Below are 52,576 nucleotides of genomic sequence, written 5' to 3' on the forward strand. Positions count from 1 at the left end.
CCCAGGCCGTCATCCTGTCCGGCTCGCCTCACTCGACGCATTGGGAGAACTCCCCACGCGCCGACACCGTGGTGTTCGAGCTCGGCGTTCCCGTCCTCGGCATCTGTTATGGCGAGCAGACGATGTGCGCCCAGCTCGGCGGCAGGGTCGAGGCCAGCGACGAGCGCGAATTCGGCCGCGCCGACATCACCTTCGTGGCGGACAGCCCGCTGTTCGAGGGCCTCGGCACGATCGGTCACGAGGAACGCGTCTGGATGAGCCATGGCGACCGGGTCACGGCGCTGCCCGAGGGCTTCCACGTCATCGCGAAGACCAACAGCGCGCCCTTCGCCGCCATCGCGAACGAGGAGAAGCGCTTCTACGCCGTGCAATTCCACCCGGAAGTGACCAACACGCCGCGCGGGTCGGAAATCCTGAAGAACTTCACCCACCGCATTGCGGGCCTGAAGGGCGACTGGACGATGGCCGCCTTCAAGGACGAGGCGATTTCCAAGATCCGCGAGCAGGTCGGCAAGGGCAAGGTGATCTGCGGCCTGTCCGGCGGGGTGGATTCGGCCGTCGCTGCCGTCCTTATCCACGAGGCGATCGGCGACCAGCTGACCTGCGTCTTCGTCGACACCGGACTGATGCGCATGAACGAGGCGCATGAGGTTGTCACCCTATTCAGGGACAGCTTCAACATTCCGCTGGTACATGCTGACGAAGGTGAGCTTTTCATGGGCGCGCTCGACGGCATCGACGACCCGGAAACCAAGCGCAAGACGATTGGCAAGCTGTTCATCGACGTGTTCGAAAAACACGCGAAGGAGGCCGGCGGCGCCGATTTCCTGGCCCAGGGCACGCTCTATCCCGACGTGATCGAGAGCGTCAGCTTCGATGGCGGCCCCTCGGTGACGATCAAGAGCCACCACAATGTCGGCGGCCTGCCCGCGCGGATGAACATGAAGCTCGTCGAACCGCTGCGCGAACTCTTCAAGGACGAAGTGCGCGCGCTCGGGCGAGAACTCGGCCTGCCCGACGCCTTCGTCGGCCGCCACCCCTTCCCGGGGCCGGGCCTCGCCATCCGGATTCCGGGCGCCGTGTCGAAGGAAAAGGCCGATATCCTGCGGAAGGCCGACGCCATCTATATCGAGGAAATCCGCAAGGCCGGGCTCTACGACCAGATCTGGCAGGCCTTTGCCGTGCTGCTGCCGGTGCGCACCGTCGGCGTGATGGGCGATGAACGCACCTATGACGCCGTCCTCGGCCTCAGGGCTGTGACCTCGGTCGATGGCATGACGGCGGACTATTTCCCCTTCGACCATGACTTCCTGGGGCGCACCGCCACGCGCATCATCAACGAGGTTCGCGGCGTCAACCGCGTCGTCTATGACGTGACCTCGAAACCGCCCGGGACGATCGAGTGGGAGTAGGGCAGGCAGGCAAAGTATTTCCCCTTGTTTCTGACACAATCAGGGTGCATACACTGCCTCACGATCTTGTTTGCCGAATACACTCGGCGCGCGGTTACGCGCCCCTGACTGAATTCCTTCCAAAATCGTTTCTCCAGGACCCACCGGCGCACGGCCGGCCCGGGCCTGTAATTTCGTGATCGATTGAAAGGAAAATCGTCATGGCCAAAGGTACCGTTAAATTCTTCAATTCCACCAAGGGCTTCGGCTTCATCCAGCCGGAAGATGGCTCGACCGACGTTTTCGTGCATGCCACCGCGCTTGAGCGCGCCGGCATCCATTCCCTGACCGAAGGTGACAAGGTCAGCTTCGACGTCGTCGCCGACCGCAAGTCGGGCAAGAACGCCGCCGACAACCTGCAGAAGCTCTAGTCTTCCGCAATCTGGCGCGCGCGGATGTCCGCCGCGCCGGCCGAGACCAGGAAGGGCCGGACGCATGTCCGGCCCTTCTTGTTTCTGAACACAGGGAGATCGAGACATGACGAAACGCAGCACTGCCGGCCTGTTCAAGGCCCCGCGGCTCACCGCGCACTCACGCGCCCAGGCGACCGATATCGCGGTGAAGACCATCCTCGAGGAAGAATCCGCCAAGCGTCAGTCGTTGATGCGCCAGCAGCGCGAAGCACGGCTGGAGCGCGAGGCGCAGACGGTGCTCGTCACCGACGCGCCGAAGGCGAAGCGCAAGCGCGCGCCCGCCAAGAAGGCCGTGTCTTCGCGCGCTTGACCGTTACGCCCGCGCAGGGCATGGCGCGGGTCCTGTCCCTGCGATGACCGGTTCGGACCACACCATGTCGGATACCACGTCCCGCCTCGATGCGCTTGAAAGCCATGTCGCCGAACAGCAGCGCGCGATCGACGACCTCAGTGATGTGGTCGCGCGCCAGCAGCGCGAGATCGACCGCCTGACCCGAGCCCTGGAACAGTCCCACGCCCGGCTCGGCGCGCTCGAAGACAACATGCCGGCCCCGCCGGCGAGCGAGAAACCGCCGCACTGGTAGGAAACTCCCGTCATTCCGGCGTAAGCCGGAATCGAGAACGGCTTTCAATCTGGACCCCGGCTTCCGCCGGGGTGACGGATTGTGGCTTGTAGCATACGCTACAATTGACTAGCGTCGCCTGTAGCAACTGCTACAGGAGTCTGTCCCATGTCCACCGCCTTGCGCCGGGGTCCCGGCCTGTCCCTCGGCCAATACGTGATCGCCATCGCCATGGGCATTGCCCTGTGGTTCCTCGGCGCGCTGATCATCGGCTGGATCGCCCCGCTCGGGGCATTCGACGGCTGGGGGAGGGCGCTGACCTATGCGCTGCTGATCCCCGGCACCTTGCCCTTCGTCCTTCTGATCAAGCGGCTGGCCCGGCTCGGGGACGAACAGGTGTTCGCCGGCGCAACCGTGGCAACCGGCGCGGCGATCGCGCTCGACGGCCTGGCGATCCCCTATCTCCCGGGCGTCTATGGCGGCGCGCCGCTGGCCGATGCCGGGGCGGTGATCCTGTGGGGCGGAGCGGCGGCGATCGCGCTCGGCGCGATGCTCAACCGGCCGCGGTCCGGCTGACGTCCTCGAGACCCAGCGCCTTCAGCAACACCAGGCCTTCAAGCATCGCGAACAGGCGTGCTGCTTCGCGCTCGCGACGGTCGGTCGAGCTGTCGAGATGCGCCGCGCCCCAGGTGTGGAAGCCGCGCCCGATCGCTTCGCCGGCTGCGCGGCAGGCCTTGTCGCCGCTCGCCGACCGGCTCGCGATCTCGAGCCAGACCCGCATATAGGGCCAGCCCGCCTCGTCGAGCAGGACGGGCGCGAGATGTTTCAGCATCGCGTCGAAGGGCAGGGGCTGTGCCGGCGCAAAGGCGTCGAGCGCGCCGGAAAACCGCGCCGCGATCCGCTCCAGCGTCGCGGCGACCAATTCGTCCTTGTCGCGGAAATAGTAGAGCAGCATGCGATCGCTGGTCCCGGCCGCCTTGGCCAGCGCGCGCAGGCTCGACGCGCCGATCCCGAAGGCCAGCATGTGGTCGGCAAGGCGGTCGAGCAGGGCATCGCGGCGGTCTTCGGCAGTCATGTCCGATGGCGTGCCACGATTGGCGGCGCGGGGGAAGGCCGGGCGCGTGTGTTCAATGCGGGTCGCCCCGCACCTACGGCGCGCCTGCGACAACGCCGAGGGCCTGCCGCACGGCCGGCAGAATGCGGCGGCTGACCGGAATGACCGTGCCGGTCGACAGGGTCAGAAGACCGGTGCCGCTCGCTTCGCGTTCCAGTGCCGTCACGAACAGCGTGTTGACGATATGGCTGCGATGGACGCGCAGGAAGGTCGCGGGCAACGTCTCCTCAAGCGCGCTGAGGCTGCCGCCGTGCAGAAGCGTCCGGCCATCATCGGTGTGGATCTCGACATAATCCCCCGCCCCGGACAGATGGCTGATCCGTGCCGTGGAGACCTTTTCCATACGGCCCGGTGCGGCGATGGCGAGATCGCTGGGCCGGGCGCGCTCCCGTGCGAGGTCGAGCGCGGTTTCCAGCTTGCGCGCCCGCGCTTCTTCGGCGCGGCGCTGACGGCGTTCCCGGACCAGGCTGATCGCGTGCAGGAAGAACAGGGCGAGCAGGAGGCCGGCGACGACGAAGTAGAAGTGCCGATCGAGGAAGAGCCCGTCAGGCAGCAGGTAAGCGAAGACAAAGGTCGACAGCGCGGCGGCCCAGATCCACGCCGACCGTCGGCCGCTGAGCGCGTTCCACGCCGAGAGGGTGATTCCGGCAAAGGCGGGGATCACGAGCGCCAGCGCCGTCTTCGTATCGAAGGCACCGGCAAGGCCGACGGCCAGCAGAGTGACCACCAGTGTTCCGCCTGTGACGAGCGCGCGGCGGATCGGCGACATCCGCGTCGTGCGCAGGCTGACGAGCGCGATGAGCGCTCCGCCGAACACCACGGCAAATCCGGTGATCGCGATCAGGCGAAAATCCTGCACCGGATAGGGATAGCTCCAGAATCCGCGCAGGGTTTCGGCGACGAGTTGCCCCGCGGCGGCGAGCGGCAGCAGCGCCATCAGGGCCGAGCCTTCCCGGTCATCGCCGCGAATGGCCAGCACGCCGAACACCACGAAGCCCGCGCCGAAAAGGCCGAGCGTGACCAGGGCCGGCCAGTAGGCCGCGAGGATGAAACTCGTCGGGTCCTGGTAGGCGTAGACGCCGATATGCTGCAGCGGGTAATTCAGCCGCACCAAGCCGTGCTGGGCCGACAAGCTGAGGACGATCTCGTTCTCACCAGCGCTCAGCGTTCCGGGCGGGAGGAAGATCACGGCATCGATCCGGCCCGGCACTTCCGCCTCCGGCGTTGCGGCCGGAACACCGTTGGCGCCAATGCGCCGTCCGCCGATCCAGATCTCGGACGATGCCTTGCCTGAAATGAACAGGCCGAGCGGCCCGCCGGTCTCGATCAGTTCCGGAGCGACCGTGACGGAAAGCCGGACCCAAAGCGCGCGGCCCTGTGGATCGACAGCCTGAAGCGGCACCGAGCGGCACCCGGCCCGGCCGAAATCCGGCGGGACCGTATCACCGGCTTCGGCGGGACAGACCATGACCGGCTGGTCATGGTTGACGCCCTGCGCGTCCGCGTCCGCGGCAATCAACCAGAAAAGGACCAGGACCAGAAACCGCATGGCGGATTTGTAGCGCCGCCCGGCCGCTCTGTCCCGCCGTTCGCCGGTCGGATCGCGCCGTTCGCCGAATACCGGTCGAGGCCGGGCGCGAAAGGGGCGAGTCAAGGGACCGCAGAGGAGACTCCGGACATGACACGACTGCTGATCGCCCTGCTGACGCTGCTGCTTTCGCCCGCGGCGGCACTGGCACAGGAAACTGAAATCACTTTCACCGCCGACAGCGGCGAGACCGTCACTGCCTATGAAGGCCGGTTCGAGGTTCCCGAAAACCGCGCCGACCCGAACAGCCGTACGCTCTCGCTGGCCTATGTCCGTTTTCCCGCGACCGGCGACGATCCCGGTGTGCCAATCGTCTATCTCTCGGGCGGGCCGGGCGGTTCGGGGATCGCGACCGCGCGCGGCCGCCGCTTCCCGCTCTTCATGGCGATGCGAGAATTCGGCGACGTGATCGCGCTGGATCAGCGCGGGACCGGCGCTTCGAACGACATCGAGCGCTGCGTGTCCTCGCAAACCGTGCCCGATGCTGCGGCGATCAGCGACACCGAATATGCCGAACTCTACCGCGCCGCGGCGGAGGAATGCCGTACCATCTGGGAGGGGCAGGGCGTCGATCTGCGGGGGTACACGACGGTGGAAAGCGCCCGTGACCTGTCCGATCTGCGCCGCCATCTCGGCGCCGACCGGGTCACGCTCTGGGGCATTTCATACGGTACGCACCTCGCGCTGGCGGCAATCCGCGAGCTGCCCGGTGAAATCGACCGGGCCATCCTCGCCAGCGTCGAGGGCCTCGACCAGACGGTCAAACTTCCCGCCCGGACCGATGCCTATTTCGCGCGCCTTCAGGAGGCCGTGAACACGCAGCCGGCGGCAGCGGCGGCCTATCCCGACATTGCGGGTCTCATGCGCCGGGTTCATCAGAGACTTGAGGCAGAGCCGGTTCTTCTCGACATTCCGCAAGGCGACGGCAGCGCCGTGCCGGTTCTTCTCCAGCGCGCGAGCATGCAGCAGGCCGGTTCGATGCTGATCGCCGACCCGGGAAATGCCGCCATCCTCCTGGCCCTCTATGCGACCGTCGATGCCGGCGACCACAGTCTGGCGACCGCGCTATTCCAGCGCTTTCTCGAATCGGGCGAGCCGATCACGCTGTCGGCAATGCCGATCGCGATGGACCTCGCCTCGGGGATTTCCGATGAGCGCCTCGCTCTCTTCGAGGCGCAGGCCGAGGACGGCCTTATCGGGCGCTATCTCAACGCACCGATGCCACAGATCCGCGGCGCCTGGGACGGGTTCGACCTGGGTGAGGATTTCCGCCAGCCGCCCGTATCCGACGTCCCGGTGCTGGTCCTGACGGGCACGCTTGATGGCCGGACCTATCCGGACAGCCAGCGCGAGGCGGTCGCCGGCCTGACGCATGTCACGCACATCACCGTTGTGAATGCCGGACACAACCTGTTCATGACCACACCGGAAGTGGGGGAGGCGATGGCGCGCTTCATGCGGGGCGAACCGGCCAGCAGCGTGAGCATCACGGTCGACCTGCCGGACTTCACCGCCTTGCCGTTCTGAACTTCCAACCGGCCTTCCTTGACAAATATACCAACCGGTCGGTATGTTGCTGTTCAAGGGAGGCCATCTTGGCTCATTCGCAATCCGTCATCCGGAAGCCATCCGCCCGCGACAAGCTGCTCGACGCGGCGATCGCGCTGATCCGCCAGAACGGCTTTGCGGCGACAAGCGTCGACGATCTGTGCAGGGCGGCGGGCGTCACCAAGGGCGCCTTCTTCCACCATTTCGAGAGCAAGGATGCGCTGGGCGCGGCGGCGGCGCGTCACTGGGGCGAGACCACGTCCGGTCTGTTTGCTTCCGCGCCCTATCACGACCCGGCAGACCCGCTCGACCGGGTGCTGGCCTATATCGACTTCCGCCGCGACCTGATCGCCGGCGAGATCCCCGAATACACCTGCTATGCTGGCACACTCGTGCAGGAGGCCTATGGCGCGTCGGTCGACATCCGCGATGCCTGTGCCTCGGCCATCTTCGAACACGCGAAGACGCTGGAAGCCGACATTGCCGAGGCCGCGGAGCGCTACGGCGTCGAGGTCGATGCGCCCAGCCTAGCCCGCCACACCCAGGCCGTTCTGCAGGGCGGCTTCATCCTGTCCAAGGCCGCCGGCAATGACGGCCCTGTCCGGGAAAGCATTGCTCATTTGAAGCGATACGTCGAACTGCTGTTCGGGCGGCAGGCATCGCCCGCACGCAAAGGGAGCGCCGCATGAAACAGATCCGCATCATCGAACATGTCTCACTCGACGGCGTGATCCAGGCGCCTGGCGGCCCGGAAGAGGATACCGGGAACGGGTTCGGACACGGCGGCTGGGCCTTTCCTCATTTCGATCCGGCTGTTGGCGAAGCGATCGACGCCGCGCATGGCGATCGCTTCGACCTTCTGCTCGGGCGGAGAACGTATGACATCTGGGCCGGCTACTGGCCGCACCAGAAGGGTCCGATGGCCGACAGTCTCAGCAAGGCTGTGAAATTCGTGGCGACGCATCGCCCCGAGAGTCTTGCCTGGGGCCCGGTTGAATCGCTAGGCGTTGATATCGTTGACGGGATACGCCAGGTAAAATCCGGCGAGGGGCCGGACCTCGTCTTGTGGGGCAGTTCCACCCTGACGCCCTTGCTGATCGCCGAAGGGCTGGCCGACGAAGTCGTCCTGCTCGTCTTCCCGGTGATGATCGGTCGTGGGAAGCGTATCTATTCCGACCTTGCGGCGCCGAGTGAGCTTGCCCTCATTGATGTGAAAGCCACGGACTCGGGCGTCACGATCCACCGCTACAGACCTGCCGGTGCGTTGCGCACTGGAAGTTTTGCCGACACGGCGGACTGACCCCGCCCGAATTCCTGACCGCAAAGGACGACCGGACATGACCGAAGTGATCAATTGTCTGTGGTTCGACCACGGCGAGGCCCTCAAGGCCGCCGAATTCTACGCGAAGACATTCCCCGATAGCCATGTCGACCGGGTGAACACGTCTCCGGCGGACTTCCCCGGCGGCGAAGCGGGCGCGGAACTGACGGTCGAGTTCACCGTGCTCGGCCGCAAATTCGTCGGCCTCAATGGCGGTCCGGTGTTCACGCCGAACGAGGCGGTCAGCTTCATGGTCGTCACCGAAGACCAGGCAGAAACCGACCGCTATTGGGACGCCATCGTTTCGAACGGCGGCGCGGAAAGTGCCTGCGGCTGGTGCAAGGATCGCTGGGGTCACTCCTGGCAGATCACGCCGCGCCAGCTGCTCGACCTGACGACCCATAGCGACAAGACCAAGGCCAGGCGCGCCTTCGAGGCGATGATGACGATGCGCAAGATCGACATCGCGACCGTGCTCGCCGCGGCCGGCGAATAATCACAACACTCCGGAAGGAAACAGCATGACGTATTTCGACGGCTTTGTAATCGCGGTGCCGACCGCCAAACAGGACGAATTCCTCCGCCATGCGGCGGCGATCGACCCGATTTTCATCGAACTCGGCGCGTTGCGCGTCCACGAATGCTGGGGTGATGACGTGCCCGACGGCAAGGTGACCGATTTCCGCCGCGCCGTGCAGGCGAAGGAAGACGAGAGCGTCGTCTTCGCCTTCGTCGAATGGCCCGACAAGGCCACGCGCGATGCCGGCTTCAAGAAGATGGAGGCGATGATGCAGACCGACGACCGTTTCAATCCCGAAAACAACCCGGTGCCGTTCGATGGCAAGCGGATGATCTTCGGCGGCTTCCAGTCCGTCTACCAGGTCGCGAAATAGGAGCGCAGCTATGAACCAGGCCCACAGCAAAGCCGCGGAAATGGGCGTCAGCACGCTCTCGCCGCATCTCGTCTGCGCCGGCGCATCCGAGGCGATGGACTTTTACGCCAAGGCCTTCGGGGCGAAGGAACTGGCACGCATGAAAGGCCCGAATGGCCGGATCATGCACGGTTGCATGCAGATCAATGGCGGCACGATCATGCTGGTCGATGCCAATCCCGACTGGGGCATGCATGGCCCGGACGGTCTCGGCGGAACGCCGGTCACGCTTCACCTCGTCGTCGACGATGCCGACGCCTGGCAGAAGCGGGCGATCGAGGCGGGCGCAACCGAAACCATGCCGGTGGCGGACATGTTCTGGGGCGACCGCTACGGCGAGGTGAGGGACCCGTGGGGTCATGCATGGGCCTTCGCGACGCCTCAGCGCAGTCTCTCCGAAGCCGAGATACTGGAAGCGATGAAGCAGTCCATGGACGAGGACTGTCAGTCCTGATCGGGCGCCGTCCATGCCGGTCCGATCAGTTCGGTCTCGATCGTGATGTGGACGGTGTCGCTCACCCCCGGCATGGCTTCGGATGGCGTGCCGAAGCCCATGCCGAACGCTGTGCGGCTGATCTCGGCCGTGACGGAGAAGCCGATCCGCGCGTTGGGATCGTAGATGTGTCCGGCCCAGCCGCCATTGTAGTGCGCAGCCAGCATTACGGGCTGCGTCACACCATGAAGCGTCAGCTCCCCATGAATATCCGCCGTGGTTTCGCCGGTCATCTCGATCGCCGTCGAGACAAAGCGGATGGAGGGGTATTCGCCTTCGTCGAACCACTCCGGTCCCAGTAGCGTGTCTCGAAAGCCTTCAGGAGGCTGGGGAAGCTGGAGCGCCCCAACCGGGATCACGGCTTCGACGCGGGAGTCCACGGGGTTGGCGGGATCGAGATCGGCCGTGATCTCGAAGGCGCTGAACGCCGCGCGATAGATCGAAAAGCCGAGATGATCGACGCTGAACTGGATCGTGGTGTGCGAGGGGTCGGCGCTGTAGCGCCCGGCCGGCAATTCGTTTGCCGTGCCGGCAACGCGGATGTCCTGCGCTCCGACGCCTGCCGGGAAGAGCAGGCAGACGGCAAGGACCATAGCCGGACGCATGACGCACTCCTCATGAAACCTCAGGGTGCGAGCGTCTCACCCCTCCACGCCCGGGTAAACCGCGAATTTCGGCAGGGCCTGTTCAGCGCTCTCTCGGCTGATAGTCTGCGCTCGACAAACGGGAGTCTCGACATGCGCATCCTGTCCGCCGCTGTTCTTGTTGCCCTGGCCGCCTGTTCCGCGCCGGAAACGTCAGACGCCCAGACGGGCAGCGGCAGCGATGCGCGCGCGCCGATCAATGCACCGGCCTGGATCCGGGTCGTGGGCGTGGCCGAAGGCGATACGCTCAACATCCGGACCGGGCCTGATGCCTCGTCGGACATCGTCGGCACTTTCTTGCCGAACCAGGGTCGGATCGAAGTGGTCGAGACCCGCTCGATTGACGGTCAGACCTGGGGCCTGGTTTCGACCGGCGAGCAGGGCGGCTGGATCAATCTCGCCTATACCGAAGCGATCGACATGGTCATGATCGCGGATAGCCCTGTCCCGCTCGGAACCTTTTGCGCGGGCACCGAACCCTTCTGGAATCTGGCGTTCAGCCCGACCGAGGCGACCTGGTCGAGCTTCGAGACCGAGGGCGAGACCTACGAGATCACCGAATCCGAATCGGCCGCCAGCCGGCCTTACCCGTGGATGTTCGCCATGCGCGGCTTCGGCCTCGCGCTTGTGACTCCGGAGCAGTGCTCGGACGGCATGAGCGACATTCCCTACGCCTGGTCGGTCCTCATCGTCGGGCACGATGAAAGCGGCCACGTCCTCTATGAGGGGTGCTGCCGTCTCGAAACGCTCGAAGAACCGAACGAATAAAATTCACCGGCGCTGCATCCGTTCGGCGCCTTTGCGGCGACTAAGGGGCGAATGACGCGAGCGGAACGGCCGCCGCGCTGATTGATCGGGGGACCCGACATGGATTTCGCTGACCTGTTCCACTCCTATTGGTGGCTGCTGTTTCCGCTCGCCTTTTTCCTCGCACAGGGCTGGTCCAGCTTCATGCGCTACAAGCGCACCAAGGCGAAGATCGAGCTGTTGAAGTCCTACGCCGCGGCCGGCAAGGAACCGCCCGCCGATCTCGTCGCGAGCATCGACAAGGACACCGAACGCGACGACCGTCACGACTGGACAAGCAATGGCGAGAACGAAGGCAGCGGCGGGGGAAGCGCCTTCCTCGTCTTTCTGTTCGCGGGGCTGGCGGGCGTCTTCGCCTATGCCGGCTGGTCGGGCCTGATCGGGGATGTGCGCGAGGAATTCTACTTCATCGCGATGATCCTCGGCGTGCTCGCCGTCGCCTTTCTGGCCAGTGCCGTCTTCCGCCGCCGGAAGTGACGATGACGTCCGGACGGCCGGACGCAGTGTTGGTGGCGGCCGCCCGTCGCGGTTCCGACGCCGCCTTCACCGCGCTTGTGGTTCGCCATCAGCAGGGGCTGCGCGGGTTTCTGCGCCGCCTCTGCCGCGACCCCGATGTGGCCGACGACCTGGCGCAGGACGCCTTCCTCGCGGCCTGGACGTCACTGGCCAGCCTGAAAGACCCCGCCCGTTTCCGCAGCTGGCTCTACGGTCTGGCCTGGCGGCAGGCGGCGAGCCGGTTCCGGACCGATGACCGGCGACGCGCGCGCGAATGGGCCTACACCGCCGAGACGGCCGATCTGCCAGGCCTTTCACCGGAAGATCGGATCGCTCTCGACCGGGCGATGTCGGATCTGCCCCCGGACCAGCGCGCCGCCATCGCGCTTTGCCTGTCTGGCGGCTTCTCGCATTCTGAAGCCGCAGAGGCGCTCGGCATACCGGTCGGCACGGTAAAGTCGCATGTGACGCGCGGGCGTGCGAAACTGCTTGAAGCCCTTGGAGGTCAGCCATGACGAATGAGGACAAGCTCACCGCATTTCTCGCCGCGGACCTTCCACCGGCAGCCGATCCGGCATTCGTGAGCGGCGTGGCCGAGGCGGTGGCGAAGCGCCGGCTGCGCGTTGCACTTTCACTCGCGGGCGCGCTGGCCATCGCGCTCGGTGCGGTGGCCTGGGCCATCGCGCCGACCATGGACGCGTTCGGCGGCCTGCTGACCACACCCGGACTGCCGGTCGCTGCATTGGTCGTCGCGCTCGGCGCGTTCGGACCGCAACTTGTCCGCGGCATTACGAGGCTCGCGCCGACTCGGTCATAATCGCACCGATACCGGCCTGGAGGGGCCGGGCAGGGGAGGCGCGCATGACATTGTTGATCGTCGGACTGGTATTGTTTCTGGGAATTCACTCGGTCCGGATCATTCCCGGATTGCGGGACGGGATGGTGAAGGGGTTCGGGCCCGGCGGCTACAAGCTGCTCTATTCGCTGCTCTCCATCACAGGCTTCGTCCTGATCGTCTGGGGCAAGATCGAGGCGCACCCCACCGAGATGGTCTGGGATCCGCCGGTCTGGTCGCGAACTGTCGCGCTGATCGCCGTGCCCCTGTCGCTGATCCTGCTGATCTCGACCTATACGCCGGGCCATATCCGCCACACGGTCAGGCACCCGATGATGCTGGCGGTTGCCCTTTGGTCGGGTGCCCACCTGCTCGCCAACGGAGAGTTGGCGTCGGTCATCCTGTTCGGCAGCTTCTTCGTCTGGTCGGTCATGGTGCTGATCCCGGCCTTCATCCGGGGCGGTGCACCCTCGACACCGCCGGGCTGGGGCGGGGACGTGACGGCGGTGGTGATCGGCGGGCTCATCGCCGCCGCGCTGGCCCGCTTCCACCTTTACCTGTTCGGCGTCGCCGTCATCGGCTGAAACCGCTGCATCCGATTTGAGCAGCCGCAGCATCTAGTCTGTGAACGGCACCTTGGGGGTGGCCGGTCGAGACCTGAAAGGAACACATCATGGATGACAACTGGATCCCGATCATTGCCTTGCTGATGCCGGTCTTCATCGTCGGTATCGTCATGTATTTCGGCAGCCGCAATCGTTCGGCTGTCCTCGAAACCGTCCGCGCCGCTGCGCAGTCGGGACAGCAACTGACCCCGGATACCATTCGCGCGCTCGGTCTCCCGCAACGCGCCAGTGGCCGGGACGTGCGCTGGGGCATCGTACTGCTGGCGATCGCCGTCGCCTTCTCTATCCTTGGCTGGACGATCAACATGGCGTCGGATGAGCCGGAAGCCTTCCAGATCATGCTCGGCGTTGCGTCCTTCCCCGGCCTCGTGGGTCTCGCCCTCATTGCGATGGGCGTGTTCATGAAGCCGAAGAACGGCTCTGACGACTAAGCGCATTCACCTTTCAGGAGGGACGGGTGAAAGCTTCGGATGAAGAACTGGTCGCGCTGGTCGTGGCCGCCAGGGACACAGTCGCCTTCGGCGAACTCGTCCGGCGCCACCAGGGCCTTGTCCGATCGCTGCTGGCCCGCATGTGCGGCAACCGGGCGCTCGCCGAAGATCTGGCGCAGGAGGCCTTTATTCGGGCCTTCCGCAAGATCGGAAGCTTCACCGGGGCCGGGAGTTTCAAGGCCTGGCTGTGCCGCATCGCCTACAACGAATTCCTGATGTCGGCGCGCAAGCGCAAGGCGACGGAGAAGGCGATGGACCGGTTCAAGCAGGATGTCGATGATGTCGAGGCGCCGCGTGACATGGGTTCCGTCGTCGATCTCGACCGGGCGCTGGCCACGCTGAAGGAAGACGAACGGGCGGCCGTGGTGTTGTGTTACGCTTCCGGCTTGTCGCATTCGGAAGCAGCGGAAATGTTGAACATGCCGCTGGGTACTGTGAAATCGCATGTGAACCGGGGCCGGGAAAAGCTGAAGGCCTGGTTCGACAAGTCGGAGGCATTGGTATCATGACCATCGAAGATGCATTCGACGCGCGTCTGAAGGCGGCCTTCGCCGACGCGCAGGACGATTACGAGACCGACCGCGAATCCGCCGACGCCTTCGTCAAGCGGGTGCAGAACAGGATCGCCCGGCCCGACCGCCGCCGGATCCTGATCCTTGGTGCCGCCGGTTCGACCGGATCTGCCATCGCGGGCACGCAGCTGGAAACCTTCTTTTCCGGTGTGAACGTTCCGGCGGACGGCGTGATGGCCTCGATCGCGGCCTTTGCTTCGCCGGAAACCATGGCCGCCGGCGTCCTCGCCATCATGATCTCCGGCTTTGCCTTCATCCTGCCCAAGCGGATCTGAGCCCGGAATTCCTCCGCCCCTTTCCGCAGTGCAGCATCTGCCCTAGTGTCCGCCGCTCCGGCTACCAACGGAGCGGCGTTCCCATGTCAGCCCAGAACCGTATCAAGCGCATCGGCGTTCCGGACATTCGCGCCCGCAAGGGTGGCGAACCGCTGGTCTGCCTGACCGCTTACGACTTCCCGATGGCGCGCCTGCTCGATCCGCACTGCGACGTTCTGCTCGTCGGGGATTCGCTGGGCATGGTCGTGCACGGGCTCGACACCACGATCGGCGTCACGCTCGACATGATGATCCTGCACGGCAAGGCGGTGATGCGCGCGGCGAAACAGGCGCTGGTCGTGATCGACCTGCCGTTCGGCACATATGAGGCGTCCCCCGAACAGGCCTTCGCCAGCGCTTCGCGCGCACTCGCCGAGACCGGCGCACAGGCGGTGAAGATCGAGAGCGGTGTCTATGCCGGCGATACGATCCGCTTCCTGACCGAGCGCGGCATTCCGGTGATGGGACATATCGGCCTGAAGCCGCAGGCCGCGCTCAACGAGGGCGGGTTCAAGGCCCGTGGCCGCTCGCAAGCCGAATGGGATCGCGTCATCGCCGAGGCAAAGGCTGCCGACGAGGCGGGCGCCTTCGCCATCGTCATCGAGGGTGTGGACGAGGAACTCGCTCGCGAGATCACGGCGCAAGTCTCTGTTCCGACAATCGGAATTGGCGCCTCGCCAGCCTGCGACGGCCAGATTCTGGTGACACAGGATCTGCTCGGCCTGTTCGACTGGGCCCCGAAATTCGTCAAGCGCTACGCGTCGCTGGGCGAGACGGTTTCCGACGCAGTCGGCCGCTGGGCCGCCGATGTCCGTTCACGGGAGTTCCCTGCGGCTGAACAGACCTATCGCATCAGGCCGAATGACCGCTAACGCCGGTTGCCGCCATTCCCCGCTGCGGCTAGGGTCCGCGCCCATATTTGGAATAGTGTGACGAGGGCCGCGTGGCGGACATTTTCGAACAGGAAGTCGACGAGGAACTGCGCAAGGACCGGTATAACGCCCTCCTGCGCAGATACGGTCCCTGGGTTCTGGGGATCGCCATCGTCATCGTCGTCGTCGTGGGCGGTTGGCAGGCTTGGGAAAGCTGGTCGAAAAGCCAGCGCGATGCCGCTTCGGAGACGTATGTCTCCGCAGCCCGGCTTGTCGAGAACGAGCGTTGGGACGCGGCCGAAGCCGCGCTTGAACAGATCGCCGAGAGCGGTCCCGATGGCTATGCCACGCTGGCGCTCATGCAGCGCGGTGCTGTTGCCCTGGAACAGGGAGATAATGACGCTGCGCGCCGCTATTTCGAACAGGCTGCTGCGCGCTCGCCCGAACCGATTGTGCGCGACCTCGCGACGCTGAAGGCGGCCCTGGCCGGATTCGAATCCTATTCGACCGACGACCTGGCCAATCGCCTCGGGCGGATCGCTTCCGGGGACAACGCGATGCGCCATCTCGCGATCGAGCTGATCGCATCGAAGGCCCTGAGCGAGGGCGACTATGCGCGCGCCCGCCAGGAATACGACAGCATCGTCTTTGCGCTCGATGCGCCGGACGGCGTTCGCGTTCGAGCATCGGCCGCGCTGGCTCTGTTGAACCGGCTGGACCCGCCGGCTGCCGCGGATGACGCGGACGTCGAGGGTGAGATGACGCTCGGCGATGAAAACGATTTCGGAGCGGCCGACGACGCGCTTGAAATCACGCTACCCGAGGCGTCGCTCGGCAATGCCGACGACCTGACACCGGGCAGCGACGACGACACGGCCGGCAGCGGCGAAGACGAGGAATAGGATCCATGATCGCGATGCGTTCGCTTTTCGCTGCCACGGCGGCTGCCATCCTGCTGACGGGCTGTTCGTCTGTATCGAGCTTCAACCCGTTCGGACCGCGTGACGATCGCGATCCCAATGCACCGCCTGAAGAGGACCGGATCTCCATCCTCCAGTTCGAGCAGCAGCTCGAAGTCGCGGACGATGCCTCGCCGGTTGCTCTGCCGACCGCCTATGTGAACACCGTCTGGCCGCAGGCAGACGGCTATCCCACGCACAACCTTCAGCACACCCAGGCCACGGGCAGCCTGTCGGTGCTCTGGCGCCGCAATTTCGGTGAGGGCTCGGCCCGCAGCCGTCGCATCAATGCGCGCCCGGTCGTGGCTGATGGCCGCATCTACGCGGTCGATGCCGGCGGGACGGTCGTAGCAATGGACGCCGAGACCGGTGATGTCGTGTGGCGCCGCGAACTGCGTGCGGAAAGCCGCCGGGACCGCATGTCCTTCGGGGGCGGCCTCAGCTTCGATTCCGGCCGCATCTACGCCCATTCGGGCTTCCGCTTCCTGGTCGCGCTCGATGCCGCGACGGGCAACGAGATCTGGCGCACCGAAGCCGACACGCCTTTCCAGTCCGCTCCGACGATCAATGGCGGCCGCGTCTACGTCACCACGGACGACAACCAGCTCTATGCCTTCGACACCGAAAATGGCGAATACATCTGGGCGCACCAGGGCATCATCGAAACCGCGCGCCTTCTGACCGGCGCCAGCCCGGCCGTGCTGGGTGACGTGGTCGTTGCACCGTACTCGTCGGGTGAAGTCGTCGCGATCCGGGTTCAGAACGGCACGCCGATCTGGTCGGATTCACTGACACGCGCGGGCGGCCTGACCCCGATCTCCGCGATCAATGATGTCGCCGGAAGCCCGGTGATGACCGAGGATCACGTCTACGCACTCAGCCATTCCGGTACGCTGGTCTCGCTCGACATGCGCTCGGGAGAGCGCCAGTGGACGCTGCCGGCCGGTGGCCTCAACGCCCCGTGGATCGCCGGAAATTATCTCTTTCTGGTCACGGTCGAAGGCGAAGTGATCTGCGTCGACCGGATTGCCGGCCGGGTCGAATGGATCACCCGCCTGCGCGTGTTCGAGAACGAGAACCGCCGCCGCAACCGCATCGCCTGGGTCGGCCCGGTCATGGCCGGTGGCCGCCTTTTCCTGACGTCCTCCAACGGCACGTCCGTCATCATCGACGCCACGGATGGATCCATCGTTCGCAGCTTCGATCTGAATGACGACGTTTACGTTGCTCCGATCATCGCGAACGAGACGATCTACATCGTCACCGATGAAGGGCGACTGATCGCCCTCCGCTAGACAGGCAAACGAATATGGCCATCCCGAAGATTGCGGTGATCGGCCGGCCGAATGTCGGCAAGTCGACCCTGTTCAATCGGCTGGCCGGCAAACCGCTGGCCATTGTCGACGACCGTCCCGGCGTCACCCGCGACCGGCGTGAGGCGCGGGGCCGGCTCGGCGATCTCGAAATGCTGCTCGTCGATACCGCGGGCTGGGACACCGAAGCGGTCGGCCAGATGGAAAACGAGATGCGCGATCAGTCGGAGAGCGCGATCCAGCGCGCCGACATCTGCCTTTTCGTGATTGATGCCCGCGAGGGCGTCACCGCGCTCGACCGTGACTTCGCCGATCTGGTGCGGCGGTCGGGCAAGCCGGTCGTGCTGCTGGCCAACAAGGCCGAGGGCAAGGCCGGAGATCTGGGCATCGCCGAGAGCTACGGGCTCGGTCTCGGTGAGCCCATCCCGATTTCCGCCTCGCACGGCGAGGGCATGGCCGATCTTCAGGTCGCGATTATCCAGGGGCTGGGCGACTTCGACTATTCCGACGGCGAAGAAGACGAGAACGCGCCCCTGCGGATCGCCGTCATCGGCCGCCCGAATGCCGGAAAGTCGACCCTGATCAACGCCCTGATCGGAGAGAAGCGCCTGATCACCGGCCCGGAAGCCGGCATCACGCGCGATGCGATCGCGGTCGATTTCCTGTGGGACGGCAAACGTGTCCGCTTCCATGACACGGCGGGTCTGCGCAAGCGCGGCAAGGTCAATGATCGGCTGGAACGCATGAGCGCAGCCGACACGCTCCGCGCAGTGAAATTCGCCGAGGTCGTGCTGCTGGTGATCGATGTCGAGTACCCGCTGGAAAAGCAGGACCTGCACCTCGCCGACATGGTGCTGCGCGAGGGCCGGGCGCTCGCCTTGGTGGTCGCCAAGATGGACAAGGTGATGAATCGCGAGGCGGTCATGCACGAGCTGCAGATCGAGTTCGAACGCCTCCTGCCGCAAGCCAAGGGCGCGCCGTTGATCCCGGTGTCTGCGCTCAAGGGCAAGGGGCTCGACCGGATCATGCCGGCGGTGGCGCGGCTGCATCACGACTGGAACGCCAAGGTCAAGACGCGGGACCTGAATGACTGGCTGCAGGACATGATCGCCCGGCACCCGCCGCCCGCCGTCAATGGCCGCCGGATGAAACCGAAATACATGGCGCAGACCAAGTCTCGCCCGCCGACCTTTGTCTTGATGTGCTCACGCGCCGCGGCGATGCCGGAAGCCTACAAGCGCTATCTGATCGGTGGTCTGCGCGAGGCCTTCGACCTGCCCGGCGTGCCGATCCGCCTGATCGTCAAGGGCGGCAAGAATCCTTACGTGGACAAGGATTGAAGGTGTTTCCCCTCCCCTCAAGGGGGAGGGCGGGATAGGATCGAGCTACGTCTCGTCCGGAAAGCTCACCCATTCGGCATGCCGCTTCGATGACGGCAGGCACAGTGCCGAGATAGCCGGCGCGACCGCCTCCGGCGCGGGCAGGGTCATCGGGTCTTCGCCCGGGAAAGCCTTGGCGCGCATTGCGGTCCGCGTCGGCCCCGGGTTGAACAGGTTGATACGCAGCGCGGAGGACATGTGTTCCTTCGCCCAGCTCTCCACCAGCGCATCGAGCGCCGCCTTCGACGCCGCATAGGGCGCCCAGTAGGGCTTGCGGTTCCTGGCGGCACCCGAGGTCAGGAAGACCGCGCGGCCGGCATCGGACGCCATCAGTAGCGGTTCGAAGGCGCGGATCAGGCGTGCCGGGGCGATCACATTGATCCCGAACACCGAATTCCAGGTCTTGGCGCTGACATGGCTCGCCGGCGTCAGTTCGCCCAGCACGCCGGCATTGGCGACAAGAATGTCGAGCTTCTGCCAGCGCTCCTTCACGATGCCGGCCAGCTTCTCGATGCCGTCGGACTGCATCAGGTCGAGCGGAACCAGCGTCGCCTGGCCGCCGGCGGCGCGGATCGCGTCGTCGAGTTCCTCGAGACCGCCCTGTGTGCGCGCGGTCGCGATCACATGTGCGCCCTTCGCCGCGAGATCCAGCGCCACGGCGCGGCCAATTCCCCGCGAGGCACCGGTCACCAGCGCCACGCGGCCTTCAAGCAATTTGTCTGTCATGCGTCGACCAGGAAGGAGAGCTGGCGGTCCTTGTCGGAGACCGCGCGTTCGTTGTCGATCAGGCGGGTGGGATAATCGCCGGTGAAATAGTGGTCGGCGAGCTGCGGCTGGCGCGCATTGCGCGCTTCGCCGAGGATCGCCTCATACATGCCTTCGACAGACAGGAAGCCGAGGCTGTCGGCCCCGAGCGCCCGGGTCATTTCCCCGGTTTCCATGTGCGCCGCCATCAGCTCGCTGCGCTGCGGCATGTCGATGCCGTAGAAATCCGGATTGATGATCGGCGGACAGGCGGAACGGAAATGCACTTCCCGCGCGCCGGCCTCGCGGACCATCTGCACGATCTTGCGCGATGTGGTCCCGCGCACGATGGAATCGTCGACCAGCAGCACGCGCTTGCCGCGCAGTACCGCGCCATTCGCCGAGTGCTTGCGCCGTACGCCGAGATCGCGCTTGGCCTGCGTCGGCTGGATAAAGGTCCGGCCCGCGAAGTGTCCGCGGATAATGCCCATCTCGAACGGCTTTCGGGCCGCTTCCGCATAGCCGAGCGCCGAGGGCACACCGCTGTCGGGTACCGGCACGACTACGTCGATGTCGGCCGGCGCATCCTGGAACAGGCGGCGGCCCATCGCCTTGCGGGCCTGGTAGACGCTGATTCCGCCGATCACCGAGTCGGGACGGGCGAAATAGATGTATTCGAAGGCGCAGGGGCGGGCGGCGCGGGCCGGAGCGAAACGCCGGGATTCCATGCCGTCCTCGCTGATGATCACGACTTCGCCGGGTTCGATTTCGCGCTCGAACTTCGCGCCGACGATGTCGAGCGCGCAGGTTTCCGAGGCAAGGATATAACCGCCGTCGAGGCGGCCCAGAACCAGCGGTCGGATGCCGTACGGATCGCGCGCGCCGATCACCCGGTTGTTCACCAGGGCGACGAGCGCGAACGCCCCCTCGATCTGTTTCAGCGCGTCGAGGAAGCGGTTGGCCGACTTCGCGCGCGGCGAACGCGCGGCCAGTTGCAGGATGACTTCGGTATCGCTGGTCGACTGGAAGATCGAACCGCCCGCGACCAGTTCCTCGCGCAGCGTGCGGGCGTTCGTCAGATTGCCGTTATGGGCGACCGCGATGCCGCCGCCACGGACATCGGCATAGAGCGGCTGGACATTGCGCAGCACGGTCGCGCCCTGGGTCGAATAGCGTACATGGCCGATTGCGGCATCGCCGGCGAGGCGCTGCGCGGTGTCGGGACCGGCGAAATTCTCGCCGACCAGGCCCAGCTGGCGTTCGGTATAGAAGCGGGCGCCGTCATGGCTGACGATGCCGCAGCTTTCCTGACCGCGATGCTGAAGCGCATGCAGGCCGAGTGCTGCGACGAGCGAGGCCTCTGGCACGCCGGACACGCCGACCACACCGCATTCCTCGCGGAGCTTGTCCTCGGCTTCATCATAGGTGACGGTCGGAAAGCGAGGCGTCATGCGCCATCATCCTCATTCGTCCGCTCACGGATCAGGTCCTCGATCGAGCGCGGCGTTTCGTCGTCTCGGGCTTCGTCTCCGGACGGCGCCTCAATAGCCGGACTTTGCCCGACACGCGAGTCCTCCGGGGCGAGCGCTTGCAGCAGCCGCGCCGATGCGTTCACCAGCGGATATATGCGCGACTCGACCATCCAGCCAGGGGCGGCACTGCCAGGCGTTGCCGAAGCGAAGACGATCAGGATCAGGCCGAGAATCACCAGGCCGCGGATCAGGCCGAAGACAAAGCCGAGTGCGCGGTCGATCGCGCCGACATCCTCGCCTTCCTTGACATTGCGCACGAGCCCGCCGGTCACGAAGCTGACCGCAAGGAAGACCAGAAGGAAGATCACGCCGAGCGTGACGAGATTGGCGATCAGTTCGCTCGGGATGAATTCGCGCGCCAGTCCGATGAAAACCGGCCGGGCCCACAGCGAGGCGAGCGCTGCCGCGACGAAGCCGGTGACCGAAAGGGCTTCGCGCACGAAGCCACGCATCAGGGCCATGAGGCCGGATCCGATGAGAATCGCCAGGGCGATGCCGTCGAACGCGCTGAGCCCTTCCATCGCCTACTCCTTTACACTGAGTGCCTCGATCCGGCGCACCAGATCGATCACGCTCGATACACCGCTCACTGTAACACCGGCGGCCAGATCCGTCGCATTGGAAGGCGCGAGCGCCTTCGAAAACCCGAGCTTCGCGGCCTCCTTCAGGCGCGCCTCGGCGCGCCCGACCGGACGGACATCGCCCGACAGGCTGATTTCGCCGAACACGACGGAATCGGCGGGCAGAGGGGCATCGAGCATCGAGGAGACGAGGGCGGCGGCGACGGCGAGGTCGGCGGCGGGTTCCGCGATCTTCAGTCCGCCTGCCACGTTGAGATAGACATCGCGTCCGCCGAAGGCGAGGCCGCAACGGGCTTCCAGCACCGCCAGCACCATGGCGAGCCGTCCTGAATCCCAGCCCACAACCGTGCGCCGCGGCGTTCCGAGCGACGATTGCGCGACCAGCGCCTGGATTTCCGTCAGTACCGGACGCGTGCCCTCCATGCCGGCGAAGACGGCGGCGCCCGAGGCCGGCTCTCCGCGCCCGTCGAGGAATAGCGCAGAGGGATTGGCGACCTCCCGCAGACCGGCATCGCCCATTTCGAACACGCCGATCTCGTCGGTCGGACCGAAGCGATTCTTCACCGCGCGCAGGATGCGGAACTGGTGACTGCGCTCGCCTTCGAAATAGAGCACCGCATCGACCATGTGTTCGACCACGCGCGGGCCGGCAATCTGTCCGTCCTTGGTGACGTGACCGACTAGAAGGACGCACGCCCCCGTCTTCTTGGCAAAACGGGTCAGTTCCTGCGCGCAGGCCCGCACCTGGGCCACCGTGCCCGGAGCGGCGGCCAGCTGGTCGGTCCACATCGTCTGGATGGAATCGATGATGACGATGTCGGGCTTTTCCGCCTTCAGCCCGTCGAGAATGGCGCTGAGGGCGGTTTCCGCCGCCAGCTGCACGGGCGCGTCCGCGAGCCCCAGCCGCTTGGCGCGGCGGCGCACCTGTCCGGCGGATTCTTCTCCCGACACATAGGCGGTCGTGATCCCTTGCCGCGCGAGCCCGGCGACGGCCTGCAACAGCAGGGTGGACTTGCCGATGCCCGGATCGCCGCCGACGAGCAGAGCCGAGGCGGGTACCAGGCCGCCGCCGCACACCCGGTCGAATTCGGCAATGCCCGACTGAAGGCGTTTCGGGTCGGGACTGTCGCCGCCGAGATCGACGAAATCGATCCGGCCGCGCCGCGTCTTCTTGGGCGCACTGGCCGACGAGCCGAGCGGTGCTGACGCGCCGGACGTCTCTTCCATCAGCGTGTTCCACTCGCCGCAGGAATCGCAGCGGCCGGACCATTTCGGCTGGAAGCCGCCGCAGCTCTGGCAGACGAAGATGGTGTCGGTACGGGCCATGAAATCGAATCGGTCAGCGGCTTTGGCTGGTCAGTTTCGAGATCGCGCGGGGGAAGGGCAAGAACTCGATCTGCCGAGGCTATGTGTAAACCCGTTCAAGACGCGGCCCGAGCCGGGTCAGGACCTCATAGGCCAGTGTTCCGGACGCCGCCGCGAAAGCGTCGAGATCGGGGCCGAGAAAGCGGACGGTCTCGCCAGCTTTGGCGGCATCGCCAGCAGCGGTCACATCGAGCGTGATCAAATCCATCGAAACCCGCCCGGCGATCGGGACCTTCACGTCCCCGATACGGCCATAGCCGCCCTGTTGCGCCGCGCGGAACATGCCGTCGGCATAGCCGAGCGCCACAATGGCCAGCGTGCGGTCGGAGTCTGCACTCCAGGTCGCGCCATAGCCGGCCGTCCCGCCCGATCGGGCCGCGCGGATCTGCAGGATGGGCGTTTCGATCGTCGCGGCGGACTCGAACGGGCTGACTTCGGTGGCGCGGGGTGCCCCGCCATAGAGTGCGATTCCGGGTCGAACGAGATCGCCGTGGGCAGCCCGGTCGAGCAGGCATCCTGCCGAGTTCGCAAGCGACGTCCGCACGCCGGGAAAGGCGTCGCGTACAGCGGAGAAGCGCTCGATCTGCGTTGCGTTGAGGGCGTGGCCCGGCTCGTCGGCACAAGCGAAATGGCTCATGATGAGTTCCGGCGCCCGGCGCGCGGCGATGTCTGCAACGGTCCGAAGCTCGGACATCGGCACGCCGAGCCGGTTCATTCCCGTGTCGAAATGCAGCGCATAGGGACCCGCCGGTCCCGCCAGCCAGTTGCCGAGTTGTTCAGCCGTATTGATGACCGGACTCAGGGATGATCGGGCGATCACCCGGGCATCGGCCGGCCAGTAACCGTGCAGGACGAAAATCTCCGCATCGTTCCCGACGGCGGAACGGACGACCGCGCCCTCATGGGCATTGGCGACGAAGAAATGCCGTGCCCCGGCATGCAGCAGGACCGGCGCGACCGCCGCGGCACCGAGCCCGTAGGCATCGGCCTTCACCACGGCCGCCACTTCAGTCCCGGACGTCATTGTCTGCAGGCGGGCGTAATTCCGCCGGATCGCGCCGAGATCGACGATCAGTTGCGGGTAGGGGACCGCGTCACCGGATGGAGTCGTCATACCGGTCTGTCATGGCGAGGTCGGAGAATTTGGTGCGGGCTGCGTCGAAGGCGAGCTTCACCGTGCCGATCGGACCGTGACGCTGCTTGCCGATGATGACTTCGGCGTGGCGTTCGATCGCGCGGAATTCCTCCTCCCAGGCGAGGTATTCCGGCGTCCCTTCGCGCGGCTTTTCGCGTTCCTTGTAGTAGGCCTCGCGGTAGACGAACATCACGACGTCGGCGTCCTGCTCGATCGAGCCGGATTCGCGCAGATCGGACAATTGCGGTTTCTTGTCTTCGCGCTGCTCGACCTGGCGGGACAGCTGCGACAGCGCAATCACCGGCACCGACAATTCCTTCGCCATCGCCTTGAGAGCCTGCGTGACTTCGGAAACCTCCTGCACGCGGCTGTCCGACTTGCCCGAAGACCCCGTCACCAGCTGGAGGTAGTCGACCACGATCAGATCAAGGCCGTGCAGGCGCTTCAGTCGCCGGGCGCGCGCCGTCAGGGCACCAATCGGCAGACCGCCAGTGTCGTCGATGTAAAGCGGCAGGCCCTGGATCTCGAGCACGCCATCGCGAATTTCTTCGTATTGGGCCGCGTCGATCTCGCCGCGCCGGATCATGAAGCCGGGAATGCCCGTATAGTCGGCGATGAGACGGGTCGCGAGCTGCTCGGCCGACATTTCGAGACTGAAGAAGCCGACCACACCGCCTCTGGTCGTCTTTCGACTGCCGTCGGCGAGTGTTTCGTACTGGTAGCTCTTGGCCACCTCGAACGCGATGTTGGTCGCCAGCGCTGTCTTGCCCATCGACGGACGGCCCGCGAGGATGATCAGGTCGGACGGGTGCAGCCCGCCGAGCTTTTCATCCATCGCCTTCAGGCCGGAGGATATGCCCGACAGACCGCCTTCGCGCTCATAGGCCGCCGCCGCCATCTCGATGGAATCGGCCAGTGCGTCCTTGAACGCCACGAACCCCTTCTGGGCGCCGCCGGTCTCGGCCAGTTCGAACAGCTTCTTTTCCGCCGACTCGATCAACTTGCGGCCGTGCGTGTCGGGCGAGGAATCCGTCGCATCCTTGGCCAGCTCGGCGCTGACCCGGATGAGGGCGCGCCGCAGGGCCAGATCGTAGACGAGCTGGGCGTATTCCACCGCCGCGGCACTGTTCGCCGCGCTCTCGAGCAGAACCGCGAGATAGGCCGAGCCGCCGATTTCCTTCAGCCCGCCATCACGCTCGAAATCGGTCTTCAGCACGACGGCATCGGCCAGTGAGCCGCGCACGATCCGGTCGGCGGCGGCCTGGTAGATCCGGCCGTGCACGGGATCATAGAAATGCGATCCCTTCAGCCAGTCGCCGACCCGGTAATAAAGCTCGTTGTCGAACAGGAGCGCGCCAAGGAAGGCTTGTTCCGCATCGAGATTGTGCGGCGGCGCATCGGCGGTGAGATCGTGCGGTTCGGCGAGAGCGGGCAGTGCGGTCATGGGACGGGTATAACTTGACGCTGCGCTGTCGGTAACCTCGGTCCGCTGTTTGTCCCCGGCCAAATTTCAGCGCTGTGGAAAAGCCGTGAAACACAAGTGAAACGGCAAAGAAAAAGGCGGGCCAGAACGGCCCGCCTTGATCGTATCGGATGACCGGGAAGGACTAGTCCTCCTCGGACTCCTCCGCCTCGGCCGCAATCGCTTCGCGGGTGGCTTCCAGCTCGTCCGGCTCCTGGCCGGCTTCGAACAGTTCGGCCGCCTGCGCATCGGCGATGGCGCGGTCTTCATCGTATTGCGTGGCAATGACGTCTTCGCCCTTGGCCTGGCGAACCGCCTCGTCCTCGCTGCGGGCGACGTTGATGGAAACGGTCACGATCACTTCGGCATGAAGGCGAATGCGCACTTCGTGAACGCCGAGCGTCTTGATCATTTCCTTCAGGTCGACCTGCGAACGCGCCACGGTCAGGTGCTCGGTCGACACCGCGTCGGCGATGTCACGCGAATTGACCGAACCGTAGAGCTGGCCGGTTTCGCCAGCCTGACGGATCAGCACGTAGGAATTGCCGTCGATGTGCTTGGCGTCGTCCGACGCGGCTTCGCGGCGTTCCGCATTGCGCTTTTCGATGATCTCACGCTCGCGCTCGAACCGGGCCTTGTTGGCGTCGGTCGCACGCAGCGCCTTGTCCTGCGGCAGCAGGAAATTGCGGGCAAAGCCCGGCTTTACGGTGACGACGTCACCGATGCCGCCGAGGTTTTCCACGCGCTCGAGAAGAATGACTTGCATCTGATCCTCCCTACTTCACGGCGTAAGGCAGGAGGGCGAGCTGGCGGGCGCGCTTGATGGCGCGGGCCAGTTCACGCTGCTTCTTCGCCGACACGGCCGTGATGCGGGCCGGGACGATCTTGCCGCGCTCGGACATGTAGCGCTGCAGCAGCTTGGGATCCTTGAAATCGATCTTCGGCGCGTTTTCGCCGGAGAACGGGCACACCTTCCGGCGGCGCGTGAACGCGCGGCGGACGGGCAGGTTGGAAATCGCGGTGTCAGCCATGATCTATATCTCCTAGCGGCGATCGTCGCGACGGCGGCGATCGTCCTTCTTGGACAGGATCGCGGACGGCTTTTCGTCCAGCTCGTCGACGCGCAGCGTCATGTGCCGGATGATGTCTTCCGACAGGCGCTGACGGCGGTCCAGCTCGGCGATCACGTCGGCCGGAGCCTCGATGTCGACCAGGCCGTAATGACCCTTGCGGTTCTTTTCGATCCGGTACGCCAGATTGCGCAGACCCCAGTATTCGGTCTTGGCAACCTTGCCGCCCTTTTCCTCGATCATGGTTTTGACATCCTCGACCAGCGTCTCGGCCTGGGCAGGCGAGAGGTCCGGACGAGCGATGAAGACGTGCTCGTAGTAAGCCATTGGGCTCCCTTCCTTATGGACTGCGGCGCGTTGGAACCGAAGGGTCGGGTTCCGCAGCGGTGGCTCCTCACTCGCGCAACGGCACCTCGCCGTTACATGTCGGTGGAATGAGGACCGCAATCGCTCAAGAGGCGCGCGGATAGCCGATTGCGCCGCAAAGGGCAAGGGAGAAGGGCGGTCAGGCGCCCCGGCTTCGCTCATGCCGGAAGGCCATGATTTCCACAACGCCGTCCGGAACGCGGTAGTGAAGGATATGGTGTCCGGACCGGAATCGTCGAACCTGGCCCTCAAATCCGTCGATCAGGACGCCGATCTCTTTGTGTTCGCCGATGCGGTGGCATGCGTCCAGAAGGCTGTCGACAGAGGTCAATGCCTGCGCCTGGCCCCACCTGTCCCTGGTATAGAACGCAATCGCCTCGATGTCGGACGCCGCTTCGCGAGAGAGTCGGAAACCGGTCACCTATTGAGCGAGACGCGCCTTCAGATCGTCGAAGAAGGCCGGCCCGTCGACCGCGCGGCCGGCATCGAGGTCAGCCAGTCCCTTCTCGATCTTGAACCGTTCGATCTCGGCGATCTGGAAGGCCAGGTCGGCATACTCGGCCTCGGAGACCATCACGGCCGTCGCACGCCCATGCTTCTCGATGCGAACGGGTTCGCGCTGAGCGGCATCAAGCAATTCTCCGAACCGGTTCTTGGCGTCGGCGGCGGAAAAGGTGCGCATGAGGGACACTCCGGTATTTTGGCTATTTTAGCCAAATTGGACAAAATAGCCAATCATTCCGCTTCCTCGCAATACCGGCCGGCCAGGACGAAGGTCCCGCCGCGCTCCTCGCACGCCTTGATGGGATCGAACATGATTCCGATCGTCACGATGATCGCGCCCCCGACGAGGAGGACCAGAATCACCGAGAGCAATCGTTTTGCGAGCGGACGTTTCATGTTGTCGACCTTATCATTTGAACGCGCCTTGATGAATTGAACGTGGTTCACTGCCCGTGATGCGTCCATCGCGGCTTGCCAGCGCGCGCATGCCCGGTCTATCGACGATGCAACGAGGAACGAAACACCGGGGGTACAACCCGCCATGACTCTCGCATTCGTGTTTCCCGGTCAGGGAAGCCAGGCTGTCGGCATGGGCAAGGGACTGGCCGAATCCTTTCCCGAGGCGCGTGCCGTGTTCGATGAGATCGACGCCGCGCTTGGACAGAAATTGTCCGCGCTGATGTGGGATGGCCCCGCCGACGAATTGATGCTGACCGAGAATGCCCAGCCGGCGATCATGGCGAGCAGCCTCGCCGTGATGCGCGTCCTGGCCAGCGAGTTCGGCGTGACAGCCGACTCCGCGAAATTCGTCGCGGGTCACTCGCTCGGGGAGTATTCCGCGCTCGCTGCCGCTGGCGCGCTGTCGTTGACGGATGCCGCGAAGCTTCTGAAGCTGCGCGGACAGGCGATGCAGAAAGCCGTGCCGGTCGGTGAAGGCGCGATGGCGGCGCTGATCGGCGCCGATCTGGATCAGGCCGAAAAGGCCGCCGCCGCCGGGTCGGCGCAAGGCGTCTGCCAGGTCGCCAATGACAATGCGCCCGGTCAGGTCGTGATCTCCGGTACGCAGGCCGCCGTCGATGCCGCCATTGCTGCCGCCCAGGAAATGGGCGTGAAGCGCGCCATGCCGCTGCCGGTCTCCGCACCCTTCCATTGCGCGCTGATGCAGCCGGCCGCCGACGCCATGGCCGAAGCCCTGGCCGCAGCCAACATCGCTGCGCCGCGCGTCTCGGTTGTCGTGAATGTTCGCGCCCGCCCGGAAAGCGATCCCGAGGCGATCCGCAAGCTTCTGGTCGAACAGGTTACGGGCCGTGTCCGCTGGCGTGAAAGCGTCGAATGGATGGCGGGCGAGGGCGGCATCGCCACCTTCGCCGAGGCCGGCGGCAAGGTTCTGACCGGCATGCTGAAGCGCATCGCGCCGGAGGCCTCGGGCGTCACGCTGATCGGCGCAGATGACATCGTGAATTTCGCGGCGTCTGTTAAATGAACGATCAACAGAAAGATTACAGCCGTGAGGCTATTCTGGAGCGGATGTCACACGGCCGCCGCTCCCAGGAACGATCGAGACGGCCAATTGCCTTGGTTCTCGATGGGTTGGCGCTTGCTCTCCTGCTGCTGACCGTAATTGGCTTCGTCTTCAGCGATGTTGTCCAGCTTTCAGAGCTGTTCGTTATCGCCCCGATTTTTCTCTTTCTTGCAGGCCGGTTTTTCAATCGGATTCCGACCGTTTTGGGTTGGGTGTGGTTGGCCCTGGCCATGATCGGTGTTGTGATCGCTTTGGCAGCGACTTTTTTCTAAGGGTCTCAAGGGAGACGGGACACGATGTTCTCACTCGAAGGCAAGAACGCGCTCGTTACCGGCGCGACCGGCGGCATCGGCGGCGACATCGCCCGCGCGTTGCACGCCCAGGGCGCGACGGTCGCGCTGTCCGGAACGCGCAAGGAGAAACTCGATGCGCTCGCTGCCGAACTCGGCAGCCGGGTGCACGTCCTGCCGTGCAATTTGTCGGACGGTGAAGCCGTTGATGCGCTGCCGAAACAGGCCGCTGAGGCGATGGGCTCGCTCGACATCCTTGTCGCCAATGCCGGCATCACCAAGGACCAGCTTCTGATGCGCATGAAGGACGAGGACTGGTCCGACGTGCTGAAGGTCAATCTCGAAAGCTATTTCCGCCTGTCGCGAGCGGCCCTGCGCGGCATGATGAAGTCCCGGTGGGGCCGCATCATCGGCATCACGTCCGTGGTCGGCGTCACCGGCAATCCGGGCCAGACAAATTATTCCGCCTCCAAGGCCGGCATGATCGGCTTCTCCAAGTCTCTGGCCCAGGAAGTCGCGTCGCGCGGCGTGACGGTCAATTGCGTCGCGCCCGGATTCATCGCCTCGCCGATGACCGACGCGCTGACCGAAGACCAGAAAGAGGCCATCCTCGACAAGATTCCTTCCGGCGATCTTGGCAGCGGCGCAGATATCGCCGCGGCCGTCGCCTATCTCGCCAGCGACGAGGCGCGATACGTCACCGGTGTGACGTTGCACGTCAACGGCGGAATGGCGATGATCTAGGGAAGAAATTCGGACGTGTCCGGGTCCGCCCGGACCGTCTGGCATTGCGTGGGGCTTCGTGTTACCAGCCCCGCATCATCAGGTTGGAAGCGCGTGTCTTTGGCGCTTCCCGCTCGCATCGGCGCCGCGTAAGGTTTCAGCGGCTAGAACAAAAGGACTGCCCCATGTCTGATGTCTTTGAACGGGTCCAGAAGATCGTTGTCGAGCACCTCGACGTCGAAGAGGACAAGGTCACGGAAAAGGCCAGCTTCATCGATGATCTCGGCGCGGACTCGCTCGACAATGTCGAGCTGGTCATGGCGTTCGAGGAAGAATTCGATATCGAAATCCCGGACGACGCTGCGGAACATATTCAAACCGTCGGCGACGCCGTGAAGTTCATCTCTGAAAAGGTCAACTAAGACCGGGTTTTCGATGCGCCGCGTCGTTGTCACAGGTCTGGGTCTGGTCACACCGCTTGGCTGCGGGGTGGATCTGGTCTGGAAACGGCTTCTCGCGGGTCAGTCGGGCATCCGCCGGATTGAGCATTTCGAGGTCGAGGATCTCGCCTCGAAGATCGCCGGCATCGTCCCCCGTCATGACGGGCGGGGCGGCGGTGGCCCGGACGTGGAGGGGAGTTTCGACCCCGACGCGATCATGAGTCCGCGCGAGCAGCGGCGCATCGACGACTTCATGCTTTACGGGATCGCGGCGGCTGACGCCGCGATCGCCGATTCCGGCTGGAATCCGGAGACCGAGGAAGACCGCGAACGCGCCGGCGTGCTGATCGGCTCGGGAACCGGCGGTCTCGAAACCACCTACAATGCCTCGATCACGCTGAGGGAAGAGGGGCCGCGCCGCCTGTCGCCCTTCGCCATTCCCGGCATGATCATCAACCTGGCCTCCGGCCAGGTCTCGATCCGTCACGGGCTGAAAGGCCCGAACCATTCCGTTGTCACCGCCTGTTCGACCGGCGCGCATGCGATCGGCGACGCCGCACGGCTGATCCAGTATGGCGATGCCGACCTCATGGTCGCGGGCGGTGCCGAAGCCGCCATCTGCCGATTGGGCGTCGGCTGCTTCGTCGCGGCCCGGGCGATGTCGACCGGCTTCAACGACACGCCCGAAAAGGCGTCCCGCCCCTATGACCGGGACCGCGACGGCTTCGTGATGGGCGAGGGCGCCGGCATTCTCGTGCTCGAGGAATATGAACACGCCAAGGCGCGCGGCGCGAAAATCTACGCCGAAGTCTCCGGATATGGCCTGTCGGGTGACGCTTTCCACATCACGGCTCCGGCCGAGGATGGCAATGGCGGCTATCGCTCCATGCGAGCGGCGTTGAAGCGTGCCGGTCTCGAACCGGCGGACATCGATTACGTCAATGCGCACGGCACTTCGACGCCCAAGGGCGACGAGATCGAACTGAGGGCGGTCGAGCGCCTGTTCGGCGATGCGTCGAGCAATCTCGTCATGTCGTCGACCAAGTCGGCGATCGGCCATCTGCTCGGCGCCGCGGGCGCGGTTGAGGCGATCTTCTCCATCCTGGCCATTCGGGATGGCATTTGCCCGCCGACCCTGAACCTCGACAACCCGTCCGTCGAAACACCCATCAATCTCGCACCGAAAGCCGCCGTCGAGCGGCCGGTGCGCGCTGCGCTGTCGAACTCCTTCGGGTTTGGCGGCACCAATGCGTCGGTCGTTTTCACATCCGTCGCGTAAGTTCGAGCGCGGGGGAGGCGCACCCGGGATGAGCGTCCGTCATCCGTCCATGTCCGATCCGCGCAGCGGCCGGGTTCTCGTGGCCCTTCTGGGCTTTCTGCTTGTCCTGATCCTGGCGGCAGCCGGAACGGCCTTCTTCGCGTGGTCCTGGGTCCAGTCGCAATTCGTTGCGCCGGGACCTGCCGTCGAAGTGACCGTGGTTGTCATCCCGCGCGGCGAGGGCCTGATCCAGATCGCCAACCGTTTTGAGCGCGAAGGCGTCGTCTCTGACGCCCGGCTGTTCCGCCTGCTCGTCACGCTCGAGGAAGCGGACCGCGATCTCCGTGCCGGGGAGTATGCCTTCCCGCCGGAAGCCTCGATGCGCGACATCCTCGAACGAGTCCGTGAAGGCGTGGTGGTGCAATACCCGATCACCTTCGCCGAAGGCCTGACCAGCGCGATGATCGTGCGCATTCTCGAGGCCAGTGACGTACTGACCGGAGAGATTTCCGAGACGCCGCCGGAGGGCAGCCTGTTGCCGGAGACGTATCTGGTTCAACGCGGCACGCCGCGCAGCGAGATCATTGCCCGCATGCAGTCCGACCAGGACGCGCTGATCGCGCGGCTGTGGCCGAACCGCGCCGACGATCTGCCCTTCGACACGGTCGAGGAAGCGATCATTCTCGCATCCATCGTCGAGAAGGAGACCGGCATCGCCGAGGAGCGTCCGCGCGTCGCGGCCGTCTTCGTCAATCGCCTGCGCCGTGGCATGAGCCTCGATAGCGACCCGACCATCATCTACGGCATCACCGGCGGCGAGCCGCTTGGCCGCGGCATCCGGCGCTCTGAACTCGACAACACGAACAACCCCTACAACACCTATCATTTCGCCGGACTTCCGCCCGGACCGATCGCCAATCCCGGACCCGATGCGATCGCCGCCGTGCTGAACCCGGCAGACACACGCGACCTCTTCTTCGTGGCGGACGGCACGGGGGGGCATGTCTTCGCCGAGACCTATGCCCAGCATCAGCGTAATGTCGCCAACTGGCGCCGCGTCGAGCGCGAACGGGGAGGGCGCTGATGGCCAGACTGTCGGGAATGACGGGTTTCGCCCGCACCGAAGGCCAGCATGCGGGGTGGAACTGGACCTGGGAAGTCCGTTCGGTGAACGGCAAGGGGCTCGATCTCCGCCTGCGCATGCCGCCCGGCTATGATGCGATTGAAGGCCCCCTGCGTGACATAGCGCGCACGGTCTTCACCCGCGGCTCGATCCAGGCCGGTCTGACCCTTGCGCGCGATGCGACCGCAGGCGCTGCCGTGATCGACGAGGCGCGCCTGGCCGCGCTGATCGAGGCCAGCCGCCCCTGGGTCGAGAGTGGCAAGGTCGCCCCGCCCGCCTTCGATGGACTCCTTCAGGTGAAGGGCGTTCTGAAGGCCGAGGACGAAATCGCCGAAGACGACCGTGAGGCGCTGCATAGCGCGCTACTGACTTCGTTCGAGACGGCTGTGAGGGCGCTGATGGCGGCTCGCGAGGACGAGGGCAGGGCGCTCGCTGCGATCCTCAACGCCCAGGTCGGGGAGATCGAGACATTGGCGGCGAAGGCCGGGCAGACCGCGAGCGCCCGGATCGACACGATCCGGGAGCGCCTGGCCTCACGCATCGCCGACCTTGTCGGCAGTGATTTCCCCGAAGAGCGCCTCGCTCAGGAAGTCGCGGTGCTGGCCTTGAAAGCCGATGTCCGCGAGGAATTGGACCGGCTCGGCGCCCACATCGCGACGGCGCGCGATCTGATCGCGGCCGGATCGCCCGCGGGACGCAAGCTCGACTTCCTGTCACAGGAGTTCAACCGCGAGGCCAACACGCTATGTTCGAAGTCCGGCGATTCGGACCTCACCCGGATCGGCCTCGCCTTGAAGACCGTGATCGATCAGTTCCGGGAGCAGGTCCAGAATGTCGAGTGATCCCTATCATTCCCCGCGCTATCCCGGTGGCCGCCGGGGGATGATGTTTGTCCTGTCGAGCCCGTCCGGGGCCGGCAAGACGACGCTGTCGAAGCGTCTGATGGACAAGAATCCCGACATCCTGATTTCGGTCAGCTGGACGACGCGCGCTCCGCGCCCCGGCGAGGAGAATGGCCGCGACTACCTCTTCGTGAGCCAGGAAGCGTTCGAAAAGAACATCGCGGCCAATGGCTTCTATGAATACGCCAAGGTTTTCGACCACTATTACGGAACGCCGCGCGCGCCCGTCGAGGAAGCGCTGGCCGAGGGGCGTGACGTCATCTTCGACATCGACTGGCAGGGCGCGCGCCTGCTCGCCGAAGCCGCTCCCAATGACGCGGTCCGCGTCTTCATCCTCCCGCCGTCGCTGCGGCTTCTGGAAGACCGGCTGAAAAAGCGCGGTCAGGACCCCGAAGATGTGATCAGCCGCCGCATGGACCGGGCCGAGGCCGAGATCTCGCACTGGAACGAATACGACTACGTCATCGTCAACGAGGATTTTGCCCGCGCGCTCGAGGAGATCGACCTGATCCTCCATGCCGAGCGCCTGCGCCGCACCCGACGCCCCTGGCTCGAGGGCTTCGTCACCGAACTGTTCAGGGAACGGAAGTAACGCCAGTACGTCTTCTCCCTCTCCCCTTGGGGGAGAGGGCTGGGGTGAGGGGTGATCTATAGAAACCCCTCATCCGCCCTTCGGGCACCTTCTCCCCCCAGGGGAGAAGGAAGGTGTGCTACCCCTTCGCCATCCGCCAGGCCTCGGCGAGCCGGAAGAAGCCCTCCGGCGGAATCGTCTCGGCGCGGGCCGTCGGCTCGATCCCGGCCGCTGTCAGCAGATGCTCCGCTGTGGTCCCCGCCTTGGACGCCGCAGCAGAAAGGCTCGACCGCAGCATCTTCCGGCGCTGCCCGAAGGCGGATTCGGTCACGGCTTCGAGTGCGTCGAGATCGTGGAAACGCTTTTCGGCGGGCAGGGGGTGCAGCACCACAACCGCCGATTCCACCTTCGGCGGCGGCGTGAACGCCCGGGCGGGAACCTTGAGGCCGATCCGCGCGCTGGCGATGGCGGCGGTCAGGACCGCCAGCCGGCCATAAGCCTTCGCTCCGGCCTTGGCGACGACCCGGTCGGCAACTTCGCGCTGGAACATCAGCACCGCGGCCGACCACCAGATCGGCGATGCTTTCAGCCATTTGATCAGCAGCGGCGTGCCGACATTGTAGGGCAGGTTCGACGCGATGACGGCCGGTTTGCCGCCGGTCAGCGCGGCCTCGTCCGCTTCGAGCGCATCCGCCTCGATCAGGGTCAGGCGATCACCATAATGCGCACCGGCTTCCTCCAGGGCGGGAAGGAAGCGCCTGTCCTTTTCGATGGCGATGACATGCCGGGCATCGGTCGCCAGAAGCCCCCGTGTCAGCCCGCCCGGCCCCGGTCCGATCTCGACCGCAATCAGACCGTCAAGCGGACCCGCGAGGCGGGCAATCTTGGCGGTCAGGTTGAGATCGAACAGGAAATGCTGACCGAATGACTTCCTCGCATCGAGCCCGTGCGTGGCGATGACTTCGCGCAGCGGCGGCAATTCGCTCATACGCCGCGCCTCCGGCCCATCTCGGCAGCCAGTCTGATCGCGGCGATCAGGCTGTCGGCGCGTGCGACTCCCGTACCGGCGATGTCGAACGCCGTGCCGTGATCGGGTGAGGTGCGCACAATGGGCAGGCCGAGTGTGACATTCACCCCGTTCCAGAAGTCGAGCGCCTTCAGCGGGATAAGCCCCTGATCGTGATAGAGGCAGATCGCGGCGTCATACCCGGCGCGCGCCTCGGCGTGGAACATGGCGTCGGGCGGCAACGGCCCGGCGATGTCGAAACCGTCCGCGCGCAGGGCGTCGGCGGCGGGAGTGATGATTTCGATCTCTTCCCGCCCGATATGGCCGCCTTCGCCAGCGTGCGGGTTGAGCCCGGCGAGCGCCAGACGCGGGGCGTCGATTCCGAAGTCGCGCTTCAAAGCTTCAAACGTAACACGTACGACATGCGCGATCCGGTCCGCGGTCAGGCTGGCGATCGCGTCCCTGAGCGGCTTGTGGATCGAGACCAGCGCCACGCGCAGCGACGGCCCGGCCAGCATCATCACGGGGCCGCGTGCGCTATCGACCGGCAGGTCTGCGGTCAGATCGGCAACGAATTCGGTATGACCGGGGTGTCCGAAACCCGCCTCCCGCAGGACGGATTTCGCGATCGGATTGGTGACGACACCGCAGGCATCGCCCGCAACAGTCAGGCCAACCGCCCGCTCGATGGACGAGATCGTTGACGGCGCATTGCGCGCGTCCGGGCGTCCGGGCACTGCCGGCACGGCAAGGGGCGAGGACAGCACCGGAAGCGCATCAGCGAAGACGCGAGACGCCTCCGCCGCGGCTTTGATCTCGCGCGCCGTGCCGCCATAGAGCGAAGGGTCGCCGATGACGAAGAAGACCGGCCCGCCATCTTTCAGGGCTCGCCAGGCGGCATGCGTGATTTCCGGGCCGATCCCGGCCGGATCACCCTGAGTGACGGCGACGGGCCGTCCCATGGCTAGCGGTATTCGATCGTCGCTTCGCGGCGCAGGTCACGCAGCCAGCGGCGCGACTGGTTGGACAATTGCTGGCCGCGCAGCTGCTCTTCGACATCGTCGCGGGTCGGCATGCCCGGGCCGCCGATCGAGCGTTCGCAAACGAGGAAGGCCTGACGGCCCGCCGCAGTTTCAAGAACCTGCGTGTGGTCGCCGGTATCAAGGCCGTTCAGCGCGTCGCGAATGTTGGGCAGAAGCGAACTGGCCGGGATGGCGCCTAGCGGTGTCGCGAAGGCGCCCGGAATACCGGAGATCGCACCGTCGACCGTCTCGCAACTGGCGCGTTCGAGCGCCTGGCGCAGCTGGGCCGCGGTGTTGTCGGTCACGGCGCTGGTCGGCACGGTCACCTGCGTCAGGTCGTACTGGACGGTGGTCGTGCCTTCGCGCTTCTGGATCATCGCGATGATCATGTAGCCGCCGGGCACGCGGATCGGACGCGACAGCTGTCCCGGCTGCAGTACCTGGGCCACCTGTTCGACTTCCGGGCGCAGCTGGCCGCCAAGCACCCAGCCGACTTCACCGCCATTGGCCGCCGACGGGGCGGCAGAGAATTGTTGCGCGACGACCTGGAAGGGCGCGCCTTCGCGCAGCGCATTGAGCGCGGCGGTGGCTTGCTGTTGCAGACGTTCTTCACCGCCGGCCGACGTCAGCTCGAGAAAGATTTCGGCGATGTAGTATTGCGGCTGCGAGGCGCTGGCGGCGATCCGCTCAAGCGCGGCCTCGATCTGCTGGTTCGACACCCGAATCCGGCTGCCATAACGGCCGCTGACGATGATCTGCCAGGCGATCTCCGCTTCGAGCTGGCGCCGCAGCGTGGAGATGTCGACGCCGGCGGTGGCCAGTTCCTGCTGGATCTGGGCGCGGGTCGTTCCATTGCGCTCGGCAATGTCGTCGATCGCCTGGTCGACTTCTGCGGAATCGACCTCGACTTCGAATTCGGCCGCGGCCTGCAGCTGCAGCGTTTCGTCGATCAGTCCGCGAACGGCCTGTTCCTGGATCCGCTCGATCGCCTCGGGCGAGGGCTGCTGCCCGGACGAAGCGATGATCATCCGCATGCGATTGCGCACGTCGACCGTGGTGATGGGCTGGTCATTGACCAGGGCGACGATGCCCTCGACCTGCTGGGCTGAAACCGCGGGTGCGGCAACCAGCGCCAACGCGGCGGCAAGCGAGGACATGAGTATGCGGGCGCGGTTGTTCATGACATTCCGGTTCTGAGACGCGTTCGAGAAAATACCTATTGGCGGGCGGGAGGCAATCGCCGCGACTGCACCCCGTCTACTCTTCCGATCCGACACTGCCGAGCGTGAACAGCGTCAGGCGGACCTGAATCGATTCCGACGGGCCGAGAATGCCGCGCCTATAGTTGTCGCGCTCGTAAATGATAGCCAGTTCGGTGCAATAGTCGCGATAGGCGATGCCGGCGGTTTGAAGACGCGACACATCGTTTTCTAGGTCACGCGTCATCGTGTACCCGAAGGACCAGTTGTCTGTCACCCGAGTCGCAATATTGATCCGCGCTTCCTCGCGCGGTCCAGACAGGACTTGGCTGTCGTCGAACCGGGTGTAGCCGACACTTGCGGTGATTGGTCCATAGCGACCTGCGGCGCTCAAGTTTACCCGATTTACAGAGCCGTATTCCGGATTGATCCGCGTGTTGGCCGAAACGTTGAACTGCGAGAGATCGACATCAAATGAAGCAAAGACATCCGATTCGTCCGCGCGCAGGCCCGAACCGGCATCGAATACGGGATCGCCGTCGAGACGGTGGCTCTGTCCGACAAAGGCGGAGACCTCGTTTCCGTTGATGAAGGTCGCGCTGAAGCGGCCGCCATAGGTCACCCGCAGCCCTTCTTCCCAGAGATCATAGCCCGGAGAGCGGTTGGCCGCGAAGATGACGGATTCGGTCAGATCGACATTCTGGCTGTCCTCGTTCGGGATCCGGCCGAGATTGTCGTCATCGCTCGCGGCAACCACCTGAATCACCGGTTCGATGGTGGAACCGATCGATTGACCGGGCCGGTAGAGCGGCCACGACAATTCTGCTCCGGCCATGCCGAGGAAGCGACCGAAGGAATCGGAGATCAGCGGGTCGAGCGGCGTCGCGCCCGGAATGTCTTCGAGTGCATAATAGTCCGCACGGGCGAAGGTGAACGGCTCCAGCACGATCCCTTGCGGCGCGATCCAGCGCGCCGACCAGTCCGCCTGCGCGCTGGCCCGGCGGTAGTCGATCCCGGATTCGCGGGTCAGCGAGATCGTGTTCAGACGTGTCCGGAACAATCCGCCATGTTCTCCGAGGCGCGTCGTTGTCCGGTAGTCCGCCATCGGCGCGACAACCGGTAGCGTGTCGTCATTCTCGCCAACACGCAGGCTTTGGAAAGCGGCGCCGGCAATTTCGGCGTAGTAGTTCTGCCCCTGACCCTGCAGGTAGAGCTGGCTGGTCAGGCGGCCGACATTGGTTTCGACCAGACCCGGATAGTCCTGATAGAGTTCATTGATGTCGTACCGGCGCAGATGCAGGTCATCGGACGCAACCTGCACCCCGAAACCCCAATCCCACTGTTCGGAAAGCTCGAATTCGCCACCCCCGAACAGGTGGTAGCGCAGCGCATCCTCGCCGAAGCGGTTGCCGTCGCCGTCGATCTCGCGCTCATAGGTGATCGAGCCTTCGAAGCCGAGACGTCCCGAATAGAAGCGCTTGCGATATTCACCCAGCAATATCGGGCGGACATTGGTCATCACGCGCGGTGCAAAGGTGAAATCCTGATAGGGCGAGATCGCCCAGTAATAGGGCTGCTGGTAGGACAGGCCGAGGCGCGACGACACACCGACCGTCGGGAACAGGAAGCCCGAGCGCCGTTCGGACGACGGATCCGGGTGCGCAAAGGCAGGAGCATAGAAAACCGGAACGCCTAGCGCTTCGAAGCGGACGTTCTCGTAATAGATCATCTGGTCTTCGGTATCCTGCACCACGCGCTGCGCGCGCAGCCGCCAGGTGGGCTCATGGCCCGTCTCCGAACACAGCTGACAGGCCGTGTAATAGGCGTCGCGCAGTTCCAGCGTGCCATTGCCCCTGCGCACGGCATGGGCCGCGGCGGCGCGCCCATTGTTCTCCATCAGGGTGGAGAAGCCGGTCGCGATTCCCGATCCCATCTGGTCGTCGAGTTCGACCTCATCGGCATATTGCGGCGGTGCGTCGGCTGAATAGATGGTGACGTTGCCGCGGGCAATCACACGGCCGGTTTCAGGGCGGTATTCCAACTCGTCGGCGGTCACGGTGCGATCGCCCTGTCGCGCTTCGACATTGCCGCGCGCGATATAGGCCCCGGAATCGCGGTCCTCCGACATCGCATCGGCTTCGATATAGACGGGCTCATTGTCGCCCGTTTCCTGCGCCAGCGCGGAAACACTGGTGACACCCGCAAGAAGCAGTGCGGCGATAGAGGCAAGTCCGGCTCTGACCGCCATGAATTCAGTCCTTCCGTCGGGCACCACAAACCGTGTTGGAATGGTTATCGGAAGCGACCGCGCGCGTCCACGGCGGATGATCATCCGTCTTCGGTCGATGCCAGATATGCGAGGGCGAGTAGCGCGGTGATCGTCGGTGCCGCCCATGCCGCCGTGATCGGAGGCAGCGCGGCCGAACTGCCGAACGAGGCCAGCAATTCCTGGACGAAATAGACAAGAAAGCCGGCAGCCCCTCCGGCCAGGGCAAAACTCGCCGCTCCGCCAAGCCGGTAGAGACGCAGAGTCGCTGCCGCAGCCAGCAACGACACGGCGATCAATGTCAGTGGCAGGGCCAGCAATGTCTGCCAGCGCAGCTCGAAGCGGTGTGTGGTCAGGCCGGCCTCGCGCGCGGCAAGAATGACTCCCGGCAGGTCCCAGAACGCGATCGTGCGCGGTGAGCGGGAACGCTCGAACAGGGCCTGGCGCTCGATCGCCGTGGGCAGGGACAGGGCGTCCATCGCTTCGGCTTCCTGGCCCGGCGTGCTCTCGATCGCGTTCTCGAGGCCCCAGAACCCTCCGCGCAGCACGGCGCGGTCGGCGTCAATGCGGCGATCGAAGACCGGCCGGCCTCCGTCCACCTGCCGGTAGTAAAGGAATCGCGGCCGCGTCACGGAACCGGCGTCGCCGTCGACATCGGCCGCCGCGATGATGACGTATCCGTCCTCGGTGAGTTCGCGAAGCCAGATCGGGTTGCTCTCCACTCGGTTGCTGTTGCCGCTTCGTGTCAGCGCCGCTTCCTGCGCCTCGTAGCGCGCATTGAGGGCCGACCCGATCGGGTTGAGTGCCATCGCGCCAAGCAGTCCGCCGATCAGCGACATCCAGACCGCCGGCGCGACAATGCGCCAGGCCGAATATCCCGACGCCCGCATCACGATCAGCTCGCTGCGGCGATTGAGGCGGAAAAGGGCGGTCAGGATGCCGAACAGGAAGATGAAGGGCAGGGTCTGTTCGATCAGCAGCGGGGCCCGCATCAGCGTCAGCATGAACAGGTCGGTCGCGGGAATATCGACCCGTGTGCCGATGGCGCGCGTCTGCTCCACAAAGTCGACGAGCAGGATGATCGTCACGATGACGCCGAAGGACAGCGCCAGACCGGCCAGCATCTGGATCGCGAGATATCGGCTGAGACGGGAGGAAAACGGAATCATGCGCCGGCCTCCGCCGCAGCCGCTTCCTCGGCGGTCCGGGTCCTTCGGATCCGTGGCATGTAAAGCACGATGATCGCGCCCACCGCTCCCAGGATCGGGACGAGATATTGCAGCACGTTCAGCGCGTCATCGTCGGCCGCCGCCGACTGGACCGCAAAGCCGAGCAACCGGATCGCCAGCGCCGCGGCGACACCGATCTGCACCCGGCGGCCATAGCCCATTCGCGAGTGTTGACCGCCAAGGAAGACCGCGGCCGCGATCAGCATCACGGTGATGTTGTAGAGCGGGGCCGACAATCGGTAGTGCGCCTCCGCATAGAGGCGTTCGGCCCCGTTCGAGCGCGCCACCGAGGCGGCATCCGGGTTGAACAGCTCATAGAGGAATTTGTCACTGTCCTTGAAGAACAGAACCTGCGCCGCATCGACGAATTGCGACAGGTCGAACTCGTAGCGCTCGAAGGTCAGGATCGAGAGCGACCCATCCGGTTCGCGCTGCTGCACATTGCCGTCGAGCAGCACCATGACCGGGCGTTCCTCGCCGCGCACGATCACGCCTTCGCGCGCCGCGTAGGACGGGCTTGATTCCCCATCGCGCGCATCATGGATGAAGACCTCCAGCATGCGGCCGGTCGAGGTGGTTTCCCGCGCATACATCGTTACGCCCGCGCCGAGATCGGAAAACGCCCCGGGGCGGATCAGGCTGGCGGCAACATCGGTACGCAGATCATGGATCGCGCGCCGCATTTCCCGATAGGCCAGCGGCTGGACGAAAAGGTTGACCAGCAGGTTTGCGATCACCGCCAGTACGGCGAGCTTCATCATCGGCGAGATCAGCCGCCAGCGCGTCAGCCCCGACGCGCTCGCCACGGTGATCTCGCTTTCGGTCGTCATCCGGTTGAGACCGGCCAACGCGGCAATGAAAAGGGCAAAGGGCGAGAGCAGGGCGATCAGTTGCGGCAGCGCCAGCAGCGTCACCTTGACGAAGATGAAGGCCGTCTCCCGATAGTTCGAGATCAGATCGATATTCGTCAGCGACTGCGTCAGGATGGCGAGGCCGGCGAAGGCGGCCGCGGCCGTCACGAAGGGCACGAGCAGCTGTCGGAAAATATAGCGCTGTACGAGAATCATTCCGGGGCCGGCTGCCTTGTGCGAACGCGGCCTTCTAACCTACATGCCAATCGGATACCACTGTGCGCTGAACACGGGCGCGCCGCGAATCCGGCGGCAGCGCCACCGCAAAACAGAAAGGCTTAGCGATGAAGATCAAGTTCGCATCGGCGAACCCCTCGACCGGCTCCCTCGCAGTTCCGGTGTTCGAAAAGTCGACGCTGTCCGACGCCGCGAAGGCGGTCGACAAGGCGGCCGGCGGCGCGATCACCCGCGCCATCAAGGCTTCGCGCTTCTCCGGCAAGGCCGGTGAGACGCTGGAAATCTATGCTCCGGCCGGGGTCGACGCGAACCGTATCATCGCGCTCGGTGTCGGGGCCAAGGGCAAGCTTGATGGCAATGGCTTCGAAAAGGCCGGCGCCTCGCTGGTGAAGTCGCTGCTGACCGGCGGTGAAACCGATCTCGCCGTCGTCCTGACGACGGTCGCCGATGCCGAGATGGCCGCGCGCTTCGGTCTCGGCTGCCGTCTGGCCGCCTACCGCTTCGACGCCTACCGCACCAAGCTCGACGATTCGAAGAAGCCGTCGCTGAAGAATGTGACCCTCGTCGTCGACGACGAGAAGGCGGGCAAGGCGGCGTGGAAATCCTGGGGCGCTGTGGCCGATGGTGTCGACCTGGCCCGTGACCTGGTCAACGAGCCGCCCAACGTCCTGACCCCGCCGGCCTATGCCAAGAAGGTCCAGGGCCTCGCCGATCTCGGCCTCGAGATCGAAGTGCTCGGCGAAAAGGAAATGAAGAAGCTGGGCATGAACGCGCTGCTCGGCGTCGGCCAGGGTTCGGTGCTCGAATCCCAGCTTGTCATCATGAAATGGAATGGCGGCAAGAAGGGCGACAAGCCGCTCGCCTTTGTCGGCAAGGGTGTGTGCTTCGACTCCGGCGGCATCTCGCTGAAGCCGGGCCAGGGCATGGACGAGATGAAGGGCGATATGGGCGGGTCCGCCGCCGTTGTCGGCCTGATGCGTGCGCTCGCCGGCCGCAAGGCGAAGGTCAACGCCATCGGCGTGATCGGCCTCGTCGAGAACATGCCCGACGGCAATGCGCAGCGTCCGGGCGACATCGTCACCTCGATGTCGGGCCAGACGATCGAAATCCTCAACACCGACGCCGAAGGCCGCCTCGTGCTGGCCGATGCGCTGTGGCACACGCAGAAGGAATTCGATCCGGAATTCATCATCGACCTGGCCACGCTGACCGGCGCGATCCTGATCGCGCTCGGCCACGAGCATGCCGGCATCTTCTCCAACGACGACAAGATCGCCGACGGCCTGACCAAGGCCGGTCTCGCCTCCGACGAAAAGGTCTGGCGTCTGCCGGTCGGTCCCGAATATGACCGCCAGATCGACAGCCCCGTCGCCGACATGAAGAATATCGGCGAAGGCCGTCTCGCGGGCTCGATCACCGCGGCGCAATTCCTCCAGCGCTATGTGAACGGCAAGCCCTGGTGCCATATCGACATCGCCGGTACCGGCATGTGGGCGGGGTCGAAGGATCCGCGCCTGCCGACCTTCGGCACCGGCTATGGCGTGCGCCTGCTCGACCGTTTCGTGCGGGACAATTACGAGAAGTAATCAGCGATGCCCGGCGAGCTGTGGTTCTATCATCTCGAGCGGACCACGCTCGCCGACGCGCTGCCAGAACTGCTTGAAAAGACGATTCAAAAGGGCTGGCGCGCCCTGGTCCGGGCACCCTCGGAAGACCGGATCGAGCAGATCGACGGCCTGCTTTGGACGGCCCGCGATGACGGCTTCCTGCCGCACGGACGGTGGGACGAGCCGGACCCGGATCGCCAGCCCATCCTGCTCTCCCTGACCGAAGACAATTCAAACAAATCAGATGTCCTGTTCGCCCTCGACGGGGTCGAACCCGAACTGCCGGGCGCGTTCGCCCGGTGCTGCGTCGTGTTCGACGCCGCCGACGAAGGCGCGGTTCAGTCCGCCCGGTCGCTCTGGAAGAAGGCCAAGGCGGAAGGTCACTCGATCGCCTACTGGAAGCAGTCGATCGAAGGCCGGTGGGAGAAGCAGGGATAGCCGTCTGGCGAACGATTTCATTCAGCGTTCAGGCGGATTGGCGGAACATATCTTCATTGCATCGCGTTAATAAATCGAACGCAGATCGCCACAGGGGACATGAAGTGAAGCAGCGCGCCGTCGCCATCGGAATTATCGCAATCGTCGCCGCGTGTTCGAGCGCTCAGGAAACCGGCATGGGCGGACCGGCGCCGGTTCCGTCCGATCCCGGCATGACTGAATGCCCCGCAGCGCAACTGAGCTATCTCGTCGGTCAGCGCATTGGCGAGATCGACACCCAATCCCTGCCGCAACCGCACCGCGTGGTGCCGCACGGCATGGCGGTGACAATGGAATTCCGCGGCGAACGCACCACGATCTGGCTCGACGAACAGGACCGCGTTGAACGGGTTATCTGCGGTTAGACCCCCGCTGCGAAGGCTTCGTCGCGCTTTCTGAATGCGTCGAGTTTTGCCTCGAGACGGTCGATCTGCTTCAATCCCTTGTCGAAACGCTTCACCAGTCCTGACTTGAGGTGCTGGCGAACTTCGTCGGGATCATACCCGCTCGCCCGGACGAACAGCGCCAGCGCGGCTAGCAGCGTGTCTTCCGAAAGATACCCCATCCGGCGCGACGCCCATCCCGTTCCGGTGAAGCTCTGATTTCCTTCGAATTCAAAGGCCGTGTTGGCCAGGAAAACGCCGAAACCCATGTAGACGGCCGTCAGATCGGTCAGCAATTCGTGGTCTTCGTCCTCGAAGCTCTCGGGCAGATACCCCGCCAAGAGATAGTGCGACAATTCGTGTGCGAAGGTCGCGATCAGGTTTTGCGGCTGTTTCACCAGCGCGACGTCATACCGGATCAGAACCGAATTGCCTTCGATCGAGAACGTGCCCGCCACCTGCGCTGTTTGAGGGGTCAGGAAGTGATATTCACTGACCTGCTGCGTGCCGGCGCTTTCGAAACCCTCCAGCTCGACATGCCAGTCTGCCATACCGGCGAACTCGGCCACCGTGCGGAAAATCGATTCCGCCATCTCGCGGTCGGTCTCCCCTTCGACGACAAAACTGCCGAGCCTGGGCAGAACCAGCAGCGTCCGGCAGAGCTGTCTCTGGGGGCCGAGCTTCTCGTGCAACATCTCGAACCGGTCGAGCAGCCAGGCTTCGACATTACGGTCGACAAGACGGCTGGATCCGAACATCGCTAGTCCTCCGCCTCCGCCGTCTCCAGCGCTTCCGCCGCTTCAAGCCAGTTCATTTCCGCCGTCTCGATCAGTTCTTCGGCCCTGGCCCGCTTGATCTGAAGCTCCGTCGCTGTCTTCGGGTCCTTCTGGTAAAGGCCCGGCGCGGCAAGCCCCTTGTCGATCACGGCGAGGATTCCCTTCAGCCGCTCGATTTCCTTTTCCCACTTTGCGGCTTCGGCCTTCAGCGGCTTCAACGCGACGCGCTTGGTCGCGGCATCCCGTCGCTTCTCGGTCTTCACATCGGGAGGGGCCGCCTTGCGTTTTCCGTTCTCGTCCTTGCCCGGCCGGCCGGAAAAGCGCGCGCGATACTCCTCCATGTCGCCGTCATAGGGCTCGACCGTGCCGCCTTCCGACAGCCACAACCGGTCAGCGCAGCTCTCGATCAGATGCCGGTCGTGGCTGATCAGGATCACCGCCCCTGGATAGGCATTGATCGCGTCGATCAGCGCCGCGCGGCTGTCCATGTCGAGGTGGTTGGTCGGCTCGTCCATCAGGATCAGGTGCGGCCCGTCGAAGACGATCAGATTGAAGAGGAGCCGCGCCTTCTCCCCGCCCGACAGCTTCTTCGCCGGGGTTTCCTGCAAATGGATGGGAAGGCCGAAGGTCGCCAGCCGTGCGCGGCGCTGTGCCTCGGTCGCGTCGGGCATGCGTTCGACGACGTGGTCGTAGGCCGAATGGTCCGGCGACAGCGCGTCCATCTGGTGCTGCGCGAAATAGGCGACGAGTGTCTTCTTGTGCTTGCGGAAATACCCGTCGAGCGGCTCCAGCTTGCCCGCCAGCAGCTTGGCCAGTGTCGACTTGCCCGAGCCGTTACGCCCCAGAATGCCGATCCGGTCGTCCGGGTCGATCCGCAGATTGAGGTCCCGCAGGACGACCTTGTCGCCATAGCCGAGCACCGTGCCTTCCAGCCGCATCAGCGGCGGGGCCATGTGGCGCTGCGGCTCCGGGAAGTCGAACGGCGCGACCGGATCGTCGATGATGGTTGCGACGGGTTGCATCTTTTCCAGGCGCTTCACGCGGCTCTGGGCCTGTTTCGCCTTTGACGCCTTGGCCTTGAAGCGGTCGATGAAGGCCTGCAGATGACGGCGCTCGTCGTCCTGCTTGGCCTTGAGCTTCATCTGCAGGCGCTGGCGCTCGGCAAGCTGGCGCTCGAAATCGTCATACCCGCCTTCGTAGATCGAGACCTTGCCGCCCTTGAGATGCGCGATCCGGTCGACCGCGCCATTGAGAAGGTCGCGGTCGTGACTGATCAGCAGGACGGTGCCGGGATAGTGCTTCAGATAGGTCTCGAGCCAGACCGCGCCTTCCAGGTCGAGATAATTCGTCGGTTCGTCGAGCAGCAAGAGGTCTGGCCGCGCGAACAGAACGGCGGCCAGCGCCACGCGCATCCGCCAGCCGCCGGAAAATTCGCTGCACGGGCGCTGCTGCTCGGCGGCGGTGAAGCCCAGCCCGTTGAGGATCGAGCCTGCTCGCGCTTCGGCGCTGTGTGCGTCGATATCGGCCAGCCGCGTCTGGATCTCTGCGATGCGGTGCGGATCGGTCGCGATCTCCGCCTCGGCGAGCAGGGCGGTGCGCTCGCGATCGGCGGCGAGCACGACCTGCATCAGCGTTTCCGGACCGCCGGGCGCTTCCTGGTCGACGCTGCCGATACTGGCGCCCGGGCGCACGCGCACATCGCCGCTCTCCGGGGCGAGGTCGCCCTTCACGAGGCGGAACAGCGTGGACTTGCCGCAGCCATTGCGCCCGACCAGCCCCATCTTGCCCTTGGCGGGCAGGTGGAAGCTGGTCTGGTCGATCAGGATGCGGCCTTCCATGCGGAAGGTAAGGTCGTTGACGTGCAGCATGGCGCACGCCGCCTAGCACGGCTTCACATGGCGAAAAAGCGCCGCTATAAGCCGCCGCGAATTCAACCGTCCTCCCCGACAGCAATGGAGTTTTCAAAGATGGCGCTCGAACGCACCTTCTCGATCATCAAACCCGACGCGACCGCGCGTAACCTGACCGGCAAGATCAATGCGATGATCGAGGCCGCCGGCCTGCGCATCGTGGCCCAGAAGCGTGTCCGTCTGTCGAAGGCCGCCGCTGAAGGCTTCTACGCCGTGCACAGCGAGCGTCCCTTCTTCAACGATCTCGTCTCCTTCATGATCTCCGGCCCGGTCGTGGTCCAGGTCCTCGAAGGTGAGAACGCCATCGCGAAATACCGCGAAGTCATGGGCGCCACGAACCCGGAAAACGCCGCCGAAGGCACGATCCGCAAGACCTTCGCCGAATCCATCGAGGCCAACTCGGTCCACGGCTCCGACGCGCCGGAAACCGCCGCGCAGGAGATCCACTACTTCTTCTCCGATCTCGAAATCGTCGGCTGATTTTCGCGTCAGTCCTGATGTTCGAAAGGCCCGGCGGTGACGCCGGGCCTTTTTCGTCGGGCGATCAGTCCACGCGGCGGGCGATGTAGAACCCGTAGCTGACGAAGTCGCGATAGCGCTCATACAGCGATATTTCGGTCTCTTCCGCCGCCACGATCGCCATCGCCGCCTCGCTGTTCGCATGGCGTTCGAGAAATCCGGCGAAACGCTGCTGCATCGGCCGGTAGTAGTGGTCGAGCCAGGCGCTTTCCGGCAGGACGAAATAGCCGACCGGCGCATAGCCCAGCCGTTCGAGCACGGCCATCTTGGCCGACGCGGTATCGACTTCGGGATATTGCGCGTCCCAGTGCGCCTGCAGCTCAGCCGGGCGCTCATGGGTCAGCCAGGTCAGTTCGGAGACGGCGAGAATGCCGCCGGGCTTCAGGAATCGGCGCCACGCCTCGGCCCCGGCCGCGAAGCCGATATTGTAGATCGCCCCTTCGGCCCAGATGGCATCGAACGTCTCCGCCTCGAAAGGCAGGGCGTCCATCGAGGCGTCGAGCGTTTCGATCCGATCGCCAAGGCCCGCAATCCTGGCGGCCGCGTTCAGGCGCTCGAGGAAGTCCGGCAGGAAGTCGACCGCCGTGACATGCGCACTCAGATCGTGCGCGAGCACGAGCGCAGAGGCACCAGTCCCGCAGCCGATATCAGCAATCCGCAGATCGGGCGAAGCCTCCAGTCCTGACAGCGAAATGGCCTGCCGGGTCACGGCCTCGCTGCCCGGTCCCTGCCGGCTGCCGTCGAGATGCAGATCAATGAGGAGCTGAAGATCATCCATGAGGTGATCTTCAGCACAGAACGGGAGCGAGGCGAAGAGAAACCTTGCTTGTGTGGCCGCCGCTCGAAAGCGAACATCGCGCTGTGAAGGAGCACCCCATGACCGACATCGCCGCGCTGGTCGCCCGTCTGCCCAAGGCCGAACTGCATCTGCACATCGAGGGCTCGCTGGAGCCGGAGCTGATGTTCGACCTGGCACAGCGCAACGGGATCGCCATTCCTTATGCCTCGGTCGAGGAAATCCGCGCCGCCTACGAATTCTCCAACCTGCAGGACTTCCTCGACATCTATTATGTCGGGATGAACGTGCTGCAGACCGAGCAGGATTTCCATGACCTGACCCGCGCCTATCTGCAGCGCGCGCACGCCGACAATGTCCGCCACGTCGAACTCTTCTTCGACCCGCAAGGCCATACCGATCGCGGTATTGCATTCAAGACCGTGATCGACGGCATCACCCGTGCCCTCGATGATGCCGAGGCCGAATGGGGCATGACGCACAGGCTGATCCTCTGCTTCCTGCGGCACCTCTCCGAAGAGGCGGCCTTCGAGACGCTTCAGCAGGCCATGCCGCATCTGAACCGCATCGACGGGGTCGGCCTCGATTCCTCGGAAATGGGCCATCCGCCGTCGAAATTCGCGCGCGTCTTCGCGAAGGTCGGCGCGCTTGGTCTGAAGCGCGTCGCCCATGCCGGCGAGGAAGGCCCGCCCGAATACGTCTACGAGGCGCTCGACCTCCTGAAGGTCGACCGGCTCGATCACGGCAATCGTGCGCTGGAGGACTCTGCGCTCGTCGATCGGCTGGTGGCCGAAAAGATGACGCTGACCGTTTGCCCGCTGTCCAATCTGCGCCTGTGCGGCGTCGAGCGGCTCGAAGACCATCCGATGAAGCGCATGCTGGATCTCGGCCTGCGCGCGACCTGCAATTCCGATGATCCGGCCTATTTCGGCGGCTATGTGAACGACAATTACGTCCGCACCGCCGAGGCCGTCGGCCTGACCGCTGACGACATCATCGAACTGGCAAGGAACAGCTTCAGGGGCAGCTTCCTCGAGCCCGATGAGATCGAACGCCGGCTGAAGGAAATCGACACCGCAGTCGCGGGCTGAAAGCCGCCACAATCGGCCCTAGACTCGGGGTCTGGTACTCCGGGAAGGCAAGGCCGATGACCGACCATTCGCGTCACTATTCCGACAGTGCGTTCCGCGGGAAGCTGGGCCGCTTCGGCAAGATGCGCGGCGTGAGCGATCTTGTCGCTTCCGCGCAGCGCCTCTACCGCATGATGAAAAGCCCGGACACGCCGCGCTGGGTCAAGCTGATGGCCGTGTCCTCGCTCGGCTATCTCATCCTGCCGACCGATGCGGTCACCGACCTCATCCCCGTCGCCGGCTTCATCGACGATGCCAGCCTGATCGCCGCCACGCTGGCGGCGATCGGCTCACGTTGGGACAAGGTGGAGGACGAGACGCGCGAGGCGGCTTAGTCCTCCACCTTCGGGGCCTGCCGCAGCGCCTTCTTACGGCCCTGCTGCGCCTTGGCCGCCTTCTGCTTGCGGATCGAGGAGAGGGAGGGGCGCGACGCCTTGCGCGGCTTCGGCGCGTGCGTGGCGCGCTCGACAAGCGTTGCCAGCCGCTCGCGCGCGTCCTGGCGGTTACGTTCCTGGGAACGGGCATTGCCCGCCTCGATCACGATGACGCCGTCCTTGGTCATGCGCGAACCGGCGAGGCGGCGCAGGCGCGCTTTCACGGCGTCGGGCAGGGAGGGCGAGGCCATCGCGTCGAAGCGCAGCTGGATCGCCGTCGACGCCTTGTTGACGTGCTGCCCGCCGGGACCGGAGGCGCGGATATGCCGCTCCTCCAGCTCGCTTTCGTCGATGAAGAGCGTGTCGGTGATGCGCATCTTTCCGCCCCTCAGGCCGGATTGATCAGCAGCCCATCGACCTTGGCGTCGGTCTTCACGACATCGCCGCGAACCCGTGCCTTGCCTGAGGCCACAAGCTTCACGCAGGCCGGATAGAGCTGATGCTCGGCCGCGAGCACGCGGGCGCCGAGCGTGTCCGGCGTATCGCCGGGCAGGACCGGGACGGCGGCCTGGCCGATGATCGGGCCATTGTCCATCTCCGCCCGGACGAAATGCACCGTGCAGCCATGCAGTTTCACGCCCGCCTCGATCGCGCGCTCATGCGTGTGCAGGCCCGGAAAGGCGGGCAGCAGCGAGGGATGGATATTGATCAGCCGGTCGCGCCAGTGATTGACGAAATCTGCGGTGAGCAGCCGCATGAAACCGGCGAGACAGACCAGTTGCGCGCCCGCTGCCTCGATCAAATCGGTCAGCACCGCCTCGAAGGCTTCTCGCGTCTCGTAGCCGGCGTGGTCGACCACAGCCGTGGGAAGGCCGGCGGCCTTCGCGCGGTCGAGCCCGCCTGCATCCGGGCGGTTCGACACGACGAGCGCGATCTCGGCCGGAAAGCCGGGCTGCGCGCAGGCCTCGATCAGCGCCTGCATGTTCGAGCCGCGTCCGGAGATCAGTATGGCGAGCTTGGTTCTGGCCATCTCTATGCCGTCTTCAACGCCCCGCACACGAAGGCGGTTTCGCCTGCAGTCGCGAGGTCGGCAATCACGCCATCGGCGTCTTCCGCCGCGACCGCCAGCACCATGCCGATGCCGCAATTGAAGGCGCGAGCCATTTCACTGTCCTCGACCCCTCCGGTCTTGGCCAGCCAGTCGAACACGGCCGGGCGTTTCCAGCTGGAATAGTCGATCACGGGTTTGAGCTGATCCGGCGTCATCCGCGGCGGATTTTCCACGAGACCGCCGCCCGTGATGTGCGCAAGGCCCTTGATCCGGCCCGAGCGGATGACCGGCAGCAGCGCCTTCACATAAATCCGCGTCGGCGCCAGCAGCGCTTCGCCGAGCGTCTGCGATCGGTCGAACGGCGCGGGCGCATCCCATTCGAGCCCGGACAGTCCGACGATCTTGCGGATCAGCGAATAGCCGTTGGAATGCGGCCCGGACGAGGGCAGGGCGATCAGCAGGTCGCCGTCCTTCATCGTCTCGTGTTTCGGCAGGATGGCGCCGCGTTCCGCCGCGCCGACGACGAAACCGGCGAGGTCGAAGTCTTCGCCGGAATACATGCCCGGCATTTCCGCGGTTTCCCCGCCGATCAGCGCGCAGCCGGACTGGCGGCAGCCCTCGGCAACGCCGGACACGATCTGCTCGCCGCGCGCCGGATCGAGCTTCCCCGTTGCGAAATAGTCGAGGAAGAAGAGCGGCTCGGCGCCCTGCGCCAGCACGTCATTGACGCACATGGCGACGAGATCGATGCCGATCGTGTCGAGTCGGCCGGTCTCGATCGCGATGCGCAGCTTGGTGCCGACCCCGTCCGTGCCGGAGATCAGCACCGGGTCGGTGAATCCGGCGGCCTTCAGATCGAACGCCCCGCCAAACCCGCCAAGCGCGGCGTCTGCTCCGGGACGGCGGGTGGATGCAGCCAGCGGTTTGATCCGGTCGACCAGCGCGTCGCCCGCATCGATGTCGACGCCGGCATCGGCATAGGTCAGGGAATTGCTCTTCGATTCGCTCATCTCGGGTCCGGCTCAGGCTTGCGTGTATGCACCGAATAGGTCAGGCACGGGCTTCACCCATGCCGCAGGGCGGGTATAGTCGCAAGTCAGCCCTGCCGACAGGAGTCTTTTCCGTGCGCATTTTCCTCGCCGTTCTGGCCCTTGCCTTCACCGCTTTCGCCGGTTCAGCGCGCGCGGATACGCCCTTTACCGTGACCGGTGTCGATATCGACGCGTCCGCCTCGAACGCGCTGGAAGCGCAGACCGTGGCGATGCGTGAAGGCCAGGTCGCGGCAACCCGTGTCCTGATCAACCGCCTGACCCTGCCGGAAGACCGGGGCAATTTGCCGCCGATCGGAGCCGAGACCGCCGCGTCGCTGATAACCGGCCTGCAGGTCACCGACGAACAGCGCAGCGCCACGCGCTATCTCGGCGA

Annotated in this window: 65 protein-coding genes (2 of these 65 running past the window's edge); 38 read left to right on the top strand and 27 right to left on the bottom strand. The window is 65.1% G+C overall.

The features are described 5' to 3' along the window. From guaA to ACFOOR_RS14390, 5 genes are all read left to right on the top strand, one after another. Positions 1–1,412: the 3' portion of a glutamine-hydrolyzing GMP synthase gene (guaA, locus tag ACFOOR_RS14370; RefSeq protein ID WP_343163276.1), read on the top strand. Its footprint begins 163 nt before the window's first position; 1,412 of the gene's 1,575 nt are visible here — the last part of the coding sequence; its start codon lies beyond the left edge, outside the window; its stop codon occupies positions 1,410–1,412. 200 nt (positions 1,413–1,612) lie between these two features. Beyond that, a complete protein-coding gene (locus ACFOOR_RS14375; RefSeq protein WP_343163277.1) occupies positions 1,613–1,822 on the top strand; it encodes a cold-shock protein in 210 nt (69 codons plus the stop codon). A 106-nt stretch (positions 1,823–1,928) separates the two neighbouring features. Further along, entirely contained in the window at positions 1,929–2,174 is a 246-nt protein-coding gene (locus ACFOOR_RS14380) for a hypothetical protein (RefSeq protein ID WP_343163278.1), read from the top strand. 64 nt (positions 2,175–2,238) lie between these two features. Continuing rightward, on the top strand, positions 2,239–2,448 hold the full coding sequence (locus ACFOOR_RS14385) for a SlyX family protein (protein WP_343163279.1): 210 nt from the start codon (positions 2,239–2,241) through the stop codon (positions 2,446–2,448). Positions 2,449–2,595: 147 nt separating this feature from the next. Beyond that, entirely contained in the window at positions 2,596–3,003 is a 408-nt protein-coding gene (locus ACFOOR_RS14390; protein ID WP_343163280.1) for a hypothetical protein, read from the top strand. Here ACFOOR_RS14390 and ACFOOR_RS14395 read toward each other — a convergent pair. Both ACFOOR_RS14395 and ACFOOR_RS14400 read right to left on the bottom strand, forming a co-directional pair. After that, the gene (locus ACFOOR_RS14395; protein ID WP_343163281.1) at positions 2,981–3,502 is read right to left on the bottom strand and encodes a TetR/AcrR family transcriptional regulator; all 522 of its coding nucleotides are present in this window, start codon (positions 3,500–3,502) and stop codon (positions 2,981–2,983) included. The genes ACFOOR_RS14390 and ACFOOR_RS14395 overlap by 23 nt on opposite strands. Before the next feature lie 73 nt (positions 3,503–3,575). Further along, the gene (locus tag ACFOOR_RS14400; RefSeq protein WP_343163282.1) at positions 3,576–5,090 is read right to left on the bottom strand and encodes a LytTR family DNA-binding domain-containing protein; all 1,515 of its coding nucleotides are present in this window, start codon (positions 5,088–5,090) and stop codon (positions 3,576–3,578) included. A gap of 129 nt (positions 5,091–5,219) precedes the next feature. On the opposite strand from ACFOOR_RS14400, the gene ACFOOR_RS14405 reads away from it, so the two are divergent. From ACFOOR_RS14405 to ACFOOR_RS14430, 6 genes are all read left to right on the top strand, one after another. After that, positions 5,220–6,656, top strand: a complete 1,437-nt coding sequence (locus tag ACFOOR_RS14405) for an alpha/beta fold hydrolase (RefSeq protein ID WP_343163283.1) — start codon at positions 5,220–5,222, stop codon at positions 6,654–6,656. Positions 6,657–6,745: 89 nt separating this feature from the next. Beyond that, positions 6,746–7,366, top strand: a complete 621-nt coding sequence (locus tag ACFOOR_RS14410) for a TetR/AcrR family transcriptional regulator (RefSeq protein WP_380214898.1) — start codon at positions 6,746–6,748, stop codon at positions 7,364–7,366. Further along, positions 7,363–7,977: a dihydrofolate reductase family protein gene (locus tag ACFOOR_RS14415; protein WP_343163284.1), complete on the top strand. Its 615-nt coding sequence runs from the start codon at positions 7,363–7,365 to the stop codon at positions 7,975–7,977. The genes ACFOOR_RS14410 and ACFOOR_RS14415 overlap by 4 nt, the downstream gene beginning before the upstream one ends. Before the next feature lie 37 nt (positions 7,978–8,014). Beyond that, positions 8,015–8,494, top strand: coding sequence for a VOC family protein (locus ACFOOR_RS14420; protein WP_343163285.1), 480 nt, complete (start codon positions 8,015–8,017; stop codon positions 8,492–8,494). A 25-nt stretch (positions 8,495–8,519) separates the two neighbouring features. Continuing rightward, positions 8,520–8,891, top strand: coding sequence for a DUF1428 domain-containing protein (locus ACFOOR_RS14425; protein WP_343163286.1), 372 nt, complete (start codon positions 8,520–8,522; stop codon positions 8,889–8,891). Positions 8,892–8,901: 10 nt separating this feature from the next. After that, positions 8,902–9,384 (top strand): VOC family protein, encoded by a 483-nt coding sequence (locus ACFOOR_RS14430; RefSeq protein WP_343163287.1) that lies wholly within the window; start codon positions 8,902–8,904, stop codon positions 9,382–9,384. On the opposite strand, the gene ACFOOR_RS14435 is transcribed toward ACFOOR_RS14430, so the two are convergent. Further along, entirely contained in the window at positions 9,375–10,028 is a 654-nt protein-coding gene (locus ACFOOR_RS14435) for a YceI family protein (RefSeq protein WP_343163288.1), read from the bottom strand. The two genes, ACFOOR_RS14430 and ACFOOR_RS14435, sit on opposite strands and share 10 nt — an antisense overlap. A gap of 132 nt (positions 10,029–10,160) precedes the next feature. On the opposite strand from ACFOOR_RS14435, the gene ACFOOR_RS14440 reads away from it, so the two are divergent. From ACFOOR_RS14440 to der, 12 genes are all read left to right on the top strand, one after another. Beyond that, on the top strand, positions 10,161–10,835 hold the full coding sequence (locus ACFOOR_RS14440) for a COG3650 family protein (RefSeq protein ID WP_343163289.1): 675 nt from the start codon (positions 10,161–10,163) through the stop codon (positions 10,833–10,835). Positions 10,836–10,934: 99 nt separating this feature from the next. Continuing rightward, positions 10,935–11,351, top strand: coding sequence for a hypothetical protein (locus ACFOOR_RS14445; protein ID WP_343163290.1), 417 nt, complete (start codon positions 10,935–10,937; stop codon positions 11,349–11,351). A gap of 2 nt (positions 11,352–11,353) precedes the next feature. Further along, entirely contained in the window at positions 11,354–11,884 is a 531-nt protein-coding gene (locus ACFOOR_RS14450) for an RNA polymerase sigma factor (protein WP_343163291.1), read from the top strand. Further along, positions 11,881–12,186 (top strand): hypothetical protein, encoded by a 306-nt coding sequence (locus ACFOOR_RS14455; protein WP_343163292.1) that lies wholly within the window; start codon positions 11,881–11,883, stop codon positions 12,184–12,186. Before ACFOOR_RS14450 ends, ACFOOR_RS14455 begins: the two co-directional genes overlap by 4 nt. A gap of 44 nt (positions 12,187–12,230) precedes the next feature. After that, complete coding sequence (locus ACFOOR_RS14460; RefSeq protein ID WP_343163293.1) at positions 12,231–12,788, top strand: NnrU family protein; 558 nt, start codon at positions 12,231–12,233, stop codon at positions 12,786–12,788. 89 nt (positions 12,789–12,877) lie between these two features. Beyond that, entirely contained in the window at positions 12,878–13,261 is a 384-nt protein-coding gene (locus ACFOOR_RS14465; RefSeq protein ID WP_343163294.1) for a DUF6249 domain-containing protein, read from the top strand. Positions 13,262–13,287: 26 nt separating this feature from the next. After that, positions 13,288–13,830, top strand: coding sequence for an RNA polymerase sigma factor (locus ACFOOR_RS14470; RefSeq protein WP_343163295.1), 543 nt, complete (start codon positions 13,288–13,290; stop codon positions 13,828–13,830). Next, entirely contained in the window at positions 13,827–14,168 is a 342-nt protein-coding gene (locus ACFOOR_RS14475; RefSeq protein ID WP_343163296.1) for a hypothetical protein, read from the top strand. The genes ACFOOR_RS14470 and ACFOOR_RS14475 overlap by 4 nt, the downstream gene beginning before the upstream one ends. 83 nt (positions 14,169–14,251) lie before the next feature. Beyond that, positions 14,252–15,079, top strand: coding sequence for a 3-methyl-2-oxobutanoate hydroxymethyltransferase (panB, locus tag ACFOOR_RS14480; RefSeq protein WP_343163297.1), 828 nt, complete (start codon positions 14,252–14,254; stop codon positions 15,077–15,079). Positions 15,080–15,150: 71 nt separating this feature from the next. Then, a complete protein-coding gene (locus ACFOOR_RS14485; RefSeq protein ID WP_343163298.1) occupies positions 15,151–15,981 on the top strand; it encodes a tetratricopeptide repeat protein in 831 nt (276 codons plus the stop codon). 5 nt (positions 15,982–15,986) lie between these two features. Continuing rightward, entirely contained in the window at positions 15,987–17,333 is a 1,347-nt protein-coding gene (locus ACFOOR_RS14490) for an outer membrane protein assembly factor BamB family protein (RefSeq protein WP_343163299.1), read from the top strand. 14 nt (positions 17,334–17,347) lie between these two features. Then, positions 17,348–18,691 (top strand): ribosome biogenesis GTPase Der, encoded by a 1,344-nt coding sequence (gene der / locus ACFOOR_RS14495; protein WP_343163300.1) that lies wholly within the window; start codon positions 17,348–17,350, stop codon positions 18,689–18,691. Positions 18,692–18,736: 45 nt separating this feature from the next. Here der and ACFOOR_RS14500 read toward each other — a convergent pair whose 3' ends face one another. The 12 genes from ACFOOR_RS14500 to ACFOOR_RS14555 form a co-directional block, all read right to left on the bottom strand. Beyond that, positions 18,737–19,456: an SDR family NAD(P)-dependent oxidoreductase gene (locus tag ACFOOR_RS14500; RefSeq protein WP_343163301.1), complete on the bottom strand. Its 720-nt coding sequence runs from the start codon at positions 19,454–19,456 to the stop codon at positions 18,737–18,739. After that, positions 19,453–20,925: an amidophosphoribosyltransferase gene (gene purF / locus ACFOOR_RS14505; protein ID WP_343163302.1), complete on the bottom strand. Its 1,473-nt coding sequence runs from the start codon at positions 20,923–20,925 to the stop codon at positions 19,453–19,455. The genes ACFOOR_RS14500 and purF overlap by 4 nt, the downstream gene beginning before the upstream one ends. Further along, a complete protein-coding gene (locus ACFOOR_RS14510) occupies positions 20,922–21,527 on the bottom strand; it encodes a CvpA family protein (protein ID WP_343163303.1) in 606 nt (201 codons plus the stop codon). The genes purF and ACFOOR_RS14510 overlap by 4 nt, the downstream gene beginning before the upstream one ends. 3 nt (positions 21,528–21,530) lie before the next feature. After that, positions 21,531–22,913: a DNA repair protein RadA gene (gene radA / locus ACFOOR_RS14515; RefSeq protein WP_343163304.1), complete on the bottom strand. Its 1,383-nt coding sequence runs from the start codon at positions 22,911–22,913 to the stop codon at positions 21,531–21,533. A 79-nt stretch (positions 22,914–22,992) separates the two neighbouring features. Then, a complete protein-coding gene (gene alr, locus ACFOOR_RS14520) occupies positions 22,993–24,066 on the bottom strand; it encodes an alanine racemase (RefSeq protein WP_343163305.1) in 1,074 nt (357 codons plus the stop codon). Next, entirely contained in the window at positions 24,047–25,531 is a 1,485-nt protein-coding gene (locus tag ACFOOR_RS14525) for a replicative DNA helicase (RefSeq protein ID WP_343163306.1), read from the bottom strand. Before ACFOOR_RS14525 ends, alr begins: the two co-directional genes overlap by 20 nt. Positions 25,532–25,694: 163 nt before the next feature. Continuing rightward, positions 25,695–26,315, bottom strand: a complete 621-nt coding sequence (gene rplI, locus ACFOOR_RS14530; RefSeq protein ID WP_343163307.1) for a 50S ribosomal protein L9 — start codon at positions 26,313–26,315, stop codon at positions 25,695–25,697. A gap of 10 nt (positions 26,316–26,325) precedes the next feature. Then, complete coding sequence (gene rpsR / locus ACFOOR_RS14535; protein ID WP_343163308.1) at positions 26,326–26,580, bottom strand: 30S ribosomal protein S18; 255 nt, start codon at positions 26,578–26,580, stop codon at positions 26,326–26,328. Between the two features lie 12 nt (positions 26,581–26,592). Then, the gene (gene rpsF, locus ACFOOR_RS14540) at positions 26,593–26,946 is read right to left on the bottom strand and encodes a 30S ribosomal protein S6 (protein WP_343163309.1); all 354 of its coding nucleotides are present in this window, start codon (positions 26,944–26,946) and stop codon (positions 26,593–26,595) included. Positions 26,947–27,124: 178 nt separating this feature from the next. Then, positions 27,125–27,406 carry a type II toxin-antitoxin system RelE/ParE family toxin gene (locus ACFOOR_RS14545; protein WP_343163310.1) on the bottom strand — a complete coding sequence of 94 codons (282 nt, stop codon included), beginning with the start codon at positions 27,404–27,406 and terminating at the stop codon, positions 27,125–27,127. Next, positions 27,407–27,667 carry a type II toxin-antitoxin system Phd/YefM family antitoxin gene (locus ACFOOR_RS14550; RefSeq protein WP_343163311.1) on the bottom strand — a complete coding sequence of 87 codons (261 nt, stop codon included), beginning with the start codon at positions 27,665–27,667 and terminating at the stop codon, positions 27,407–27,409. It abuts the gene before it with no gap. 53 nt (positions 27,668–27,720) lie between these two features. Further along, positions 27,721–27,885, bottom strand: a complete 165-nt coding sequence (locus ACFOOR_RS14555) for a hypothetical protein (protein WP_343163312.1) — start codon at positions 27,883–27,885, stop codon at positions 27,721–27,723. Between the two features lie 145 nt (positions 27,886–28,030). Between ACFOOR_RS14555 and fabD the strand changes: the two genes are divergently transcribed. The 8 genes from fabD to gmk all read left to right on the top strand — a co-directional run bounded on the left by fabD (position 28,031) and on the right by gmk (position 34,339). Further along, entirely contained in the window at positions 28,031–28,972 is a 942-nt protein-coding gene (fabD, locus tag ACFOOR_RS14560; RefSeq protein ID WP_343163313.1) for an ACP S-malonyltransferase, read from the top strand. Further along, the gene (locus ACFOOR_RS14565) at positions 28,969–29,283 is read left to right on the top strand and encodes a hypothetical protein (protein WP_343163314.1); all 315 of its coding nucleotides are present in this window, start codon (positions 28,969–28,971) and stop codon (positions 29,281–29,283) included. The genes fabD and ACFOOR_RS14565 overlap by 4 nt, the downstream gene beginning before the upstream one ends. A 24-nt stretch (positions 29,284–29,307) precedes the next feature. After that, entirely contained in the window at positions 29,308–30,045 is a 738-nt protein-coding gene (gene fabG / locus ACFOOR_RS14570; RefSeq protein WP_343163315.1) for a 3-oxoacyl-[acyl-carrier-protein] reductase, read from the top strand. Positions 30,046–30,209: 164 nt separating this feature from the next. Continuing rightward, positions 30,210–30,446, top strand: coding sequence for an acyl carrier protein (locus ACFOOR_RS14575; protein ID WP_039710667.1), 237 nt, complete (start codon positions 30,210–30,212; stop codon positions 30,444–30,446). 13 nt (positions 30,447–30,459) lie between these two features. Further along, positions 30,460–31,743: a beta-ketoacyl-ACP synthase II gene (gene fabF / locus ACFOOR_RS14580; RefSeq protein WP_343163316.1), complete on the top strand. Its 1,284-nt coding sequence runs from the start codon at positions 30,460–30,462 to the stop codon at positions 31,741–31,743. Positions 31,744–31,771: 28 nt separating this feature from the next. Continuing rightward, entirely contained in the window at positions 31,772–32,806 is a 1,035-nt protein-coding gene (gene mltG / locus ACFOOR_RS14585) for an endolytic transglycosylase MltG (RefSeq protein ID WP_343163317.1), read from the top strand. Further along, positions 32,806–33,687 carry a YicC/YloC family endoribonuclease gene (locus tag ACFOOR_RS14590; RefSeq protein ID WP_343163318.1) on the top strand — a complete coding sequence of 294 codons (882 nt, stop codon included), beginning with the start codon at positions 32,806–32,808 and terminating at the stop codon, positions 33,685–33,687. Before mltG ends, ACFOOR_RS14590 begins: the two co-directional genes overlap by 1 nt. Next, entirely contained in the window at positions 33,677–34,339 is a 663-nt protein-coding gene (gene gmk / locus ACFOOR_RS14595; RefSeq protein WP_343163319.1) for a guanylate kinase, read from the top strand. The genes ACFOOR_RS14590 and gmk overlap by 11 nt, the downstream gene beginning before the upstream one ends. 118 nt (positions 34,340–34,457) lie before the next feature. Here the strand turns inward: gmk and rsmA are convergent, their stop codons facing one another. The 6 genes from rsmA to ACFOOR_RS14625 all read right to left on the bottom strand — a co-directional run bounded on the left by rsmA (position 34,458) and on the right by ACFOOR_RS14625 (position 42,107). After that, positions 34,458–35,306 (bottom strand): 16S rRNA (adenine(1518)-N(6)/adenine(1519)-N(6))-dimethyltransferase RsmA, encoded by an 849-nt coding sequence (rsmA, locus tag ACFOOR_RS14600; protein ID WP_343163320.1) that lies wholly within the window; start codon positions 35,304–35,306, stop codon positions 34,458–34,460. Beyond that, complete coding sequence (gene pdxA, locus ACFOOR_RS14605; RefSeq protein ID WP_343163321.1) at positions 35,303–36,286, bottom strand: 4-hydroxythreonine-4-phosphate dehydrogenase PdxA; 984 nt, start codon at positions 36,284–36,286, stop codon at positions 35,303–35,305. The genes rsmA and pdxA overlap by 4 nt, the downstream gene beginning before the upstream one ends. Positions 36,287–36,288: 2 nt before the next feature. Then, positions 36,289–37,527 carry a peptidylprolyl isomerase gene (locus ACFOOR_RS14610; protein WP_343163322.1) on the bottom strand — a complete coding sequence of 413 codons (1,239 nt, stop codon included), beginning with the start codon at positions 37,525–37,527 and terminating at the stop codon, positions 36,289–36,291. A gap of 76 nt (positions 37,528–37,603) precedes the next feature. Further along, entirely contained in the window at positions 37,604–39,793 is a 2,190-nt protein-coding gene (locus ACFOOR_RS14615; RefSeq protein WP_343163323.1) for an LPS-assembly protein LptD, read from the bottom strand. 80 nt (positions 39,794–39,873) lie between these two features. Beyond that, positions 39,874–40,980 (bottom strand): LptF/LptG family permease, encoded by a 1,107-nt coding sequence (locus ACFOOR_RS14620; protein WP_343163324.1) that lies wholly within the window; start codon positions 40,978–40,980, stop codon positions 39,874–39,876. Beyond that, positions 40,977–42,107: an LptF/LptG family permease gene (locus tag ACFOOR_RS14625; RefSeq protein WP_343163325.1), complete on the bottom strand. Its 1,131-nt coding sequence runs from the start codon at positions 42,105–42,107 to the stop codon at positions 40,977–40,979. The genes ACFOOR_RS14620 and ACFOOR_RS14625 overlap by 4 nt, the downstream gene beginning before the upstream one ends. 128 nt (positions 42,108–42,235) lie before the next feature. Here ACFOOR_RS14625 and ACFOOR_RS14630 point away from each other — a divergent pair, with 128 nt between their 5' ends. From ACFOOR_RS14630 to ACFOOR_RS14640, 3 genes are all read left to right on the top strand, one after another. After that, positions 42,236–43,714, top strand: coding sequence for a leucyl aminopeptidase (locus ACFOOR_RS14630; protein ID WP_343163326.1), 1,479 nt, complete (start codon positions 42,236–42,238; stop codon positions 43,712–43,714). A gap of 6 nt (positions 43,715–43,720) precedes the next feature. Then, positions 43,721–44,173 (top strand): DNA polymerase III subunit chi, encoded by a 453-nt coding sequence (locus ACFOOR_RS14635; RefSeq protein ID WP_343163327.1) that lies wholly within the window; start codon positions 43,721–43,723, stop codon positions 44,171–44,173. Between the two features lie 104 nt (positions 44,174–44,277). Continuing rightward, complete coding sequence (locus ACFOOR_RS14640) at positions 44,278–44,577, top strand: I78 family peptidase inhibitor (protein WP_343163328.1); 300 nt, start codon at positions 44,278–44,280, stop codon at positions 44,575–44,577. Here ACFOOR_RS14640 and ACFOOR_RS14645 read toward each other — a convergent pair. Then, a complete protein-coding gene (locus tag ACFOOR_RS14645) occupies positions 44,574–45,353 on the bottom strand; it encodes a hypothetical protein (protein WP_343163329.1) in 780 nt (259 codons plus the stop codon). The two genes, ACFOOR_RS14640 and ACFOOR_RS14645, sit on opposite strands and share 4 nt — an antisense overlap. Positions 45,354–45,355: 2 nt before the next feature. Continuing rightward, positions 45,356–47,239, bottom strand: coding sequence for an ABC-F family ATP-binding cassette domain-containing protein (locus ACFOOR_RS14650; RefSeq protein WP_343163330.1), 1,884 nt, complete (start codon positions 47,237–47,239; stop codon positions 45,356–45,358). 99 nt (positions 47,240–47,338) lie between these two features. On the opposite strand from ACFOOR_RS14650, the gene ndk reads away from it, so the two are divergent. Next, complete coding sequence (gene ndk, locus ACFOOR_RS14655) at positions 47,339–47,761, top strand: nucleoside-diphosphate kinase (protein WP_343163331.1); 423 nt, start codon at positions 47,339–47,341, stop codon at positions 47,759–47,761. Between the two features lie 64 nt (positions 47,762–47,825). On the opposite strand, the gene ACFOOR_RS14660 is transcribed toward ndk, so the two are convergent. Further along, the gene (locus tag ACFOOR_RS14660) at positions 47,826–48,578 is read right to left on the bottom strand and encodes a class I SAM-dependent methyltransferase (protein ID WP_343163332.1); all 753 of its coding nucleotides are present in this window, start codon (positions 48,576–48,578) and stop codon (positions 47,826–47,828) included. A gap of 98 nt (positions 48,579–48,676) precedes the next feature. Between ACFOOR_RS14660 and ACFOOR_RS14665 the strand changes: the two genes are divergently transcribed. Both ACFOOR_RS14665 and ACFOOR_RS14670 read left to right on the top strand, forming a co-directional pair. Further along, entirely contained in the window at positions 48,677–49,687 is a 1,011-nt protein-coding gene (locus ACFOOR_RS14665) for an adenosine deaminase (RefSeq protein ID WP_343163333.1), read from the top strand. 56 nt (positions 49,688–49,743) lie between these two features. Continuing rightward, the gene (locus ACFOOR_RS14670; protein WP_343163334.1) at positions 49,744–50,061 is read left to right on the top strand and encodes a YkvA family protein; all 318 of its coding nucleotides are present in this window, start codon (positions 49,744–49,746) and stop codon (positions 50,059–50,061) included. Here the strand turns inward: ACFOOR_RS14670 and arfB are convergent. The 3 genes from arfB to purM are packed head-to-tail and all read right to left on the bottom strand — an operon-like array spanning position 50,058 to position 52,161. After that, a complete protein-coding gene (gene arfB / locus ACFOOR_RS14675; protein WP_343163335.1) occupies positions 50,058–50,477 on the bottom strand; it encodes an alternative ribosome rescue aminoacyl-tRNA hydrolase ArfB in 420 nt (139 codons plus the stop codon). The genes ACFOOR_RS14670 and arfB overlap by 4 nt on opposite strands. Before the next feature lie 11 nt (positions 50,478–50,488). Beyond that, complete coding sequence (purN, locus tag ACFOOR_RS14680; protein WP_343163336.1) at positions 50,489–51,130, bottom strand: phosphoribosylglycinamide formyltransferase; 642 nt, start codon at positions 51,128–51,130, stop codon at positions 50,489–50,491. A gap of 2 nt (positions 51,131–51,132) precedes the next feature. Further along, a complete protein-coding gene (gene purM / locus ACFOOR_RS14685; protein ID WP_343163337.1) occupies positions 51,133–52,161 on the bottom strand; it encodes a phosphoribosylformylglycinamidine cyclo-ligase in 1,029 nt (342 codons plus the stop codon). 113 nt (positions 52,162–52,274) lie between these two features. Here purM and ACFOOR_RS14690 point away from each other — a divergent pair, with 113 nt between their 5' ends. Continuing rightward, positions 52,275–52,576 carry the start of a DUF2066 domain-containing protein gene (locus ACFOOR_RS14690; RefSeq protein WP_343163338.1) on the top strand. It continues 739 nt past the right edge of the window, so 302 of the gene's 1,041 nt are visible here — the first part of the coding sequence; it begins with the start codon at positions 52,275–52,277; its stop codon lies beyond the right edge, outside the window.

The organism is Hyphobacterium vulgare, assembly GCF_042643335.1.
Taxonomy (GTDB): domain Bacteria; phylum Pseudomonadota; class Alphaproteobacteria; order Caulobacterales; family Maricaulaceae; genus Hyphobacterium; species Hyphobacterium vulgare.

What these genes read in the sequence shown, in the direction of transcription:
- ACFOOR_RS14375 (WP_343163277.1), top strand. Translation starts at nt 1,613, where the DNA reads ATGGCCAAAGGTACCGTTAAATTCTTCAATTCCACCAAGGGCTTCGGC.
- ACFOOR_RS14380 (WP_343163278.1), top strand. Translation starts at nt 1,929, where the DNA reads ATGACGAAACGCAGCACTGCCGGCCTGTTCAAGGCCCCGCGGCTCACC.
- ACFOOR_RS14385 (WP_343163279.1), top strand. Translation starts at nt 2,239, where the DNA reads ATGTCGGATACCACGTCCCGCCTCGATGCGCTTGAAAGCCATGTCGCC.
- ACFOOR_RS14390 (WP_343163280.1), top strand. Translation starts at nt 2,596, where the DNA reads ATGTCCACCGCCTTGCGCCGGGGTCCCGGCCTGTCCCTCGGCCAATAC.
- ACFOOR_RS14395 (WP_343163281.1), bottom strand. Translation starts at nt 3,502, where the DNA reads ATGACTGCCGAAGACCGCCGCGATGCCCTGCTCGACCGCCTTGCCGAC.
- ACFOOR_RS14400 (WP_343163282.1), bottom strand. Translation starts at nt 5,090, where the DNA reads ATGCGGTTTCTGGTCCTGGTCCTTTTCTGGTTGATTGCCGCGGACGCG.
- ACFOOR_RS14405 (WP_343163283.1), top strand. Translation starts at nt 5,220, where the DNA reads ATGACACGACTGCTGATCGCCCTGCTGACGCTGCTGCTTTCGCCCGCG.
- ACFOOR_RS14415 (WP_343163284.1), top strand. Translation starts at nt 7,363, where the DNA reads ATGAAACAGATCCGCATCATCGAACATGTCTCACTCGACGGCGTGATC.
- ACFOOR_RS14420 (WP_343163285.1), top strand. Translation starts at nt 8,015, where the DNA reads ATGACCGAAGTGATCAATTGTCTGTGGTTCGACCACGGCGAGGCCCTC.
- ACFOOR_RS14425 (WP_343163286.1), top strand. Translation starts at nt 8,520, where the DNA reads ATGACGTATTTCGACGGCTTTGTAATCGCGGTGCCGACCGCCAAACAG.
- ACFOOR_RS14430 (WP_343163287.1), top strand. Translation starts at nt 8,902, where the DNA reads ATGAACCAGGCCCACAGCAAAGCCGCGGAAATGGGCGTCAGCACGCTC.
- ACFOOR_RS14435 (WP_343163288.1), bottom strand. Translation starts at nt 10,028, where the DNA reads ATGCGTCCGGCTATGGTCCTTGCCGTCTGCCTGCTCTTCCCGGCAGGC.
- ACFOOR_RS14440 (WP_343163289.1), top strand. Translation starts at nt 10,161, where the DNA reads ATGCGCATCCTGTCCGCCGCTGTTCTTGTTGCCCTGGCCGCCTGTTCC.
- ACFOOR_RS14445 (WP_343163290.1), top strand. Translation starts at nt 10,935, where the DNA reads ATGGATTTCGCTGACCTGTTCCACTCCTATTGGTGGCTGCTGTTTCCG.
- ACFOOR_RS14450 (WP_343163291.1), top strand. Translation starts at nt 11,354, where the DNA reads ATGACGTCCGGACGGCCGGACGCAGTGTTGGTGGCGGCCGCCCGTCGC.
- ACFOOR_RS14455 (WP_343163292.1), top strand. Translation starts at nt 11,881, where the DNA reads ATGACGAATGAGGACAAGCTCACCGCATTTCTCGCCGCGGACCTTCCA.
- ACFOOR_RS14460 (WP_343163293.1), top strand. Translation starts at nt 12,231, where the DNA reads ATGACATTGTTGATCGTCGGACTGGTATTGTTTCTGGGAATTCACTCG.
- ACFOOR_RS14465 (WP_343163294.1), top strand. Translation starts at nt 12,878, where the DNA reads ATGGATGACAACTGGATCCCGATCATTGCCTTGCTGATGCCGGTCTTC.
- ACFOOR_RS14475 (WP_343163296.1), top strand. Translation starts at nt 13,827, where the DNA reads ATGACCATCGAAGATGCATTCGACGCGCGTCTGAAGGCGGCCTTCGCC.
- panB (WP_343163297.1), top strand. Translation starts at nt 14,252, where the DNA reads ATGTCAGCCCAGAACCGTATCAAGCGCATCGGCGTTCCGGACATTCGC.
- ACFOOR_RS14490 (WP_343163299.1), top strand. Translation starts at nt 15,987, where the DNA reads ATGATCGCGATGCGTTCGCTTTTCGCTGCCACGGCGGCTGCCATCCTG.
- der (WP_343163300.1), top strand. Translation starts at nt 17,348, where the DNA reads ATGGCCATCCCGAAGATTGCGGTGATCGGCCGGCCGAATGTCGGCAAG.
- ACFOOR_RS14500 (WP_343163301.1), bottom strand. Translation starts at nt 19,456, where the DNA reads ATGACAGACAAATTGCTTGAAGGCCGCGTGGCGCTGGTGACCGGTGCC.
- purF (WP_343163302.1), bottom strand. Translation starts at nt 20,925, where the DNA reads ATGACGCCTCGCTTTCCGACCGTCACCTATGATGAAGCCGAGGACAAG.
- ACFOOR_RS14510 (WP_343163303.1), bottom strand. Translation starts at nt 21,527, where the DNA reads ATGGAAGGGCTCAGCGCGTTCGACGGCATCGCCCTGGCGATTCTCATC.
- radA (WP_343163304.1), bottom strand. Translation starts at nt 22,913, where the DNA reads ATGGCCCGTACCGACACCATCTTCGTCTGCCAGAGCTGCGGCGGCTTC.
- alr (WP_343163305.1), bottom strand. Translation starts at nt 24,066, where the DNA reads ATGACGACTCCATCCGGTGACGCGGTCCCCTACCCGCAACTGATCGTC.
- ACFOOR_RS14525 (WP_343163306.1), bottom strand. Translation starts at nt 25,531, where the DNA reads ATGACCGCACTGCCCGCTCTCGCCGAACCGCACGATCTCACCGCCGAT.
- rplI (WP_343163307.1), bottom strand. Translation starts at nt 26,315, where the DNA reads ATGCAAGTCATTCTTCTCGAGCGCGTGGAAAACCTCGGCGGCATCGGT.
- rpsR (WP_343163308.1), bottom strand. Translation starts at nt 26,580, where the DNA reads ATGGCTGACACCGCGATTTCCAACCTGCCCGTCCGCCGCGCGTTCACG.
- rpsF (WP_343163309.1), bottom strand. Translation starts at nt 26,946, where the DNA reads ATGGCTTACTACGAGCACGTCTTCATCGCTCGTCCGGACCTCTCGCCT.
- ACFOOR_RS14550 (WP_343163311.1), bottom strand. Translation starts at nt 27,667, where the DNA reads ATGCGCACCTTTTCCGCCGCCGACGCCAAGAACCGGTTCGGAGAATTG.
- ACFOOR_RS14555 (WP_343163312.1), bottom strand. Translation starts at nt 27,885, where the DNA reads ATGAAACGTCCGCTCGCAAAACGATTGCTCTCGGTGATTCTGGTCCTC.
- fabD (WP_343163313.1), top strand. Translation starts at nt 28,031, where the DNA reads ATGACTCTCGCATTCGTGTTTCCCGGTCAGGGAAGCCAGGCTGTCGGC.
- ACFOOR_RS14565 (WP_343163314.1), top strand. Translation starts at nt 28,969, where the DNA reads ATGAACGATCAACAGAAAGATTACAGCCGTGAGGCTATTCTGGAGCGG.
- fabG (WP_343163315.1), top strand. Translation starts at nt 29,308, where the DNA reads ATGTTCTCACTCGAAGGCAAGAACGCGCTCGTTACCGGCGCGACCGGC.
- ACFOOR_RS14575 (WP_039710667.1), top strand. Translation starts at nt 30,210, where the DNA reads ATGTCTGATGTCTTTGAACGGGTCCAGAAGATCGTTGTCGAGCACCTC.
- fabF (WP_343163316.1), top strand. Translation starts at nt 30,460, where the DNA reads ATGCGCCGCGTCGTTGTCACAGGTCTGGGTCTGGTCACACCGCTTGGC.
- mltG (WP_343163317.1), top strand. Translation starts at nt 31,772, where the DNA reads ATGAGCGTCCGTCATCCGTCCATGTCCGATCCGCGCAGCGGCCGGGTT.
- ACFOOR_RS14590 (WP_343163318.1), top strand. Translation starts at nt 32,806, where the DNA reads ATGGCCAGACTGTCGGGAATGACGGGTTTCGCCCGCACCGAAGGCCAG.
- gmk (WP_343163319.1), top strand. Translation starts at nt 33,677, where the DNA reads ATGTCGAGTGATCCCTATCATTCCCCGCGCTATCCCGGTGGCCGCCGG.
- rsmA (WP_343163320.1), bottom strand. Translation starts at nt 35,306, where the DNA reads ATGAGCGAATTGCCGCCGCTGCGCGAAGTCATCGCCACGCACGGGCTC.
- pdxA (WP_343163321.1), bottom strand. Translation starts at nt 36,286, where the DNA reads ATGGGACGGCCCGTCGCCGTCACTCAGGGTGATCCGGCCGGGATCGGC.
- ACFOOR_RS14610 (WP_343163322.1), bottom strand. Translation starts at nt 37,527, where the DNA reads ATGAACAACCGCGCCCGCATACTCATGTCCTCGCTTGCCGCCGCGTTG.
- ACFOOR_RS14615 (WP_343163323.1), bottom strand. Translation starts at nt 39,793, where the DNA reads ATGGCGGTCAGAGCCGGACTTGCCTCTATCGCCGCACTGCTTCTTGCG.
- ACFOOR_RS14620 (WP_343163324.1), bottom strand. Translation starts at nt 40,980, where the DNA reads ATGATTCCGTTTTCCTCCCGTCTCAGCCGATATCTCGCGATCCAGATG.
- ACFOOR_RS14625 (WP_343163325.1), bottom strand. Translation starts at nt 42,107, where the DNA reads ATGATTCTCGTACAGCGCTATATTTTCCGACAGCTGCTCGTGCCCTTC.
- ACFOOR_RS14630 (WP_343163326.1), top strand. Translation starts at nt 42,236, where the DNA reads ATGAAGATCAAGTTCGCATCGGCGAACCCCTCGACCGGCTCCCTCGCA.
- ACFOOR_RS14635 (WP_343163327.1), top strand. Translation starts at nt 43,721, where the DNA reads ATGCCCGGCGAGCTGTGGTTCTATCATCTCGAGCGGACCACGCTCGCC.
- ACFOOR_RS14645 (WP_343163329.1), bottom strand. Translation starts at nt 45,353, where the DNA reads ATGTTCGGATCCAGCCGTCTTGTCGACCGTAATGTCGAAGCCTGGCTG.
- ACFOOR_RS14650 (WP_343163330.1), bottom strand. Translation starts at nt 47,239, where the DNA reads ATGCTGCACGTCAACGACCTTACCTTCCGCATGGAAGGCCGCATCCTG.
- ndk (WP_343163331.1), top strand. Translation starts at nt 47,339, where the DNA reads ATGGCGCTCGAACGCACCTTCTCGATCATCAAACCCGACGCGACCGCG.
- ACFOOR_RS14660 (WP_343163332.1), bottom strand. Translation starts at nt 48,578, where the DNA reads ATGGATGATCTTCAGCTCCTCATTGATCTGCATCTCGACGGCAGCCGG.
- ACFOOR_RS14665 (WP_343163333.1), top strand. Translation starts at nt 48,677, where the DNA reads ATGACCGACATCGCCGCGCTGGTCGCCCGTCTGCCCAAGGCCGAACTG.
- ACFOOR_RS14670 (WP_343163334.1), top strand. Translation starts at nt 49,744, where the DNA reads ATGACCGACCATTCGCGTCACTATTCCGACAGTGCGTTCCGCGGGAAG.
- arfB (WP_343163335.1), bottom strand. Translation starts at nt 50,477, where the DNA reads ATGCGCATCACCGACACGCTCTTCATCGACGAAAGCGAGCTGGAGGAG.
- purN (WP_343163336.1), bottom strand. Translation starts at nt 51,130, where the DNA reads ATGGCCAGAACCAAGCTCGCCATACTGATCTCCGGACGCGGCTCGAAC.
- purM (WP_343163337.1), bottom strand. Translation starts at nt 52,161, where the DNA reads ATGAGCGAATCGAAGAGCAATTCCCTGACCTATGCCGATGCCGGCGTC.